Source organism: Streptomyces sp. GbtcB6 (assembly GCF_019091475.1).
In the GTDB taxonomy this organism is placed as follows: domain Bacteria; phylum Actinomycetota; class Actinomycetes; order Streptomycetales; family Streptomycetaceae; genus Streptomyces; species Streptomyces hyaluromycini.
This window is the reverse complement of record NZ_JAGXJL010000016.1, coordinates 113,393-168,994: the sequence shown is the minus strand read 5'-3', so window position 1 is coordinate 168,994 and position 55,602 is coordinate 113,393. Positions and strand designations below refer to the sequence as shown.

Here is a 55,602-nt window from a genome sequence, read left to right as displayed (position 1 = left end):
ACTTGCGCCAATCGAGGGCTACCTCGACGCAGTCGCCCTCGCTGCCGCTGCTGTAGCTGCTCTTGAACCAGGTCAGTTCGGACGTGCTCATAGCGCTCCTCGCATCTGCTCCAACAGGGCCCTGGAGTCCCGAAGGCTGAGGGCCTGCGAGCGCAGTTTTCCATACCGCTGGTGGAGGACGCTGATCTCCTTCGGATCGGCGATGAGGCGGCCGTTCTTCTGTCCTTCCGAATAAGCGAACCACTGATTCTCGGGGGTCTCAAGCAGCTGCAACGGGCCATCCAGGCCGGCGTGTACGGGCTGCAGCAGAGGCATGATCTGGACCTCCACGTTCCGATGGCGGTCGATCACCGCCAGCAGATGGTCGAGCAGCTCTCGTGTGACGTCGTCGCCGCCCGTTCGTCGCTCCAGCAGTGCCTGTTCGACGATGAAGCTGAACGCGCACGGTCGCTCCCGTCGAGTGGACAGCAGTTCCTGTCGGGCGACTCGGGCGGCCACCCGGTCGTCCAGTTCCTGGTCGTTGGGGATCGGCGGCACACTGAGCGATACCGCCCGCGCGTACGGCTCTGTCTGCAGGAGGCCTGGTACCACTCGGCACTCGTAGGTGTAGAGGTTGATCGCCGTCGCCTCCATCCTCGCCCACCGCCGGAACCAGGCCGCCAACCCCGGCTGCCGAGCCACATGCCCCGCCGCCCGCCGCAAGGCTCCCGTATTGTCCAGGGCCTCCTCCGCGGCCTCCACGAAGGACTCGTCCGGCATGCGGCGGCCCAACTCCACCGATGCCACCGTGTGTTTGGAGAACCGCACCCGCTCCCCGAACTCCTCCCTGCTCAGCCCCGCGTGTTCGCGCAAGGCCTGGACCACCGCCCCGAAGGTCCGCAGACTGTCCGACGACTCCGGCTCCGCTCCATCGCCCACCTAGGCCACCTCCCGCCCCCCATGGTGACGGCGAGTCACCAGTACGGTCCAGTCCGTCACCGTGTACGCGCGGTCGGCGTACGCGGCTCTCACCTGGAGAACTGCCGGTTCCAGGCGCCAGATTGGGAGCATGGACGCACCCCCCACCACCGTCACCGTCAGTCGAACACTTGCCCAGCGGCTCAGTGGCACCCCGCGTGGTGCCCGGCTCGCGAGGCATCTCGCGGTCGCCCAACTCCACGCGTGGGGTGGCCGGTTCGCGTCGGCGGAGGTGATCGACAAGGTGTCGGTGATCGTCGCGGAGCTGGCCGCGAACGCCGTGACGCACGGGCGCGTGCCGGGGCGGGACTTCGAGCTGCGGCTCTCGCTGGTGACGGGGAGCGTGCGGGTCGAGGTCACCGACACCCGGGCCGAACGGCGGCCGCCCGGCCCCCGGGACGTGCGGCCGTCGGGGCCGCTGGACGCCGGTGGGCGCGGGCTCGTGCTCGTGGACGCGCTGGCCGATCGGTGGGAGGTGCTGGAGCGGGACTGCGACGGCGCACCGGGCAAGACCGTACGGGCCGAGGTGGACCTGCCGCTGCGTCGCAGACCCTGAGCCGGGCCCCGGAAGACGTGCGTGCCCCCGGGGCCCGGGTTCCGTCAGGAGGAGACGCCCAGGGTGAGCGTGCCGGTGTAGCCGGCGGTGGTGGAGCCGGTGACGGTCATGAGGCCGGAGGAGGCGCCGGCGTCGTCGTAGACCGAGTCCTGGGCGAGGGTGGTGCGGGTGACCGTGTTGGCCGAGTAGGGCGAGACCTTCGCGACCGCCGTGGTGATGGTCTCGTTGATGAAGAGCTGGCCCGTGTGCACGGTCGTACCGCCGGTGAAGGAGCCGTTGGAGGTCAGGGTGACGCCCGTGTGGACCTTCACGTGGATGTGGATGCAGCGGCCCCGGTACCAACCCGGGTAGATCGTGGTGATGTTGGCGACGCCGCTGGAGTTGGTGAGCACGCCGCCGCGCAGGAAGGTGCCGTCGTCTGCCTCGCTGTGTCCGTTGGCACCGACGTAGCCGGAGTACTCGCCGAGCGAGTCGGCGTGCCAGACCTCCACGAGGGCGTTGGGGATGACGGTGCAGGCGGAGTTGACGACGGTGAGGGCGAGCTTGAGCGTGATGCCCGACTTGCCTTCGGTGATGTTGGTGCGGACCAGCGCGCCGTCGAGGTAGTAGGGGCCTTCGGTCTGCTCCTCCGTGAGGGTGCAGACCGCCGCGGCGGCGGCCGGCTGGAGGTCGGGGGCGGCGGCTGCCGCGGGGGCCTCGGTCGAGACCGCTGCGCCTACGGCCAGGGCAGCGGCGGTCGTCCCGGTGGCGACGAGTACGGTACGGCGGCCGACAGAGCGGGCGCCATCTGAGGTGTCTGTCATGGACACGGCACCGTAGGAATGGTTGCTGTCGGAAAGCTGTCAGCTCAGTAAAGTGAACATCCGTCAAGTCTTGAGTTGAGACAGCCGAATTGGCTGACGCTGTTCGATATCACGGACAATGGGTGGGCGGTCACTCATGGGCCGCACCCGCACGCACCGCACTCCTCGCCGGTACCGGGCACGAAGGGGCCATTAGGGTAGTTCGCCGCGACGAGGGCACCCCTTGAACGGCGAGGGCTCGCGGGAATCGGCTCGGGAGCCGGGTCTAATCGCGCCGGAGAACCGAGACACCGCACGGAGAGTGCCGCGTGGCGAGGGACTTCGAAGCCGCAACCGTGTCCCGCAGTGCTGGAGGAACATTCCCATGGGTGCCACCCCGCTTCTGCCGACGCCGTCCGGTCCCTACCTGGGCAAAGGGCTGCTTCCCGCCGACTTCTATTCCTTCGAGGAAATGCTGACGGACAGCGAGCGGGAGAAGATCGAGCGCGTCCGCGAATTCCTCGCCACGCAGGCCGCTCCCCTCGTCGACGACTACTGGGCCCGGGCCGAGTTCCCCTTCCAGCTGGTGGAGGGATTCGGCAGGCTCGGGCTGGTGGACTGGGCGGACCCGGACTCCGCGGAATCCAAGCCGAGCAATCTCCTCTCGGGATTCCTCGCGCTGGAATTCGCGCATGCCGACGCGTCCTTGGCGACCTTCTCCGGCGTGCACACGGGGCTCGCCATGGGCTCGGTCCTCGCCTGCGGCTCCGAGGAGCAGAAGCGGCGGTGGCTGCCGGCGATGAGCCGCTTCGAGAAGATCGGAGCCTTCGGGCTGACCGAGCCGCACGGGGGCTCCGACGTGGCCGGCGGCCTGCGGACGACCGCGCGCCGCGACGGCGACGGCTGGGTCCTCGACGGGGCCAAACGCTGGATCGGGAACGCGACCTTCGCCGACCTGGTTGTGATCTGGGCGCGGGACACCGAGACCAACCACGTGCTGGGCTTCGTCGTGGAGAAGGACACCCCCGGGTTCACGGCGACGAAGATCGAGAACAAGATGGCGCTGCGGATCGTGCAGAACGCCGACATCGTGCTCGACGGCTGCCGCGTTCCGGAGGCCAACCGGCTGCAGAACGCGAACTCGTTCAAGGACACCGCGGGCATCCTGCGCCAGACGCGCAGCGGGGTGGCGTGGCAGGCCGTGGGCGTGATGTTCGGCGCGTACGAGATCGCGTTGCGGTACGCGAAGGAACGTGAGCAGTTCGGGCGCCCGATCGGCGGCTTCCAGCTCGTCCAGGACCTGCTGGTGAAGATGCTCGGCAACGCCACGGCCTCGTGCGGGATGGTGACGCGCCTGGCCCAGTTGCAGGACGCCGGGATCTACCGGGACGAGCACTCCGCGCTGGCGAAGGCGTACTGCACCGTGCGGATGCGGGAGAACGTCGGCTGGGCCCGGGAGCTGCTGGCCGGCAACGGCATCATCCTCGACTACAAGATCGGCCGCTTCGTCGCCGACGCCGAGGCCCTCTACTCGTACGAGGGCACGCGGGAGATCCAGACCCTGATCGTGGGCCGCGCCGTCACCGACGGCCTGAGCGCCTTCGTGAAGTGACGACGATGACCACCGAATCCGTGACCACCGAATCCGTGACCACGGAATCCGTGACCACGGAATCCGTGACCGCCGAGTCCGGCACCACTGAACCCGTCTTCAGCGGCCTGAAGGTCCTCGACGCGTCCTCGTTCATCGCGGCACCGGCCGCGGCCACCATGCTCTCCGACTTCGGAGCGGACGTCATCAAGATCGAGCCGCCGGGGACGGGCGACCCCCAGCGGCGGCTGAGTTCCGTGCCGCCCAGTCCGCAGGCGCGGGCGAACTACAGCTGGCACCTCGCCAACCGCAACAAGCGGGGCATGGTGCTGGACCTGAAGTCACCGGCGGCCGTCGAGGTGCTCAAGCGGCTCGTCGAGTGGGCCGACGTGGTGATCACCAACTTCCCGCACGGCACGCGCGAGAAGCTGCACCTCGGCTACGAGGAGGTCTCGGGCTGGAACCCGCGGGTCGTCTACGCCGACCTCACCGGCTTCGGGGACACGGGCCCCGACGCCCGGCAGCCGGGCTTCGACCTGACCGCCTACTGGTCACGGAGCGGTCTGCTGGCCGCCACCCGCGACGCGGGCGCCCCGCCGACCGTACCGGTCTGGGGCAGCGGCGACTACACGACGGCGATCGCCATCTACGCGGCGATCACGACCGCCCTCTACCGCCGCGAGCGAACGGGACAAGGGGCCGACGTCGGGACGTCACTGCTCGCCACGGGTGTCTGGGCCACCGGAACCCTCGTGGCCGGCGCCCTCGCCGACGGCACCCCCTTCGAGCTGCACGACCGGAAGGCACCGGCGAACCCGCTGAACAACCCCTACCGGACCGCGGACGGCGAGTGGCTCATGCTGGTCGCCTCACCCGCGCGCTGGCAGGGACTCGCACGCGCCGTCGGACACCCCGAACTGCTGGAGGACCCCCGGTTCTCCGACCTGGAGGGCCTGGTCGAGCACTCCGCCGCGCTGGCCGAGCTGCTCGACACCGCGTTCCGCTCGCGGCCCTTCGCGGACTGGAAGGACGCGCTGGACCGGGAACGCATCATTTACAGCCTCATCCAGACGCCGGAAGAGGCCGCGCGGGACCCGCAGCTGCGCGAGAACGGCATCGTCGTGCCGCTGGCCGGAGTCAGCGGGCTGGCGGAGACCGTCGGCAGCCCGGTCAACCTCCGAGGGGTGTCGAAGGTGCCGGCGAAACGGGCGCCGGACCTGGGTGAGCACAACGACGAGATCCTCGCCGAGCTGGGATTCGGCCCCGCCGAGATCGCCGAACTGCACGCCCGGGGAGCGGTCCCCGACGCCTCGGAGACGGAGCCGCCGCGCTGAGCACGGCCTCGGAGAAGTCCGCGGGCCGGAACATCCGTCCCGCTTCATCTCGACTTCGCCCGGAAATCGCCTGGGCGAAGGGAGCTGGACGGTCGGTGTTTCCCGAGCGGCACAAGGTCCGTTGGTAGCGTCCGCGTACCCCGTACCGTTCGACCGAGAGAGACCTGATGTCCCCGACGATCCGCAGGGCCGTGATCCCGGCCGCCGGACTGGGCTCCCGCCTGCTTCCCCTGACCAAGGCCACCCCGAAGGAGATGCTCCCGGTCGGCGACAAACCGGTGATCGAACACACCGTGCGCGAGCTGGTGGACTCGGGCATCACCGACATCACCATCGTCGTCTCGGGCGGGAAGAGCCTGATCCAGGACCACTTCCGGCCCAACCCGGGACTCGTCGAGCAGCTGCGCCACGACGGGAAGACGGCCTACGCGGACGCCGTCGAGGAGGTCGCCGAACTGGCCCGCAAGGGGCACATCACCTACCTCGACCAGTACGGCCCGTACGGCAACGGCACCCCCGTGCTGAACGCCGCCCGCTCCTTCGGCAACGAGCCCGTCCTCGTGCTCTGGCCCGACGACGTGTTCGTCGCCGAGGTGCCCCGCGCCCAGCAGCTGATCCGCGCCTACGAGCAGACCGGCTGCCCGGTGCTGGCCCTGCTGCCCATGGACCCCGCCGACTCCCAGCGCTACGGAGTGCCCATCGTCAAGGAGGACCTCGGCGACGGCCAGCTGCGCATCACCGGCCTGGTCGAGAAGCCCGCGCCGGCCGACGCGCCGTCGCCGTACGCGGCCATCGGCGGCTATGTCGTCACCCCCGGCATCATCGACGAGCTGCGCGAGCAGACCCGCCGCTGGTACGAGCACCGGACCGGCGAGGTGTACCTGACCGACGCCATCAACGCCTACGCCACCAGCCGGGCCGTGTACGGGCAGGTCATCCAGGGCCGTTGGTACGACACCGGCAACCCCGCCGACTACCTCGTCGCGCAGATGGCCTTCGCCCTCGCCCACCCCGAGTACGGGCCCGTGCTGCGCGGTCTGGTCAGCAAGCTCGACGAGGGGCAGGGTGACGCGCGGCGTACGGTATGATCGTTACAGAGCTGGTCATCGCAATTCACGGTGGCTGGTGCTGCGTTGGTGGTCCAAGGAAAGACGCTCCGCTTCCTGCGGGGAAATGCAGGTGCAAGGCCTGCCCGGCGCTCGATTCGGTGCCCGTTCGCATTCGATGCGGACGGGCACCGCGCCGTTTCCCCCCGGTTCTTGGCAGCTCTCGCCACCCCCGGCAACCCTTTAGAGGTAATTAGTCCGCTTCTTCCGCTTATGTGCGGGATTCGACTGATATGAAACCTCCTGGGCAAAGGGCAACTCCAGGGGCGGGGCATGGCAACAGCACAGGTCGGTGTAGTGATCGTCGGCGCCGGCCCGGCAGGGCTCGTACTGGGGAACCTGCTGCTGGACCGGGGCATCGACTGCGTGATCCTGGAGCGGCGCGACCGGGCCGCGGTGGAGGGCCGGGCCCGGGCCGGATTCCTCGCCGCCCACTCCGTGCGCGTACTGACGGAGCACGGCCTGTCGGCCGGCCTGCTGGCCCGCGGGAAGACCCACACCACCTGCCTGTTCCGCAGCGACCGCGGCGAATTCACCCTGGACTACGGCAAGTCGGGCCTCGGCGAGCCGCACACCGTCTACCCCCAGCAGGAACTCGTACGGGACCTGATCGCCGAGTACCTGCGGCGCGGCGGGGAGATCCGCTTCGGCGCCGAGGCGGAGGAAGTGGCCGGGGAAGCGGCCGGGGAAGCGGCCGAGGGCCGGGTACGGGTGCGCGGCGGCGCGGACGTCACCGGGCGGTACGTCGCCGGCTGCGACGGGCACCGGGGGATCGGCCGCGCCGCACTGACGGCCCACGGCACCCGGACCGCCCGCCGGGACCACGGGGTCTCCTGGCTGGCCGTGCTGGTCGCCGCCCCGCCCAGCCTGGAGGCGGTCGGATACGCCCTGCACGAGCGCGGGTTCGCCGGCCACATGGCACGGACCGCCGCCGTCACCCGCTACTACCTCCAGTGCCCGCGCGGCACCGCCCCCGCCGACTGGAGCGAGGACCGGATCTGGACGGAGCTGGCGACCCGGCTGCGGACCGCCGAGTTCGGGCCGCTGCGCCACGGCGCCGTCCTGGAGAAGGCGGTCGTCGACCTGCGCTCCGACGTCCTGGAGTCCCCGGGCGCCGGGCGGCTGTGGCTGGCCGGCGACGCGGCCGGACTCATCAGCCCCTCGGCGGCCAAGGGCGCCAATCTCGCCATCCTCCAGGCCGAGTTGCTGGCCCGTGCCCTCGAAGGGGCGCTGGCGCACGGCGACGGAACGGGCCTCGCCCGGTACGCCGCCGACTGCCTGCCCCGCGTCTGGCGGGCCCATGAGTTCTCGCACTGGATGAGCGGCCTGCTGCACGGCCCGGCCGGCGAGGAGGACGAGGCCCGCTACGGGCGTGCCCTGCAGTACGCCCGCCTGGAGAGCCTGCGCACCTCCCGCACGCACCAGGACTTCTTCGCCGAGAACTACACCGGCATCTGACCCCCGGGGCCCATCGTCCCCGGTTCTCCCTGCCCCACGATCATCGGGAACCCTTCATGAACCTCTCCGTCGTACAGGCATGTCTGACGGAAGCCGACCTGGTACGCATCCGGCGCGCGGCCGACCACGTCCGCGACCACGACACGGACCAGGTCCTCGCCGAGCTGCTGCCCGGCCTGACGGCCGACGAGCGGACCGACGTCGCCCGCCACCTCGGCTACGACCACACCGCGGTACTGGTCTTCCCCGCCTCCCTCGACGGGCTCCGCGACGAACTGCGGAGCGCCGGCCTCGACCCGGGCCCCGTCACCCCGAGCGTGGTGGTGCGCGGGCGGCTGGCCCGGCGCTACGGCGCCGCCGTCGGCGACAGCCCCGTCGGGATCGTGCACGTGCCCGTGGCCGGGCGGACCGTGGAGATCTTCGCGCTGCCCGTGCCGCCCGGCTCCCCGCTGGAGACCGTCGCCGCCGACGAACGCGCCGCGGACCACGAGTCCCACCACGCCTTCGCCGTGACCGCACCGGGCCGGGTGATCCCCGCGGGACTGCGCACCCTGCTGACGGAACGCGGCGGCGCGGTCCCGGACGGCGGCGGCTACAACAACCACGAGAACGTCACCGTCCTCTACTTCCGCACCACCGCCCACCGCCGCTTCGAACTCCGCCTCCCCGGCCGCCAGGAACCCCTCCCCGACCCCACCCTCGCCCTCCTCCGCGTCATGACCGGCGCCTGGGCCACCCAGGCCGTCCGCACCATGGCCGAACTGGGCATCGCCGACCACCTGGCCGACCACCCCGCCCTCGACGCCACCACCCTCGCGACCCGCACCGGCACCGACCCCGACGCCCTGCACCGCCTCCTCCGCTACCTCGCCACGCTCGGCCTGCTGACCTCCTCCTCCGACGGCACGTACCACCTCACCGCCCTCGGCGAACCCCTGCGCACCGGCACGGACCACTCCCTCCACCCCCTCGCACTGCTCTACGGCGGCCCGTTCTACGACTCCTTCGCCGGACTCCCGTACGCCGTCAGCACTGGGCAGGAAGCTTTCGCCCACCGCTACGGCGAGCACCACTTCCCCTACTTCGCCGCCCGCCCCGAACTGGGCGACCTCTTCCACCGGTCGATGGCAGCGAGCGCGGAAATGTTCACACCGGTACCGGACCTCGTCGACTTCTCCGGCGTACGACGCGTGGTCGACGTCGGCGGCGGCAACGGCGCACTGCTGGGCCGGGTCCTGCGGGCCCACGGCCACCTGGACGGCGTCCTGCTGGAACGCCCCGAGGCCCTGGAGGCAGCCCGCTCCCACCTGGCCGACCTGACCGGCCGCTGCACCTTCGCCGCGGGCGACTTCACCGACTCCGTCCCCTCCGGCGGCGACGTCTACCTCCTGTCCCGCGTCCTGCACGACTGGGACGACGAACGCTGCCTGACCATCCTGCGCCGCTGCGCGGAGGCGATGCCCCAGGGCAGCCGCCTCCTGATCGTGGAGCGCCTGCTGCCCAGCGACACGGCGGCGGCCTGGGACCTCCACATGCTGTGCAACGTGGGCGGGAGGGAGCGGGAAGAGGCCCACTACGAGCGCCTGTTGGAGGAGGCGGGCTTCAGGCAGGTGGCCTGCCATGCGTTGCCTCTGGGAGCCTCTCTGCTGCACGCCGTGCGAGGCTGAGCACTCCGCTGGTTGCGCGGTTCGTCCACCGCGGGCCGGTGGGGGCTGGCCGCGCAGTTCCCCGCGCCCCTTTCAGGGGCGCTGCCCCAACCGTGCCCCGTAAGGGGCGCGGGGCTGTACTGGATTTGCGGCTACCGCCGCGGGGCGCGACCAGATCAAGCGCCCCGTAAGGGGCGCGGGGAACTGCGCGACCAGCCACAACGGTGCCGCACCCGGCCACGCGCGCCGCACCCCTACGGGAACTAGCCGGCCTGCCCCATACCCGCCGCATTGGGCCAGCTCTGCGCGTTCGGCCAGCCGGTGGCCGGTGCCGGTGCCAGATCCGGTACCGGCGGCGCGGGCGCCGTCATCCCGCGTACCTGCGCGGCCGTCAGCCCACCCCGGGCCGGCACCCCGGGCGGCGTGGGCCCGGCCGGCGCGGGGGCCGGAGTGGGTGCCGGGACCGGGGTCTGCATCTGTATCTGCATCGGAGCCGGTGCGGGCGCCTGGGCCATCTGGGCCATCTGAGCCAGGGGTGACATCTGAGCCACCGGCGCCATCATCGGCTGCTGCTGGGGCTGTTGCTGGGGCTGTTGCTGAGGCTGCTGCATCTGCATGGCTGCCGCCGGCATCGGCATCCCGACGCCCTGCTGCGCGGCGACGGGGAGCGGCATGCCGACACCGGCGGCGGGAGCGGCGGCGAGTCCCGGGGCGGACATCGCGGCGACGGCCTGCGCGAGCTGCATGCCCGCCCCGTTGGTCTCGCTCACCAGCCGGTCCACCGCCGCCGTACCCGAGCTGTAGCTGGTCCCGGTGCTCAGCTCGGGCACGGCGGCTCCCCTCCTGGTCCCGTAGAGGACTTGCTCCATGGCGGACACCAGGCGACGCACGTCCACCTCGGGGCGCACCACGAGACGCAGGAAGCGGCTGGAAGAACCGATCTTGTTGCCGCACTCGCGGACCAGGATCCGGTGCTCGGTGAGCATCCGGTCCCGCACCACGGTGCCCTCGGCGCCGACGGGAAGGCGCACGAAGAGGAAGTTGCCCTGCGAGGGGTAGACCGTCAGGCCGGGCAGCAGGGAGAGCTGGCTGGCCATCTCCAGACGGTCACGGCGCACCTGCAGCAGGCTCTGCGCGTACTCGGCGCCGTGCTCCTTGAGCATGAAGACGACGTACTCGGCGAAGGCGTTGAGGTTCCACTTCGGGAGCATCGAGCGGACCTTGCCGGCGAGCGAGGGGTTGGCGACCATGTAGCCGAAGCGGATGCCGTGCAGGCCGAAGTTCTTGCCGAGGCTGCGCAGCACGATGACGTTCGGCCGGAGCATGGCCTCCTGGACGACGCTGGGCTCGGCCTCGGCGTCGGCGAACTCCAGGAACGACTCGTCGATGACGATCAGGTCCAGGTCGGCCATGGCGTCCATGAACTGCACCAGCTGCTGCCTGTGCAGGAAGCCGCCGTCGGGGTTGTTGGGATTGCAGATGACGGCGACCTTGGTACCCCGCTTGCGGATGAACTCGGCGTACTGCGCGAGGTCCAGGGCGAAGCCGTTGGACTCCTGGAGCGGGAACATGTCGACGCGCTTGCCGGTCTCCATCGGCTGGTCGGTCCAGCGGCCGAAGGTGGGGACGGGGATGGCGAGGGACTCGCGGACCAGCAGGTGGTCGATCCAGGTGATCAGCTCGGTGGAGCCGTTGCCCATGGCCACGGCCTGCGGCGGGAGCTGGAGGAGCTGGCACAGCTCGGCGGTGATGGTGTCGGCGCTGCTCGGGTAGAAGGTGATGATGTCCTTCAGCCGGGCGGCCATCGTTTCCATCATGGCCGGGGTGGGGAAGTACGGGTTGCAGGGAATGCAGAAGTCGACCGGGCCGGTTCCCTCGCCTCCCTCGCGGGTCAGCGCCGCCATCGACGGGCTGTGAGCACCGCTGCGGAACAACGAGGTGACGCTGCCGGCCATTGAACCTCCGTATGAGGCGGGCCCGATGGGGACGTCCGGGCCCGTCGTCTTGGGCGGCCCGCGCGGGGGAGCACGGGCCGCCTCTGAGTACGGAGGCGGGAGCGGCGCCGTTCAACCAGTGTGAAAAAAGTGTGAGTTTACGTTTCTTCCCCAACGTGGGCGCGACCAGCCCCTTACCGGCCGCGCCCACGCTGTCTCAGGCGTCGAACGTGTGAACCGTCCGCGTCCTGTAGACCTGCCCCGGCCGAAGCACCGTCGACGGGAAGTTGGCGTGGTTCGGCGAGTCGGGGAAGTGCTGTGTCTCCAGGCACAGCGCGTCACCCTGCCGGTACGTCCGCCCGCCCGTGCCGGTCAGCGTCCCGTCGAGGAAGTTCCCGGAGTAGAACTGGAGCCCCGGCTGGTCGGTGGCGATCTTCAGCGTGCGGCCGGAGCGCGGGTCGCGCAGCGTGGCCACGTGCTCGGGCTTCGCGGTGATGCCCTTGTCCAGGGCCCAGTTGTGGTCGAAGCCCTTGGCCTGCACCTGCTGGACGTGCCCGGCCCGGATGTCCCGGCCGATCGTCTTCGTCTCACGGAAGTCGAACGGGGTGCCGTGGACGGTGGCCAGCTCACCGGTGGGGATCAGGCCGGAGTCCGTCGGCGTGTACTTGCCCGCCGCGATGGTGAGCTCGTGGTCCTCGATGGTCCCGCTGCCCTCGCCGGCGAGGTTCCAGTAGACGTGGCTGGTGAGGTTGACGACCGTGGCCTTGTCGGTGGTGGCCTCGTAGTCGATGATCCACTCGCCGCGCCTGGTGAGGGTGTACGTCACCTTGGCCTTGAGCGTGCCGGGGTAGCCCATCTCGCCGTCGACGCTGGTGTAGTGCAGGACGAGGCCGACGTCCGAGCCCTTGGTGAACGGCTCGACGTCCCAGACGCGCTTGTCGAAGCCCTGGGTGCCGCCGTGCAGGCTGTTCACACCGTCGTTGACGGAGAGCTGGTAGCTCTTGCCGTCGAGGGTGAACTGGCCCTTGGCGATGCGGTTGCCGTAGCGGCCGATCAGGGCGCCGAAGTACGGGGTCTTGGCGACGTAGTCGTCGATGTTGTCGAAGCCCAGCGCGACGTTGGTGTAGTGGCCGCGGCGGTCCGGGATCTCCAGGGTCTGGACGACACCGCCCCAGTTGAGGACCTTCAGCCGGGTGCCGCCGTTCTCCAGCGACCAGCGGTAGATCTTGGTGCCGTCGGCGAGCTTCCCGAAGGACTCCTTCACCGGCTTCCTGCCTCCCGAGGCGGCCTCGGCCGTACCCGTGCCGAGGGTGGTGGCGGCGATGCCCGCCGCCGCGGCTCCTGCGATGACCGTGCGTCTGTTCAGTTCCATGTGCGGCTCCCACAAAGGTGGGGCCCCGCCTTCCGGCGGGGCCCGAGCTGACTTTACGAACCGGACTTGCGCTTGTTCCACACGTCGAATCCGACCGCCACCAGCAAGGCGAGGCCCTTGATCACCTGTTGCCAGTCGGTGCCGACGCTGAGGAGGTTCATGCCGTTGTTCAGCACGCCGAGGACGAGGCCGCCGATGATGGCACCGAGGATGGTGCCGACACCGCCGCTCATGGAGGCGCCGCCGATGAACGAGGAGGCGATCGCCTCCAGTTCGAAGCCGTCGCCCGCCTTCGGCGAGGCCGCGTTCAGCCGGGCGGCGACCACCAGACCGGCCAGGGCCGCGAGCACGCCCATGTTCAGGAAGACGTAGAAGGTGACCTTCTTGTCCTTGACGCCGGACAGCTTGGCCGCCGGCAGGTTGCCGCCGATCGCGTAGATGTGCCGGCCGAAGACCGCGTTGCGCATCACGTAGCCGTAGCCGACGACCAGCGCGCCCAGCACGATCAGGACGATCGGCGCACCCTTGTAGCTGGCGAGCAGCAGGGTGAGGACGAGGATCGCGGCGCCCAGCGCGACCAGCTTGACCAGGAAGAGCCGGGTGGGCAGGACGTCCAGGGAGAACTCCTGCTGGCGGCGCCGGTCGCGGAACTCCTGCCAGACCACGGCGGCGATCAGCACGATGCCCAGCAGCAGCGTGATGTTGTGGTAGTTGGTGTGCGGGCCCACCTCGGGGAGGAAGCCGTTGCCCAGGTTCTGCAGGCCGTTCGGGAACGGGCCGATGGTCTGGCCCTGGAGCAGGATCTCGGTGAGACCCCGGAAGAGCAGCATCCCGGCGAGGGTGACGATGAACGACGGTATGCCCAGGTAGGCGATGAAGAACCCTTGCAGCGCGCCGGCCACGGCACCCATCGCCAGACACAGGATCAACGCGACCGGCCAAGGGATCCCGTGATTGACCGTCAGCACGGCCGCGAAGGCGCCCACGAACGCGGTCAGCGAGCCGACCGACAGGTCGATGTGCCCGGCGATGATCACCATCATCATGCCGATGGCGAGGATCAGGATGTAGCTGTTCTGCAGGACCAGGTTGGAGACGTTGCGCGGCAGCAGCAGGTCCCCGTTGGTCCAGACGGCGAACAGGGCGACGATCAGACCGAGCGCGATCAGCATGCCGTACTGGCGCATGTTGCGGCGCAGCCCGTTCAGCATCAGCTGGAGCAGGCCGTCGTCGGCACCGGGCTCGCTCCAGCCCGGCGGCACGGGGGCCGGGCTCTTGGCGGTGACATCCGTGCTCATCGCGATACCTCTTTGTCCTTCGTCATATGGCGCATCAGCACTTCCTGCGTGGCCTCGGCCCTGGGCACCTCGCCGGTCAGGCGGCCCGCGGCCATGGTGTAGATGCGGTCGCACATGCCGAGCAGTTCGGGCAGCTCGGAGGAGATGAAGACGACCGCCTTGCCCTGGGCGGCGAGCTGGTCGATGACCGTGTAGATCTCGTACTTGGCGCCCACGTCGATCCCGCGGGTCGGCTCGTCCAGGATCAGCACGTCCGGACCAGCGAAGATCCACTTGCTGAGGACGACCTTCTGCTGGTTGCCGCCGGACAGCTTGCCCACCGGTTCGAAGACGGTCGGCGCCTTGATGTTCATGGACTTGCGGTAGCCCTCGGAGACCTGCCGCTCCTCGTGCTCGTCCACGATCCCGCGCCGGGCGACCTTGTTCAGCGCGGTCAGCGAGATGTTGCGGTTGATGGTGTCGATGAGGTTGAGGCCGTAGTGCTTGCGGTCCTCGGTGACGTACGCGATGCCGTGCCCGACCGCCTCCGCGACGGACTTGGTACGGATCTCCGTGCCGTCCTTGAGGACCGAGCCGCCGTCGTAGCGGCCGTAGGTCCGCCCGAAGACGCTCATCGCGAGTTCGGTGCGGCCGGCGCCCATCAGGCCCGCGATGCCGACGATCTCGCCGCGCCGGACGTGGACCGACACGTCGTCGACGACCTTGCGCTCCTGGTCGATCGGGTGCCGCACGGTCCAGTTGCGGATCTCCAGGGCCGGCGCCGCGTCCGCCTGGCCCTCGTACGCGGTCCGCTCCGGGAAGCGGTGGTCCAGGTCGCGGCCGACCATGCCCGCGATGATCCGCTCCTCCGTCGTCTCCTTCGACTTCACGTCGAGGGTCTCGATGGAGTGGCCGTCCCGGATGATCGTCACCGAGTCGGCGACCCGGCGGATCTCGTTGAGCTTGTGCGAGATGATGATCGAGGTGATGCCCTGGTCCTTCAGCTCCAGGATCAGGTCGAGGAGTTTGCCGCTGTCCTCGTCGTTCAGGGCTGCGGTCGGCTCATCCAGGATGAGCAGCTTCACCTTCTTCGACAGCGCCTTCGCGATCTCCACCAGCTGCTGCTTGCCCACGCCGATGTCGGTGACGCGGGTCTCCGGGTGGTCGTCGAGACCGACCCGGCGCAGCAGCTCGGTGGCGTGCCGCAGGGTCTCCCGCCAGTCGATGAACCCGCCCCTGGCGTGTTCGTTGCCGAGGAAGATGTTCTCCGCCAGCGAGAGGTACGGCGACAGCGCCAGCTCCTGGTGGATGATCACGATGCCGCGCTGTTCGCTCGCCCGGATGTCACCGAACTCGCAGAGCTCCCCCTCGAAGAGGATCTCTCCCTCGTAACTGCCGTGCGGATGGACGCCGGAGAGGACCTTCATCAGGGTCGACTTGCCGGCGCCGTTCTCCCCGCAGATGGCGTGGACCTCGCCCTGGCGGACGGTCAGCGTGACGTCCGACAGTGCCTTGACGCCGGGAAAGGTCTTGACGATCGAGCGCATTTCCAGGACGGGGCCCGCCATGGTCTGCCTTCCAATCAGTAGGGAGTGGCGGTTACTTGAGCTCGGCGTCGGTGTAGTAGCCGCCCTTGACCAGGACGTCCTCGTAGTTGGACTTGTCGACGCTCACCGGCTGCAGCAGGTAGGCGGGGACGACCTTGGAGCCGTTGTTGTACGTCTTGGTGTCGTTGACCTGCGGGGTCTTCTTGTTCAGGACGTCGTCGACCATGGTCGCGGCGACCTTGGCGAGCTGCCGGGTGTCCTTGTAGACGGTCTGCGTCTGCTCGCCCGCGATGATCGACTTCACCGAGGCCAGCTCGGCGTCCTGGCCGGTGATGACGGGCAGCGGCTGGCTGCCGGAGCCGTAGCCGTCCGACTTCAGCGCGGCGAGGATGCCGATCGAGATGCCGTCGTACGGCGAGAGCACCGCGTCCACCTTGGCGGACTTGTAGGAGGAGGTGAGGATGTCCTCCATGCGCGACTGCGCGGTCGCACCGTCCCAGCGCAGGGTGGTGACCTTGTTCAGCGCGGTCTGCCCGGACTTGACCACCAGCTCCTTCTTGTCGATGTACGGCTGGAGCACGCTCATCGCGCCGTTGAAGAAGTACTTGGTGTTGTTGTCGTCGTTCGAGCCGGCGAACAGCTCGATGTTGAACGGGCCCTTCTTGCCGCTGTCCAGGCCCAGCTTGTGCACGATGTACGTGCCCTGCTCGACACCGACCTTGGTGTTGTCGAAGGACGCGTAGTAGTCGACGTTCTTGGTGCCGAGGATCAGCCGGTCGTAGGCGATGACCGGGATGTTGGCGTCCGCGGCCTCCTGGAGCACGTTGTTCAGGGACTTGTTGTCGATGGCCGCGATGATCAGGCCCTTGACGCCCTGCGTGATCAGGTTCTCGATCTGCGAGACCTGGGTGTCCGGGTCGTCCTCGCCGTAGACCAGCTTGGTCTTGTAGCCCTTGGACTCCAGGTTCTTGACGACGTTCTTGCCGTCCGCGATCCAGCGCTCGGAGGACTTGGTCGGCATGGCGATACCGATGGTGCCGCCCTTGGCGCTGCCACTCTCGGTCTTGCTGCCGCCGTCGCTGCTCTGGCCGCACGCGGACAGGGTCAGAGCGAGGGAGGCGGCCCCGGCTATGAGGGTAAGGGCGCTTCTACGAGTGCGCATGTGATCGGTCCCTGTTCTTCTCGTCGTTGAGAGGTTGAGCGCCCCAAAGGGGCGCGGGGCTGTATCGATTTGCGGCTCCGCCGCGTGGGCGCGACCAGCCGCCGACGGCCCGCGGCGGCTACGTTCATCAGGCGGAACCCTCGACGGGGAACCGGTTGAGCGCTCCCGGCAGCCGCGACCCGAGCGGCGCCATGTCCCCGTCCGCGCCGTGCCGGGCGAGCAGGTCCAGGGCGAGCCGGCCGCGCCGCACCCGCTCCCGGGCGGTGTTCAGGGTCACGTCCCGCAGGTGGGTGCCCCACGGGTAGATGCCGGGAGCCTTGGACAGACCGAACTTCAGGTAGATCGGGGCGCCGCGCCGGATCAGCTCGGCGACCTCGTACATCCGGATGTAGCCGCCGAGGTCGTCGGGGGCCTCGATGTACATGTCCAGGGGGGCGCCGGACACCCGGCGGATCTCGGTGAGGTGATCGAGCGTCAGGTCGCTCGGGACGTTCACGGAGTCGGCGCCGAGGTGCTCGAAGACCGAGTACGACGCCGGGTTGACCGGTCCGATCAGCGCGGACACCTTCAGCGTGGTGTCCGCCGGGATGATCCCGGCCTGCCGGGCCCGGTGCAGCGTCCACAGCACGCCCTCGTCGGCGACGAGCAGGCACTTGACGCCCAGCTCCGTCGCCCGGACCGCGTCCTCGACGCACCCGGCGACGGCGTCGTGGCCGCGGGCGCGCGCGCCGGCTCCCCGCGAGTCGGAGCGCACCGAGCCGCCGATGTCCCAGGTGCCGCGCGGGCCGGTGAACAGGCAGAGCTCGATGTCCCGTTCGTTCGTCGCCTCGACCATCTCGGTGATCTCGGCGTCGGTGAGCATCCACACGCCGCTGCCCTGGCTGATCCGGTGGATCGGCACGTCCAGGCGCGAGGACTCCTTGAGGACGACGGCCAGCGCCTCGGGACCCTCGCAGGAGGGGATCTCGGTGCGCCACTTGCCGCCGCCCGGGAAGCTGTGGGCGGAGGCGTCGGCGGGGTCGAGGGCGGGCGCACCCAGGCCGAGGGCGGCGAGCGCCTGCTCACCGGGTCGGCGGGCCGCCGTTGCGGAAGCGTCGGTCGTCACAAGCTGTCCTTCACGTTCGGTATTTCGGACAAGGTTCGCGGCTCTGGGTAGAAAAAACGGCTTGGTGGTACGCCGGCCACGGCGAGGTCAGGGCACGCCGCGACCGGCGTACGACTAGGGGCGGAGCAGCACCTTGCCCACCTTCGGATCGCCGGCCCCCACCAGCTCGATGGCCTGCGGGAACTCGGTCAGCGGCAGCTCGTGCGTGATCAGGGGCAGCGGATCGAGGAGACCGGCCCCGAAGACCCGTACCGTGTGCGCCCAGGCGTCCGGCGGTGCCCCGAAGACGGTGTGCACCTCCAGTTGCCGTACGACGAGGTCGGTCGGGTCCAGGCCCTCGGCACCGGCGGCCGGGATGCCGGTCAGGACCAGGCGTCCGCCGCGCCTGAGCAGGGAGGCGGCGGTGCGCGCGGCGGACGCGGACCCGGCGGTCTCGATGACGACGTCGAAATCGTCGGGCAGTTCTGAATTCTCGGCGTTCTTGGTGCGGAAGTCGGTGGCCCCGAACTGCCGGGAGAGCGCCTCCCGGTCGTTCCGGGTGCCGACCACCAGCAGTTCACTCGGTGAGATCGCGTGCAGGAACTGCACGGCGAACATGCCCAGCGTTCCGGTGCCGACCACCGCGACCCGCTCGCCCGGCTGGGCGTTGCCCTTCAGCGCGGCCGCCGCGATACAGGCGGCGGGCTCGAGCAGGGCGGCCGCCGTGAGGTCGGCGTCGTCCGGGAGGGCGTGCAGCAGACGGGCCGGGAGGGTGAGGGTGGCGGCCATGGCGCCCGGCTGGGTGAAGCCGGTCTCCTCGTAGCCGTCGGTGCACAGGGTGGTCTCGCCGGCGTGGCAGCGGTCGCACACCTGGCAGTTGCGGAAGCCCTCGCCGACGACCTTGCGGCCGACGAGCGAGGCGGGGACCCCGGGGCCCACCTGCGACACGGTCCCCGACCACTCGTGGCCCGGTGTCAGCGGGTACCGGACGTATCCCTCGGGCCGGTTCCCCTGGTACACCTCGCGGTCGCTTCCGCAAATCCCGACCGCGTGCACGGCGACCAGCGCCTCGCCGGGACCGGGCTCGCGGGGCGTGTGCGCCTCGACCCGGTGGGTGCCGGGCGCCTCGACGACGACCTGGGAACCAGGGGCGGCGGAGCTCACTTGGTCCCCTTGGGCTTGCGCTGCTCCCAGCCCTCGGCCCACAGGTCGAACCGGGCCTGCTGCTGCGGGAACTCGGCGGCCGCGTCGGCGTCGAACTCGACCCCGAGCCCCGGCGCGTCGGACAGGTGGAAGTACCCGTCCACGACCTCCGGCGCCCCCTTGACCACCTTCTTGATCTCGGCGTCGGCGAAGTCGTTGAAGTGCTCCAGGATCTTGAAGTTCGGGGAGGTGAACCCGACCTGGAGGGAGGCGGCGGTGAGCACCGAGCCGCCGACGTTGTGCGGGGCGACCAGCACGTAGTGGGTCTCGGCGGTGGCGGCGAGCTTCCGGGTCTCCCAGATACCACCGATATGGCCGACGTCCGGCTGGATGATGTCCACGGCCTGGCTCTCGAAGAGCTCGCGGAACTCGATGCGGTCGTGGATGCGCTCACCGGTGGCGACCGGGATGTCCACCTTGGCGGCGACCTTCTCCAGCGCCTTCAGGTTCTCCGGCGGGCAGGGCTCCTCCAGCCAGGCCGGCTTGAAGGGCGCGAGCTCGCGCACGAGTCGTACCGCGGTCGAGGGCGAGAACCGGCCGTGCATCTCCAGCATCAGCTCGGAGTCCGGCCCGATGGCGTCCCGTACGGCCTCGATGAGCGACACGGCGTACAGGGTCTGCTCGTGGTCCAGCTCGAAGTGGCCGGTACCGAACGGGTCGATCTTCAGCGCCTTGTACCCGCGCTCCATGACCTGCTGGGCGGCCTTGTGATAGGCCTCCGGGGTCCGCTCGGTGGTGTACCAGCCGTTGGCGTACGCCTTGACCTTGTCGGTGACCTTCCCGCCGAGCAGCTGCCACACGGGCACGCCCAGCGCCTTGCCCTTGATGTCCCAGCAGGCCATCTCGACGACGGCGATCCCGGACATGACGATCTCACCCGCCCGGCCGTAGTCGCCGTACTTCATCCGGCGTACGAGGTCTTCCACTGCGAACGGGTCCGAACCGAGAATGTGGTTGGCCTCGGCCTCCCGGAGATAGCCGATCAGCGCGTCGGTGTGACCGAGCATCCGGGTCTCGCCGACTCCGGTGATCCCTTCGTCGGTGTGCACCTGGACGTACGTCAGGTTGCGCCACGGCGTCCCGACCACGTGTGTGCTGATTCCGGTGATGCGCACGGCAGTTGCCCCTCAGCTGTTCGAGATTTCGTCACGCGTTCGAAATGCTGGCGTGACAGTAAGGACGGGGCGGTCGGGGTGTCAATGGGTCGAACAGGTAACGGTTTCGGCAAGGCTTGCGATAGGTTTTTCGGTCTCCCACAGAACCTTCACAGAGGTGCCTGGTTATGTGACCCGTGGGGAACTTAGTCTTCCCGCGTCATGGACTACTGCTACCCGTGCCGACGGCACCTCAACGGCGCCCTCGCCTGCCCGGGGTGCGGCACACCGATCGAAACGCTACGCGCGTCCGCGCGGGAAGCGGCCACCCCCGGACCGGCTGTGCCCGGTGAGGCGCCGTACGCGGAGCCGGAGTTCGCCGCCGACGGGTACGACCCCGAGAGCGACGACGGCCACGACGGCACGGGCGGCGAGGACGACGAAGCGCCGGCGGGCGGCCGGGCCGAGCGGCGGCGGGCGGCGCGCGGGCGCGGCGACCGGAGCCGGGGACGGGCCGCCGGGAGCCCCGCCGAGGATCCCGAGGAGCCGTCCGGCCCCGACGGAAGCCGTCGCGACCGCAAGGCCGCGGCCCATCGCCGGCGGCGCCGCAGGGTCCTGTTGGTGGCCGCGGCGTGCGTGCTGGCGGCGGGCGGCCTGAGCCTCGCCGAACTCGGCACGGACGCCATACCGTTCACGACCCCGGACACGGCCGCGGGGGGCGGCAGCACGACCGACGGCGGTACGTCGACGTCGTCCCCGGGGACGACCGCCCAGCCCCTGGACGACACCTCCGGCGCGACCGGCGCGGCGGGCTCCGCCTCGGCCGACCCCTCCGCGTCACCGTCCCCCTCCTCCTCGAAGGACAAGGCGTCCGACTCGCCGTCGGCGTCCCCCAAGGACACGTCGGCCCAGTCGGCGACGACGGGCGCGGGCACGGCGACGACCCCGGCGGCCACCCCGACGACCACGGCGGCATCGACCCCGACGGCAGACCCGACGACATCGACCCCCGCCCCGTCACCGAGCCAGACGTGCAACCGGTTCCTGTGGTGGTGTACGTGAGTGGAGCGCCCCTTTAGGGGCGCGGGGAACTGCGCGAGCAACCCACCACAACCCGCACCCGAAGTGCTACCAAAGCAAATCCAGCAAACGTGTCACATTAGACGAACCCGCTCCGTCATAGGTGTGCAACCCGCTGACCCACACCACAGGGAGCACGCCATGGAAGCCCGTCTGAACCCCTTCGCCAGCCCCGTCGCGAACAAGCTCATCAAGCACTTCGTCGCCGCAGGCGCGGTCACCGCGGAGACAGGCGTACCCCCGGCCACCCTGGAGCTCGTGAAGATCCGCGCCAGCCAGATCAACGGCTGCGGCTACTGCCTCGACATGCACACCAAGGACGCGGCCGCGGCGGGCGAGACCCAGCAGCGCCTCCACATGGTCGGCGCCTGGCGCGAGGCCACCGTGTTCACCGAGGCCGAGCGCGCGGCACTGGAACTCGCCGAGCAGGGCACCCGGATCGCCGACGCGGCGGGCGGCGTGCCGGACGAGGTCTGGGAGAACGCGGCCAAGCACTACGACGACGACCAGCTCATCGCGATCGTGGCGACCATCGCCGTCATCAACGCCTTCAACCGGCTGAACGTCATCTTCCAGATCCCGGCCGGTGACTACCGGCCCGGCCAGTTCGCGTAACCCCCTCGGGGGGCCGGCGCCGGACGGTGTCGGCCCCCTAGGCGTCGAGCATCCGCCGCAGCAGATCCCGCAGCGACAGCCGCTCCCCGTCCGACAGCCCCGCCAGCGGCTCGCGCGCGAAGCGCAACCCCTCGCGCAGGTCACGGGCGACCCGTCGGCCCTCGTCCGTCGCCGCGGCCAGCTTCACCCGGCGGTCCGTCGGGTCGGGCCGCCGCTCCACGAGCCCGCGCGCCTCCAGCCGGTCCACGATCCCCGTCACGTTGGACGGCTCGCACTTCAGCTTCTGTGCCAGCTTCCGCATCGGCAGCGGCTCCAGCGACAGCAGGCTGAGCAGCCGCGCCTGCGCCCCGGTGAGCGTGTGCTCGCCCGCCGCCTCCTCGTAGTCCGCGTAGAAACGGGACACGACGTCCCCGATGAGCTCGACGACTTCCAGGGTCAGCGCGTCGGGGCGGCGGGTCTGCGCGGGGGTGGACTGTGTGGACGACATGTACGCCAGGGTACCGCGTTACTTGACATCCTGAAATATTCAGGAGCATGGTTGTTTCAGGTACTGAAGTATTTCGGAAAGGCGCATGTCATGATCAACCGCGAGTGGCACCTGCTGAGCCGTCCCGTCGGCTGGCCGAAGCCCGAGGACTTCGCCCTGGTCGAGGCGGAGGTTCCCACGCCGGGTGAGGGGCAGGTGCTCGTGCGGAACAAGTACCTCTCCGTCGACCCGTACATGCGGGGCCGGATGAGTGCCGCGAAGTCGTACGTCGCCCCCTTCGAGCTGGGCAAGGTCATGCAGGGCGGTGCGGTCGGCGAGGTCGTCGAGTCGAACGCCGAGGGCATCGCGGCCGGCGACCACGTCCTGCACTTCTTCGGCTGGCGCGAGTACGCGGTCGTGGACGCGAAGAACGCCGTCAAGGTCGACGCGGCGGCCGCGCCCCTGTCGACGTACCTCGGCGTCCTCGGCATGACCGGCCTCACCGCCTACGCGGGCCTGCTGCGCACCGCCTCCTTCAAGGAGGGCGACTCCGTCTTCGTCTCCGGCGCGGCCGGTGCGGTCGGCAGCCAGGTCGGCCAGATCGCGAAGCTCAAGGGCGCCTCGCGGGTGATCGGCTCGGCCGGCTCCGACGAGAAGGTCAAGCTGCTGGTCGAGGAGTACGGCTTCGACGCGGCCTTCAACTACAAGAACGGCTCGGTCGCCGAGCAGCTCCGCGCCGCCGCGCCGGACGGTGTGGACGTCTACTTCGACAACGTCGGCGGCGACCACCTGGAGGCCGCGATCGGCCAGCTGAACCGGGACGGCCGGATCGCGGTCTGCGGCATGATCTCCGTCTACAACAGCACCGAGCCCGTCCCCGGCCCGAAGAACCTCGCCCGTCTCATCCAGACCCGCGGCCGGATCGAGGGCTTCCTGGTCGGCGACCACTACGACCTGCAGCCGCAGTTCGTCGCCGAGGTCGGCCCGTGGGTGGCCTCCGGGCAGCTGAAGTACGGCGAGACGGTCGTCGAGGGCATCGAGAACAACGTGGAGGCGTTCCTCGGGGTGCTGCGCGGCGACAACACCGGAAAGATGATCGTAAAGCTCTGAACCGCGTGACGAGAGGCTGAGGTCCCTCGTTGCGCTCTGCGGAGGCCGCACCCTTGGACGTGGGGTGCGGCCTCTCGTGTGCCGGGTGCGGGTCGTGGGTGGTTGCTCGCGCAGTTCCCCGCGCCCCTGAAGGGGCGCGTTCAGGCGGCGCTCCCTAAGAGTTCAGCGCCGCCTTGTGCACGGTCAGTGCCAGCCGGTCGTTCTCCGGTGCCGCGCCTCCCGGGAACGCGAACCGTCGCCTCGTGTAGCCGTAGGCGACCCCGCTTCTCGGGTCCGCGTAGGCCTGCGACCCCGCAGCCCCGCTGTGGCCGATCGTGCCCGCGCCCAGGAACGGGTGCCAGGTGTCCGCCGTCGCCTGGAAACCCAGGCCGTACGACTTGTGGACCCGGGCCACCAGGTCGTAGCCCACCGAGTGGAACTGGCCGAACTCGGCCACCGTGTCCTCCTTCAGCAGCGGGGCCTTGCCGTCGATCTCGCTGAGCAGGGCCGCGTACATCCCGGCCAGGCCGCGCGCCGACGCCACCCCGCCGAAGGATGCCGGGCCCTTGGCGCGGACCAGCCGGTCGTTCGGGAGGGCCGCCAGGTCCGTGGGTTCGGCCGCGTGCTTGTTGAAGGCGATCCCCGCAAGGGTCTGCGGGCCGGACGGGACGGATTCGAGCAGGGCCTGCTGCTCGGGTGTCGGCCGCATCGGCTGCGTCGTGCGGAAGCGCGGCTCGTGGGCGGCCGGCAGGCCCAGGAAGAAGTCGAGGCCGTACGGTGCCCGGACCCGCTCCTCGTACACGTCCTGGAGCGTACGGCCGGTCGCGCGCCGTACCACCTCGCCGGTGAGCGCCCCGATCACCATGGCGTGGTAGCCGAAGGCCGTGCCGGGGCGCCAGAACGGCCGCTGGTCGGCGAGGCGTTCGGCCATCGCCCGGTCGTCGGCCAGCTCCTGCGGGCTGAACCCGGTGTCGGTGCCGACCAGGCCCGCCCGGTGCGCGAGCAGGTCCCGCAGGGTCAGCGTGCCCTTGCCCTCGGCGCCGAACTCCGGCCAGTAGTAGGTGACCTTACGGTCCAGTTCCAGCGTGCCGTCCTGCACCAGCATCGCCACGACCAGGTGTGCCGCCCCCTTGGCGGACGAGAACACGCCGTACAGGGAGTCCCCGCCGGCCCCCTCGCCCGCCCACAGGTCCACGACCCGCCGGCCGCGGACGTACGCACACAACTGCCCCTCGTAGTCGGCCGGTTCGCCGGCGACGAAGGCGGCGAACTCCTCGCGCACCGCCTCGAAGCCCTCCGCGACCGTGCCCTGGACGGTGATCTCCTGCGTCATCCGTTCTCCTCAACCGAGCCGCCGGGGCAGCTCCCACTGTGAACAACGCCCTACCCACCCGGGCGACCTACCCCTTCGGACGATCCCGCAACAGTGGCCGCTGCCGGGTGCACGCGTACCTCCTCTGCCGGTTCCTGAGATCGGTACGGCGAGATGTACCCGTTCGACTCAACCGGGGCATGCTGAGGGCGGACACACCGCGGAGAGACCCCACAGCGGCGGAGGGCCCGGCCCATGGCGACGATTCCTTCACTTCCCGGCAGGGCGGACGTGCTGCGCATGGCCCGCAGCACCACCGACATCACCGGCCAGCTCCTGGACACCGCCGGGAACCTCACGAAGATCGCGGTCAACACCCTGGACCCGCGCGCGGGCTCGGCCCCCGAACTGCTGCGCGTCCTGCGCCGAACCACCGCGGAACTGGCCGAGGCGAGTGCCGCACCGGGGGCACAGGAGGCCTTCTACCGCATCGTCGAGACCCTCACCCGGCTCGGCACCAGCGGCGCCCCGCTGGCCGTGCACCCGGTGAGCGAGCCGCTGCTGGCGGCCCTCCGAGACGGTCTGCTGCCGCTGCTGGACGCGGTGGAGCCGGCCGTGGAGGAGTTCGCGGCGGCGCTCGGCGAACTGACCGAGGCCCTGTCCCCGTTGCTGCCGGCGGCCGCGGGCGGGGCGGCGGGCGTCCTGCTGGCCCTCACCCCGCTGCTGCGCACGGCGGCCGAGGTCCTGCGCGACTCCGCCCCCGAACTCCACCGCATCGCCGACGCCGTCACCTCGGCCGTGGCCCCGCTGATGCCCCTCCAGGTGGCCCTGGCCGAGCGCGCGACCGCGGCGGGCGCGGGCGTGGTCCGGGCCGCGCTGCCGCCGCTGGCCGACCTGACGGAGGCGGCGACGAAGACGGCGAGGGCGGCGGGCCCGGTCCTGATCGCCGCCGAGGAACTCGCCGTGACCGGACTCGAACACCTCCAGCCCGTCCTGCTGGCCACCGCGGCCCAAGCGGGCCGGGCGGCACGGGCGACTGCGGTACGGGTGTCGGCGGCGGTCAGCCCGGCGGCGGACCGGGGCGTGGTGGTGGCGGTGACGCCGGCGTGAGCGCTCCGCCGGAATGGCCGCGATGCCCCGTCGTTCGTCCGCGGCGCCGTCGTGGCTGGTCGCGCAGTTCCTCGCGCCCCTTCGGGGCGCTGCCCCCGCTGGGCCCTGGCGGGGCCCCGGTAAAGTTTTCGCCATGCGTGATCTCGGGGCGGGTTTCGGATATCTCCTCAAGGGCCAGCGATGGGTCGGCCGGCACGGCAGGCAGTTCGGCTTCGGTCTGCTGCCCGGCCTGATCACCCTCGTCCTCTACGCGGCGGCCCTGGTGACCCTCGCGATATGGGGGGAGGACTTCGTCGGCTGGGCCACCCCGTTCGCCGACGACTGGTCCAGCCCCTGGCTCGGCCTCTTCCGCGGCTTCCTCACCGCCGTCCTGTTCGCCCTCGGCCTCCTGCTCGCCGTCCTCACCTTCACCGCGGTGACCCTGCTGATCGGCCAGCCGTTCTACGAGAACCTCTCCGAGAAGGTCGACGCGGACGTCTCGCCCGACGGCACCGCGCCCGAGTCCGGGCTGCCGTTCTGGCGCGAGCTGTGGATCTCGGCCCGCGACAGCCTGCGCATCCTGGTCCGCGCCGGTCTCTGGGGTGTCCTGCTCTTCGCCCTCGGCTTCCTGCCCCTCGTCGGGCAGACCGTCGTACCGGTCATCGGCTTCCTCGTGACCGGCTTCTTCCTCACCGAGGAACTCGCCGCCGTCGCCCTCCAGCGCCGGGGCGTCGACCTGCGCGCCCGGCTCGCCCTGCTGCGCTCCCGCAAGACCCTGGTGTGGGGCTTCGGCACCCCGCTGGGCCTGGCCTTCCTGGTCCCGTTCGTCGCGGTGTTCCTGATGCCGGGCGCGGTCGCGGGCGCCACCCTCCTCGCCCGTGACCTGCTGGGCGAGGAGTCGGCCGAGGAGGACGAGCGGACCGGCGAACCCGTCACCTCCTGAAGGACGCGTCCGCCGCCACGGTCACGATCGCCCGCACCTGGTCGATGATGTCCACCCGGTTCCGCACGAACTCCGGGTCGGTCACCTCCGTGGTGTTCCCGGCACCGAACTCCAGCACCGGCGTGTGCACATGCCCGCCGGGCAGGGTGTCGTGCAGCCCGAGCCGGTCGCGCAGCAGGGTGGCCCGGTAGGCGATCTCGTTGGAGAGGTAGTTCCCGCCGCCGCCGGACCGGGCGGTGGACCCGGCGGTCGGCCCGTCCGCCCGTACGACGGGGTCGGTCCCTCCCCCAGAGGGGGCACCCCCAGCGGGGATCTCGGTCACCTCGGTGTGGTCGTACACCGGGAAACGCCCCGTGTCCGCCGCCGTGATCGCGGCGTACGGGAGCGTCGTGGTCGTCCACTGCGGCTGCGAGGCCGGGTCGGAGACCGGGACGGTCTCGGTCCGGCCGATGTTGTCGTTGTCGGGGAACCCGCCCCGCCAGGCCCCGTTCGTCCGCTCCACGTCGAACCGCCCGACCCGCCCCTGGCTCACGGTCGTGAACAGGTCCACCTTCGGCAGGTACGGCCGCAGGGTCCGTTCCACCGTGCCCGCCGCGAAGTCGTCCCAGCGCACCGGGAACACGGCCGTCTCGACCCGTGCGGGCCCCTCGTCGGTCTCGATCACCGTCCCGTCGAGGGCCAGCGCGCTCGCCCCGGACGGATTGGAGATCCGGATGTCCCGGTCCAGCGTGAACGGGTCGAACCCGGTGACGAGGATCCGCCGGACGCCCTTCCCGGGATACCGGATGTCCGTCTGCCCGCGCGAGGTCCGCTCCAGCGCGTCCAGCAGGGCCGCCCGCTGCCGCTCGCTCACCCCGAACCCCGGCTCCCAGGTGCGCACCTGACGGGTCATCCCGAGCCGCGCCCAGTACAGCGGCCGGTCGTCGTCCCGGCTCAGATCACCCCCGGCCGGCCCCCGCCCCTGCGCCCGGTCCACGGCCCGCCGCCACAGCACCGCACCCTGCCGTTCCACGACCTGCCGTGCCTGTGCGTAGGAGTGCGCGCTCAGCAGTGCTCGCGCGAACTCCGGTGCCACGTCGTCGAACCCGGACCGCCGGAGTATCTCCTGTGGCACCGCCTGGTCCAGCCGCTGCTCCTCGACGGTGGGGGAGGGGGCGGCCGTGGCGTGCGCCGCGCTGGGGGCGAGCGCCCCGGCCAGCAGCACGATTCCGAGGACGCCGATCCGAACGCGTAGGGAACTCAAGGGAGTTGGCCTTCCGTCGCAGTGGGGTGCGTGGTGCCGGACGGCCGCAGTATCGCGTGACGGAACGGGGCTACGCCATGGTGCCCCCGGGGCCCCAGCACGGGATGCGGGAGGCCGCCTCCCGCAGGGCCCCGAGGAAGGCCTCCGCGGCCGGGGCCAGGGACCGGCCGCGAGCCGTGGCCGCGTACACCGCGCGGGCCGGGGCGCCCTCGTCGAGCACCGGCAGCAGGGCGACGTCCTGGCGTACGGACGCGGCGGCGAGCGCCGGGACCAGGGTCACGCCGAGGCCCGCGGCGACGTAGCCCAGCTTGGCGGTCCACTCGCCGACGACATGGGTCACATGCGGGCGGAAACCCTGGCGCAGGGCCGCGTCCAGGAGGGTCCCCTCGGGGCGGGAGCTGCCGGAGATCCAGTCGGCGTCGGCGAGCCGGCCGAGCCGGACCGGGCCCGTGGCGCCGGCCAGGGGGTGGCCTGCGGGGACGGCGACGTACAGCGACTCGTCGAGGAGATGGTGCAGTCCGTACGGCTCCAGCGGGGTGCGGCCCGTGGTCGAGACGACGGCGAGGTCCAGGTGGCCGGAGTCCAGACGCTTCAGGAGCCCGGGCGTGATCCCCTCCTCGCGGGTCAGCCGCACACCGGGGTGCCGGGTGCGGAACGCGGCCAGGGCCTGCGGCACCAGCGCCGCGTCGGCCGTGGCGAACGCCCCGAACCGCAGCCGCCCGCCCGCCACCTCACGCAGCTCGGTCAGCTCACGGGCGGCGCCGTGCAGTGCCTGGGTGACGGCCTCGGCGTGCGGGACGAGCACCCGCCCGGCCTCCGTGAGCCGTACCCCGCGCGGCAGCCGGTCGAAGAGCGGGCCGCCGCCCAGCGCCGCCTCCAGCGAGGAGATCTGCCGGGACACGGCCGACTGCGTCCACCCGAGCGTCCGCGCGGCCACGGTGAACGAACCGTGCCGGGCGACGTCCAGGAACACGCGCAGCCAGACGGTGGAGACGTCGGGGAGGCCGACGGCGGGCGGCGCGGCGACCACCCCGGAGGCCACTCCGGCGAGAGCTTCGGGATGCTGATTCGGCATGCCTTCCATGCTAGACATTCGCTTGTCGCATCACTTGTCCGCGCCTAGCGTCGACGGTATGGAACAGATCGCATTTCTCGGCCTCGGACACATGGGCGCCCCCATGGCCCGCAGGCTCCTCGCCGCCGGGCACCCGCTGACCGTCTGGAACCGCACCGCCGCCAAGGCGGAACCCCTGGTCGCCGAGGGCGCCGTGCTCGCCGCGTCCCCGGCCGACGCCGTACGGGACGCCGACGTGGTGGTCACGATGCTCGCCGACCCGGCCGCGCTCGACGCGGTCGCCGACGAGATCGTGCCCGCGCTGCGCCCGGGCGCCCGTTGGATCGAGATGTCGACCGTCGGTCCGGACGCCGTACGGGAACTCGCCGCCCGGCTCGGGGCCGGCGCCACCCTCGTCGACGCGCCGGTCATGGGCAGCACCGACCGGGCGGCGACCGGCGAGCTCGGCATCCTCGCCGGCGGTGACACGGCCGGTGTCGAGCACGTCCTGGCCCGCCTGGGCACGGTCACCCGCACCGGTTCCCTCGGCACCGCCGCCGCCCTCAAGCTCGTCATCAACGCGTCCGTCATCGGCGCGGTCGCCCTGGTGGCCGAGACGCTGCGGCTCGCCGACGCCCTCGGCGTGGACGGCGACACCGCGCGCGCCGCCCTCGCGAACGGCCCGATCGGCGGAGCCGTCGCCCGCACCTTCGCCGACGGGGTGCACTTCGCCACCGCCCTCGCCATGAAGGACCTGGTGCTGGCGACGAAGACGACGGAACTGCCCGCCCTGGAAGCGGTGCTGGCGGACTACCGCCGGGCCGCCGACGACCCCGCCCTCGCACAGGCGGACATCAGCCGGGCCGCCGCCCGCATCCGGAACCCCTGAAGGCCCCCTCCGGAAGGACCCCCGTGAAGGTCACCCTGGACAACCCGGCCGACGCGCCCCGGCCCGCGAGCCCCTACTACTCCCAGGTCGCCCGCGTCGAACACGCCGACGGCAGCGCCCTGCTGTTCGTCTCCGGGCAGATCGCCGGTGGCGCGACCCTCGCGGAGCAGACCCGGGGCGTCTTCGAGGGCCTCGCCGCCCTGCTCCGTGCCCACGGCGCGACCCTGGCCGACGTCATCAACATCCGCACCTACCTCACCGACATCTCCCGGCTCGCCGAATACGGCACCGTGCGCCGGGAGTTCCTCACCGGCACCCCGCCGACGAGCATGACCTTCGAGGTGCCGCGCCTCTTCCGGCCGGAGGCGATGGTGGAGGTGGAAGTCGTGGCGGCGGTGGCCGGCTGAGGCCGGGCCCGGCCGGGCCCGGGGCGTGGGCGTTTGTGAAGGGTTCGTACGAGATCGCGGCGCGGCCCCCGATGACCGGCCGTCGCCGCACAGCCACGGCTAAGGTCGGAGCCGGGACGCGTCCCCCTTGAGCAGCCCCGGTCCGGGACCTGACCCCTGGACCGGGGCTTGCGTGCCGATGGCGTCAGTCGCGCACCCCGAAGCCGTACACCGTCTCCGAGCGGTAGCTCCCGCCCGGATCCAGCCGCGTGCTCGGGAACCCGGGGCGGTTGGGGGAGTCCGGGAAGTGCTGGGTCTCCAGGGCGACACCGTCGCCGGGGGCGAAGGGGCCGGACAGGTGCTCGGCGGTGTAGAGCTGGATGCCGGGTTCGGTGGTCGCCACGGTGAGGGTGCGGCCGGACGCCGGTTCGTGCAGCTCGGCGATCTCCACCGGAGCCTCGGTCACGCCCTTGTCGAGGACGAGGTTGTGGTCGTAGCCGGAGCCGACCTTGCGGGCCGTACGGAAGTCGAAACGGGAGCCGGAGACGTCCTCCAGGACCCCGGTCGGGATCAGGTCCCCGTCGACGGGGGCGTAGCGCGAGGCCGCGATCCGCAGCTCATGGCCGCCCGCGTTCCCGGAGCCCGCCAGGTTGAAGTAGCTGTGGTTGGTGAGGTTCACGACGGTCGGCGCGTCGGTGACCGCCTCGTAGGAGACGCGCAGCGCGCCCGAGTCGTCCAGCGTGTACGTCACGGCGACCTCCAGCCGCCCCGGGAACCCCTCCTCCCCGTGCGGGCTCACCCGCGACAGCCGCACCCCGTGCTCGACGGCCGTCACGTCCCACACCCGCTTGTCGAAACCACGGGCGCCGCCGTGCAGGGAGTTGGGCCCGTTGTTCGGCTCCAGCGCATAGGTCACGCCGTCCAGCGGGAAGCGGGCCCCCGCGATCCGGTTGGCGTACCGGCCGACCAGGGCGCCGAGGTACGGCCCGGGGTTCTCCAGGTAGCCGTCCAGGCCGGCGAACCCCAGCACCACGTCCGCCGTCCGCCCGTCCCGGTCCGGGACCTCGACCGACTGCACGATCCCGCCGTACGACAGCACCCGCACCCGGGTCCCCGCGCGCTCCAGCGTCCAGCGGTGCACCGCGGTGCCGTCGGAAAGGGTGCCGAAAAGTTCGCTCATGGGGAAACCCTAAGCCAAGGGTCTAGTCCACCGGGTCCTTCGCGGTGATGGCCCGGTAGGCGATCGCCGCGAGCTTCGACTGGCCGTCGGTGCTCGGATGGAACCAGTCCCAGTGGCTCAACTGGTCGGTCCCGAAGCGGTACGCGTACACCGCCCCGCCGTCGAAACGGCACCGCCGGTCCTTGGCGCAGACCTCCTTCAGCACCTTGTTGTACTCCTCGACCCGCTGCTGCACCCTGTCCCGGCGCAGGGTCGCCACGCTGGTCAGATCGTCCGCGTCGCCCAGCATGGACGGGCAGATGCCCAGCTTCCACACCTGCTTGCCCAGCGGATTGGTCCGCCCCTCGGACCACAGCCGCTTCAGGTTCGGCACGCTCGCCACGTACACCTGCGTCTTCGGCAGCGACTTGCGCAGGGTGCCCAGCGCGTCCTCGAACTGGGCGCGGAAGTCGGCCACCGAGGTCATCGCCCGCACCGACGTACGACAGGCGTCGTTCGCCCCCGCCATCACCGTCACCAACTGCGGCTTGCGTACGACCGCGTCGGCCATCTGCCCCGGCAGGTCGGCCATCCGGGCGCCGGTCACCGCGTAGTTCCAGCTGTGGTCGGCCGCTTTCGCCCGCCCCAGCAGCCGTACCGCCAGACTGTCCACCTGGTCGCTGGTGCCGGTCGCCCAGGACACCTCCGGGCAGTCCGAGAGCACCGTGCAGGCGTCGAAGCCGCGCGTGATGGAGTCGCCGACGGCCGCGATCGAGGCCGGGCTGCGGTCCCACACCTGCACGGTCCGGGCGGCCCGCGTCCGCTCGCTCCCGGTCGAGCCGGAGGAACCCCCGAGGACATCGCATCCGCCCACCCCCAGCGCGGCGGTGACGGCGACGGCGCCTGCCAGGGCACGCGAACGCCGGCGTCGCTGCTTGCGCATACCCCGTCGGTCCTCTCAGTCGACCAGTTCGTCCCCCTTCATAACAACGCACGGGAGTTCCCGCCCCGCGCCCTGCAACGGACCACCCCCGTACAAGCGTCCCCCTGGGTGAATGGCGGGCGTTTCCTGGCTGTGGGACCGACGGTACGTCACACTCCTTGCGTCGCCGCACGGTAGCCTCGCCATCAACGCGGCCGTCGTGCCACTGCCGCCAGCCAGCCAGCAAGATGTCCCGCTCTGCCCGGAGGTTCCGGTGACGACACGTGGAGTTCTGTACGTGCACTCCGCGCCGCGCGCGCTGTGCCCGCACGTCGAGTGGGCCGTCGCCGGGGTGCTCGGCACGCGCGTCAACCTCGACTGGATCCGCCAGCCGGCCGCCCCCGGCACCTGGCGCTCCGAGTTCTCCTGGCAGGGCGAGGTCGGCACGGCCTCCAAACTGGCGTCCGCACTGCGCGGCTGGCACCTGCTCCGCTTCGAGGTCACGGCCGAGCCCTGCGCGAAGGCCGAGGGCGAGCGCTACAGCTGCACACCCGACCTCGGCATCTTCCACGCGGTCACCGGCATCCACGGCGACATCCTGATCCCGGAGGACCGCCTGAGGGCCGCCCTGACCCGCTCACAGCGCGGCGAGACCAACCTGGAAGCGGAGATCGCCAAACTCCTCGGCAAGCCCTGGGACGACGAACTGGAGCCGTTCCGCTACGCGGGCGAGGGCGCCCCGGTGAGGTGGCTCCACCAGGTGGTCTGAGCACTGCGGCGCCGTCGTGGCTGATCGCGCAGTTCCCCGCGCCCCTGAAGGGGCGCTCACCCCTGGTCTTTTAGGGGCGCGGGGAACTGCGCGACAAGCCCCCACCAACCGTCAGCCGACAACGAAACGCACTGTGGCCCGGACTCTTCTTCAGAGTCCGGGCCACAAGCTTTGAAACGGCGCTTCTCAGATCGTCCTGAACGCCAGCACCACGTTGTGCCCGCCGAACCCGAACGAGTCGTTCAGCGCGGCGATCCTGCCCTCGGGCAGCTGCCGAGCCTCGCCCCGCACCACGTCCGCGTTGACCTCGGGGTCGAGGTCGTCGAGGTTGATGGTCGGCGGAGCCGTCCGGTTCACCAGCGCCAGGATCGACGCGACGGTCTCGATACCACCGGCACCACCCAGCAGGTGACCGGTCATCGACTTGGTCGCGGAGATGGCCATGTGGTCGACGTCGTCGCCGAACACCTTCCGCAGCGCCTTGATCTCGGCGACGTCACCCTGAGGCGTCGACGTCGCGTGAGCATTCACGTGCACGATCTCGGCCGGCTTCAGATCCGTGCTGTCGAGCAGGTTCTGCAGCGCGTGCGCGATGCCGTTGCCCGACGGCTCGGGCTGCGTGATGTGGTGCGCGTCGGCCGAGATGCCCTGGCCCACGGCCTCGGCGTAGACGCGCGCCCCGCGCGCCTTCGCGTGCTCCTCGGACTCCAGGACGATCACGCCCGCGCCCTCACCGAGGACGAAGCCGTCACGGCCGGAGTCGTAGGGACGCGACGCACCCTCGGGGTCGTCGTTGTTCTTGGACATCGCCATCATGTTGCCGAACGCGGCGATCGGCAGCGGGTGCACCGCGGCCTCCGTCCCGCCGGCCACGACGATGTCCGCACGCCCGGTGCGGATCATCTCGATGGCGTACCCGATGGCCTCGGCGCCGGAGGCGCAGGCCGACACGGGCGTGTGCACACCGGCCCGCGCACCCAGCTCGATACCGACGTTGGCGGCCGGCGAGTTGGGCATCAGCATCGGCACGGTGTGCGGGGAGACACGGCGTACGCCCTTCTCCTTGAGCACGTCGTACTGGTCCAGCAGGGTCGTCACACCGCCGATGCCGGAGGCGATGACGGCGCCGACCCGGTCGGGGTCGGCGGACGCGTCCTCACCGGCCCTGGCGGTGAAACCGGCGTCCTTCCAGGCCTCCTTGGCGGCGATCAGCGCGAACTGCGCGGACCGGTCCAGCTTGCGGGCCTGCGGACGGGGGATGATCTCGCCCGGTTCGACGGCGATCTGCGCCGCGATACGGACGGGCAGCTCGGCCGCCCAGTCCTGCTCCAGGAGGCGGACGCCGGACTTGCCGGCGACCAGGGCCTCCCAGAACGAAGCTGCGTCGCCACCCAGCGGTGTGGTTGCGCCGATACCGGTGACGACCACGGTGCGATTGGTCGGGCTCACGGGAATTCTTTCTCCAACGGATACGGGATTCGACGGCGCCACCGCCGGGTGGCGGGGCATTGCAGCCGGAGGCTAGTTAACTGCCTCAGGCCTGGTGCTTGAGGATGTAGTCGGTCGCGTCGCCGACGGTCTTGAGGTTCTTGACGTCCTCGTCCGGGATCTTGACGTCGAAGCGCTCTTCAGCGGCGACGACGACCTCGACCATGGACAGCGAGTCGACGTCCAGGTCGTCGGTGAAGGACTTGTCCAGCTGGACGTCCTCAACCGGGATGCCGGCGATCTCGTTCACGATCTCGGCGAGACCTTCGACGATCTCTTCCTGAGTGGCGGCCATGTCAGGCGCTCCTTCTTAGATGTTCCAGACGGTTGCTGCGGTGTTGCAGTCGGCGTCCCGCACCGGATGCATGATCCGGCACGGAGTGCCTAGGGGAGGGTAACGACAGTGGCGGCGTAGACGAGACCCGCCCCGAACCCGATGACGAGCGCGGTGTCGCCGCTCTTCGCCTCGCCGGTCGCCAGGAGCCGCTCCATCGCGAGCGGGATCGAGGCGGCCGAGGTGTTGCCGGTGGTGCGGATGTCACGGGCGACCGTGACATGCCCCGGCAGCTTGAGAGTCTTCACCATCGAGTCGATGATCCGCACATTGGCCTGGTGCGGGATGAAGACGTCCAGGTCGTCCGCGCTGATCCCGGCCGCGTCCAGCGCCTGCTGAGCGACCTTCGCCATCTCGAACACGGCCCAGCGGAACACCGCCTGGCCCTCCTGCGTGATCGCCGGGAACTTGACGTTGCCCTGGCTGTCCAGCGGAAGCTCGGACACGTCACCGATCCGGAAACGGTCCCACGGGACGGTCTGCTTGATGGTCTCGGACTTGTCGCCCTCCGAGCCCCAGACCGTCGGGCCGATCGCCGGCTCCTGCGAGGGGCCGACCACGACCGCGCCCGCGCCGTCGCCGAACAGGAAGGCCGTGGCCCGGTCCTCCAGGTCGGTCAGGTCGCTGAGCCGCTCCACGCCGATGACGAGCACGTACTCGGCGGAACCTTCCACCACCATGCCCTTGGCGAGCGTCAGGCCGTAGCCGAAGCCCGCGCAGCCGGCGGAGATGTCGAAGGCGGCCGCCTTGTTCGTGCCCAGCTTGTCGGCGATCTCGGTGGCGACGGCCGGAGTCTGGCTGAAGTGCGAGACGGTCGAGACGACCACGGCGCCGATCTGCTCGGCGTCGATGCCCGCGTCCGCGATCGCCTTGCCGGAGGCCTCGATGGACATCGCGGCGACGGTCTCGTCCGGGCCCGCCCAGTGCCGGGTCTCGATGCCCGAGCGCGACCGGATCCACTCGTCGGAGGAGTCGATCGTCTCCAGGATCACCTCGTTCGGCACCACACGGATCGGGCGGTAGCCGCCGACACCGAGGATGCGCGCGTACGGGGCACCCTTGCTGGGCTTGATCTTCGACATCGCAGTGGGCTCCTAACTCAGCTGTGCTCGGCGATGAGCTCGCGGGCCGCGTCGAGGTCGTCGGGGGTCTTGAGGGCCAGCGTCTTCACACCGGGCAGGGCGCGCTTGGCCAGGCCGGTCAGGGTGCCGCCGGGGCACACCTCCAGGAAGGCGGTGACGCCGAGCTCCTTGAACGTCTCCATGCACAGGTCCCAGCGGACCGGGTTGGCGACCTGGCCGACCAGCCGCGCCACGATCTCCTCGCCGGACGCGACGGTCTGCCCGTCCTTGTTGGAGACGTAGGTGAACTTCGGGTCGAGGGGCGTGAGCTCCTCGGCGGCCTCGGCCAGCTTCTCGACCGCCGGGCCCATGTGGTGCGTGTGGAAGGCACCGGCGACCTTGAGGGCGACGACCTTGCGGACACCCTCGGGCTTGTCCTCGTTGAGTGCTGCGAGCTGCTCCAGGGTTCCGGCCGCGACGATCTGCCCTGCACCGTTGATGTTCGCCGGGGTCAGACCGAGCTTCTCCAGGTGCGCGACGGAGACCTCCGGGTCGCCGCCGAGCAGCGCCGACATGCCGGTCTCGGTGATCGCGGCCGCCTCGGCCATCGCGAGCCCGCGCTTGCGTACGAGGGTCAGCGCGGCGGTGTCGTCCAGGACGCCCGCGAAGGCGGCGGCGGTGATCTCACCGACACTGTGCCCGGCGACCGCGCCCGGGGCGATGTTCGCCATGTCACCGAGTGCCGCGCCGGAGACGAGTCCCGCGGCGACGAGCAGCGGCTGGGCGATCGCGGTGTCCCGGATCTCGTCCGCGTCGGCATGCGTGCCGTAGTGCACCAGATCGAGACCGATGGCGTCCGACCAGGCGCGCAGACGGTCCTCGACACCGGGAAGGTCGAGCCAGGGGGTCAGGAAGCCAGGGGTCTGGGCGCCCTGGCCGGGAGCGACGAGTACGAGCACTCTCACACTCTCTCTTGGGGACGGCCACGGCCGCCCGTGGGGACAGGGACGAAGAACACGAAGGGGTTTTGTGGACCCCCGACAAAATCCTATGGCTGGAGATCTCCATCGACCAGACGCCCCAGGATCAGCGCGATCCGCAGTGTGAAGGCGGATCGTACATCGGACGGCGACCACCCGGTGACGTCAGTCACACGTCGAAGCCGGTAGCGCACGGTGTTCGGGTGAACGAAGAGCATCCGGGCCGCGCCCTCCAGGCTGCTCGCCTGTTCCAGATAGACGCTCAGCGTTTCCAGCAGCGCCGAACCGGCTTCTTCCAGTGGTCTGTAGATCTCCTCCACCAACTGCTCGCGCGCGCTCGGATCGCCCGCGATGGCGCGCTCCGGAAGGAGATCGTCCGCCAGCACCGGCCGCGGCGCGTCCTGCCAGGCGGAACAGGCCTTGAGCCCCGCGGCGGCGGCCTGCGCGGACCGCGTGGCGGCCAGCAGATCCGGCACCACCGGCCCCGCGACGACCGGTCCCGCGGCGTACGGCCCGATCAGCGACTTGGCCACGGCCAGCGGATTGTCGTTGCCGCCCGCGATGACGACGAGCCGGTCCCCGAGCACCCCGGTCAGCACCTGGAGCTTGGCGTGCCGGGAGGCCCGCCGGATCGCCTCGACGGTCAGCTCGCTGTCCCCCTCGGGCGCGGTCCCGAGCACCACGCACACATGGTCGGGCGAGTTCCACCCCAGCGCCGCGGCCCTGCTCACCGCCCCCTCGTCCGCCTCCCCGCTGAGCACCGCGTTGACCACCAGCGACTCCAGCCGGGCGTCCCAGGCACCGCGTGCCTCGGCGGCCTGGGCGTACACCTGGGCGGTGGCGAAGGCGATCTCACGGGCGTACACGAGCAGCGCCTCGCGCAGCACGCGCTCGTCTCCCGGAGCCGCGACCTCGTCGATCGCGCTCTCCATGACCTCGATGGTGGTCCGCACCATCTCCACGGTCTGCCGCAGGGTGATCGCCCGGGTCAGCTCCCGCGGCGCGGTCCCGAACACGTCCGTCGAGATCGCCTGCGGAGCGTCCGGGTGCCGGAACCACTCGGTGAAGGCCGCGATGCCCGCCTGGGCGACGAGCCCGATCCAGGAGCGGTTCTCCGGGGGCATGGCCCGGTACCACGACAGGGTCTCGTCCATGCGCGCGATGGCCTGGGCGGCGAGGCTGCCGGACGACTTCTCCAGCCGCTTCAGGGTCGCGGAGTGCGGGTGGACCTGATGAGCCGAGGGGTCGGACTTGCGCATTACGGGTTCGGGCACGGGGACAAGACTGCCTTATCCGGACGGGAGCATGCGCCGCCGGGTGCCGACTGCGGTCTACCGTGGTTCCGTGATGGACGTACGGCGCGCGGCGCAGCGCTACCCGGGAGGCGACCCGGCGACCGGAATCGAGTCGTCGCACGCCTTCTCCTTCGGCCCGCACTACGACCCCGACAACCTGCGTTTCGCGGCGGTCATCGCCTGCAACGAGGAGCGTCTGGCGCCGGGCGCGGGCTTCGACGAGCATCCGCACAGCCACACCGAGATCGTGACGTGGGTGGTCGAGGGCGAGCTCACCCACCGCGACTCGGCGGGCAACGAGACGGTGGTGCGCCACGGCGACGTGCAGCGGCTGAGCGCAGCGGGGGGCGTCCGCCACGTGGAGCGCAACGACGGGGAGCTGCCCCTGACCTTCGTCCAGATGTGGCTGGCACCGGTGCGGCCCGGCGGCGAACCGTCGTACGAGATCGTCCGCGGCATCGCCGACTCGACCCCCTACGCGGTCCCGGAGGCCGGCGCGATGCTGCACGTCCGCCGCCTGGGGGCGGGGGAGCGGACGGCGGTGCCGGACGGGGCGTATGCGTACGTCCATGTCGTGCGGGGCGAAGTGCGTGTGGGCGGGGAGGAGTTGGGGCCGGGGGATTCGGTTCGGGTGGTGGGGGCGAAGGACTTGGCGGCGGAGGGGCTGACGCCGGCGGAGCTGCTGATGTGGGAGATGGTGGCGGGGTAGCTGCGACTCGTCGTTCGGCCGCGGCCCGGTGGGGGCTGCTCGCGCAGTTCCCCGCGCCCCTTACGGGGCTACTCAGCTGCGGGCAGGCGTGCCGCAGGGCGGCACGGGTGGGCGCAGCGGCACCCTGCAAGCGCCGGTAAGCGTCCCCCCCGGCCCCAGCCGACGTCAGCCGCGCAGCTCCGCCAGCACCGAATCCGTGAACACCGGCCACGCCTCAACTGCCCAAGGGCCGAAGGCGCGATCCGTCAGGGCGACGCACGCCAGCCCCGCCTCCGGGTCCACCCACAGGAACGTCCCCGCCTGCCCGAAGTGCCCGAACGTCCGCGGCGAGGACGAAGCCCCCGTCCAGTGCGGCGACTTGGAATCCCGGATCTCGAAGCCCAGACCCCAGTCGTTCGGGCTCTGGTGCCCGTACCCCGGCAGCACCCCCTTCGTCCCCGGGTACTGGACGGTCAGCGTCGCCTCCGCCACCGTCCGCGGATCCAGCAGCCTCGGCGCCTGCAGCTCCGCCGCGAAGCGGAGCAGGTCCGGCACCGAGGACACGCCGTCCTTCGCCGGTGAGCCCTCCAGCGACGTCGACGTCATGCCCAGCGGCTCCAGCACCGCCTGCCGCGCATACTCGGCGAACGGCATCTCCGTCGCCTTGGCGACATGGTCCCCGAGCACCTCGAACCCGGCGTTGGAGTACAGCCGCCGCTCCCCGGGCGGCGCCGTCACCCGGTGCTCGTCGAAGGCCAGCCCCGAGGTGTGGGCGAGCAGATGCCGTAGGGTCGCCCCCTCCGGCCCCGCCGGCTCGTCGAGTTCGACCGCCCCCTCCTCGTACGCGACGAGCACCGCGTACGCCGCGAGCGGCTTGGTGACGGAGGCCAGCGGGAAGCGCTGTCCGACCGGCCCGTGAGTACCGAGGACCGTTCCGTCGGTGCGTACGACACCCGCCGCGGCGGTGGGGACGGGCCAGTTCTCGATCGACGCGAGGCTGTTCAAGGACATGCCTACGACCCTAAGCGGCTCAGAGCACCAGGGTCATCGTGGGGTCCGGCTTGTGGACGAAGCCGAGCGCGGCGTAGAGCGGCTCGGCCTCGGCGGACGCGGTCAGCATGACCTGCCCCGCGCCCCGCTCACGGAACCACGCCAGCAGCTCCTCCATGCACGCGCGCGCGTACCCGCGCCGGCGGGCGTCCGGGTCGGTGGCCACGCTGAAGACGTACCCGGAGCGGCCGTGCGGGTTGCCCGCCTTGCCGATCCGGTAGTCGACGGTCCCGGCGACCAGCGCGGCCAGCGCCCCCGGCCGGTCCGGATGGTCGACGACGAACGCGGCGAAGTCCCCGTCCGGCTCGCCGAGCTTCTCCTCCAGCGCGGGCCGTGCCCCCGCATGCCATCCTGTGGAGCCCTCCCCACCGGGCAGCGCGTCGATCATCACCTGGCGCAGACGCAGCACTTCCGCCGCGTCCTCGGCCGTGGCACGGCGTACGAGGCTCATGCCCCGCACGCTAGCCACCGCCCGCCCTGCTCGTCGCGCGTATTTCTTGACGCGTTCCGCTTGCTTCGAGTGCACTCCAAGGTCATAGCGTGGGCGTATGACGGTGATGCAGACCACGACCGCGGCCCCCACCCAGCAGCCCGACCGCACGCCCGCCGACATCTGTTCCGCCCCACCCCGGCGGCATCCGCGTCCGGAGGGCCAGGACCGCTACACGATCAGCGAGGTCGTCGCCTTCACCGGCCTGACCGCCCACACCCTGCGCTGGTACGAGCGGATCGGCCTGATGTCCCACATCGACCGCTCCCACACCGGCCAGCGCCGCTACAGCAACCGCGACCTGGACTGGCTGGACTTCGTGACCAAGCTCCGCCTGACCGGCATGCCGGTGGCGGACATGGTGAGGTACGCGGAACTGGTGAGAGAGGGCGAGACGACCTACCCCGAGCGCCGCGAGCTGCTGGAGCAGACGCGCAGGGACGTCGTGTCGAGAATCGCCGAACTGCACGACACCTTGTCGGTCCTGGACCGAAAGATCAGCTTCTATGAGACAGGCGGCAGCTGAAGCGCCCTTCACGATGGCGCCCCGTAAGGGGCGCGGGGAACTGCGCGACCAGCCCCCACCGGCCCGCAGCCGAACCGCCACCCCTCACAACTCGGCCAACAACTCCGCCTTCTTCGCAGCGAACTCCTCATCGGTGACCAGCCCCGCCTGATGCAGCTCTCCCAGATGACGGATCCGCTCGGCGATGTCGGCGGGGTCCCGCCGCCCCGCCTGCACCGGCACCGCAGCGGCCCCCTTGGCCCGCAGGGCCTCCAGCACGGCCGCCGCGAACGGCAGCGACTCGTGCACCGGGCCGTACCCGAGCCCGAACACCACGGTCGCCGGATCCTGGTCGGCCGGGACCGTCGGCGTCGCCCCCGCGAGGTCCCGCCGCAGCAGTCGCAGATGCCCCTCGAAGACCTCCGGCGACCGCCACTCCACCCCCGCCAGGTCGGCGACCGCGAAGCTCTGGTCGCCGGCCTTCCACTTCGCCGTGGACGCACCCGTCCACGACCACCGGAAGTGCACGGCCCTGCCGTCGAAGGTCGCCTTCCCGTCGTACGCCTTGAACTGCCGGGGCCCCTCGGGTGCGGCGACCAGAAACCCTTCCGCCGGGCCGGACGCGGTGAGCAGCGGTCGCAGTTCGTCGGCGTAGTACTCGGCGAGGGTCGCCCGCTCGGCCGGGAGCACCAGGCGGTACGGGTCGCTGCCGTCCTTCAGCTGTCCGGCCGCCGCCTCGAGCAGCGGATCCGCGCCGGGGCGTGGTTCGGCCCGGAGTACGACCGTGCCCCGCTTCCCCGGCGTGAGCGTCACGCCCTCCAGCGCGGCCAGCGGCACCCGGCGTTCACCCAGGCTCTGGAACAGCTTGGGTGTTCGAATCCCCCGTTCGTAGCGGATGAGCACGGAGTCGGACTCGAACTCCCAGGCGGCATGAAATCCGGCCAGTACGTCACCCATGCGGCTCATCGTATGCGGCACGTGCTTCCCAGTCCCATCCCCGCGCATACCGCACTTCCTGCTGTCTCTACGCGCGTCCGGCCATCAACGTGCCGGACAAACCCGCCCGGCACCCGTCATCGTCGTGGGCGCACGTCACCGCGCCGTATGCGCCGACCCCGACGTCGGCGAGGTTGCGCAGGCTGTCCGTGCCCGGCTCGAAGTAACCGGCGTGTCCCTGGGCGTCGTGCGCCGACAGCACCCGGGCGCCGAAGGAGGAGGAGACGGGGTCGGCGCCGTGGCCGAGTCCGCCGAGCTCCAGGTAGGGGACGTCCTGGATCCAGTCGGTGGCGTCCCGCATCGCCCACACCCGGGCCGAGGTGCCCAGGTGGGAGGCGTTCTCGACGCGCATCCCGGGGCTCGCGGCCACCGCTATGTCGGCCACCCGGTCCGGCATGGCGTGCGCGGCCACCCCGCAGACCACCGAGCCGTAGCTGTGGCAGAACATCGACACCGGCGCGTCGCCGGGCAGCGCGCGCAGCAGTGCGTTGAGGCGTACGGCGCCCTGCTCGGCGGCCATCCCGGTCGCCGCGTCCACGCCGAGACCGTCGGGCGCGGTGTAGTCGGCCCAGGCGATCACCGCCGTGCGGGTCGTGGGGCTCGCCGTGCGCTCCGCCTTGTACAGCGCCCGGGCCATGCCGACCGGCGCGGTGTACTGGCGGTACGTCTTCTGGAAGGTGAGCAGGTCGGTGTCGACGCCGGGGACGACGACGGAGATCCGCTCGGCCCTGGTGAGGTCGCCGAACACCTCCGCGACCCGGCCGCTGCCGTCCGGGTCGAAGGCGAGGATCTGCCGGCCCTTCGTCATCAGCGCCTCGTAGCGGTGCATACGACGGCCCGCGTCCTGCTGCCCGGCCGCGCTGAGCCGTGGGTCGTGCATGCGTTTCTTCTCGACGGCGCGCTGCTGGGCGAGGGCGATGTCGTTGGCGCGGTAGCGCAGTTCGACCGGGGCGCCGTTCATGTTGCCCACCGCGAGCGGGTATCGGTGCACGAGCCGGTCGCGCTCCTGCGCGGTGAGGGACGCGAAGAACCGGGTGAGCCGCGCGGGCGACGCCTCCGGGTCCGGCAGATGCAGGCCGTGGACGCTGCCGTGCTCCCACTTGGCGAGGGAGGTCTGCAGGGCGGTGGTCTCGCGGTGCGTGCGCAGGGCGGTCCAGCCGGTGGTCGCGAGCATCACGAACACCACGGCCAGGGCGAGCAGAGTGCGCCAGACGTTGAGCGGCGGGGAGGTGTCGAAGGAAGTCACTGGGAGGACACACTAGGAGAACGAAGGGGTCTCGCGGTAACTGAGTGACGGTTATCACGTTTTGGCAAACGTGAGGCCGGTCTCAGGCCCGTGTGGACGGGTTCAGCCGGCGCGCCAGTTCCCGGTGAGCGCCGGTCCCACCTGATCGAGGTACGACGCGGTGAGTTCGCGGATCGCCGTGACGCTGAAGTCCTCGCCGACCGACCAGTGCCGCTCGGTGACCCGGATGATCGCGCCGAACACGGCGACCACGAGCCGCGGCCGGGGGTCGGTGTCCGGGTCGACGCCCTCCCGCTCGGCGACGATCCGCGCGATCTCCTCCTCCGTCTCCGCCTGGCGTCGCAGATGGGCGGCGAACAGGACCGGGGTCGCCTCGATCATCTTGTACGTGCGCAGGAACAGCTCGACCGGGACGTACCGCTCGATGGCCTCCTCGATGGTGTCCCAGCTGTCCATGACGGACAGGCGCAGCGCCTCCAGCGGGGTCTCCTCGGGCGGGCGCCGGCGCACCGCCTCGATGTAGTGCGCCTCGGTGAGCCGTGGCACGAAGAAGGCCACGTCCTCCTTGCTGGCGAAGTAGCGGAAGAAGGTGCGCTGGGAGACGTCGACGGACTCGGCGATCTCGTCGACGGTGGTGTGCTCGTAGCCCCGGGTCACGAACAGTTCGAGCGCGGAGCGCAGCAGCGCGTCCCGGGTGCGCTGTTTCTTGCGTTCGCGCAGCGTTTCCATGCCTGACAGTTACTGACTAGTGAATTTGTTTGTCAACTGTCAGTGGCTGTCACTAGCCTCGCACGCATGACTAGTCAGACCACGATCGACACGGCGGGGGCGGGGGACAAGGCGCCGGCAGCCCTGCCGGAACAGCCGCCGGCCTCCGGCCTGCGCGGCCACCCCTGGTTCACCCTGATAACCGTCGCCGTCGGGGTCATGATGGTCGCCCTCGACGGCACCATCGTGGCCATCGCCAACCCCGCGATCCAGAAGGACCTCGGCGCCACCTTCGCCCAGGTGCAGTGGATCACCAACGGCTACTTCCTGGCCCTCGCGGTCTCCCTGATCACCGCGGGCAAGCTCGGCGACCGCTTCGGCCACCGGCAGACCTTCCTGATCGGCGTCGTCGGCTTCGCCGCCGCCTCCGGTGCCATCGGCCTCTCCGACAGCATCGGCCTGGTCGTCACCTTCCGCGTCTTCCAGGGCCTGTTCGGCGCGCTGCTGATGCCGGCCGCGCTCGGCCTGCTGCGGGCCACCTTCCCGGCCGAGAAGCTCAACATGGCGATCGGCATCTGGGGCATGGTCATCGGCGCCTCCACCGCGGGCGGCCCGATCCTCGGCGGTGTGCTGGTGCAGCACGTCAGCTGGCAGTCGGTGTTCTTCATCAACGTGCCGGTCGGCCTGACCGCCCTCGTCCTCGGTGTGCTGATCCTGCGCGACCACCGCGCCGAGAACGCGCCGCGCTCCTTCGACCTGCTCGGCATCGGCCTGCTCTCCGGCGCGATGTTCTGCCTGGTCTGGGCGCTCATCAAGGCGCCGAGCTGGGGCTGGGGCGACGGCAAGACGTGGACCTTCATCGTCGCGTCGGTCCTGGGTTTCGCCCTCTTCTCCTTCTGGGAGACGAAGGTCAAGGAACCGCTCATCCCGCTGGGCCTGTTCCGCTCGGTCCCGCTGTCGGCCGGTGTGGTGCTGATGGTCCTGATGGCCATCGCCTTCATGGGCGGCCTGTTCTTCGTGACGTTCTACCTCCAGAACGTGCACGGCATGGACCCGGTCGACGCCGGCCTCCACCTCCTCCCGCTCACCGGCATGATGATCGTCGGCTCCCCGCTGGCCGGCGCCGCGATCACCAAGCTCGGCCCGCGCATCCCGCTGGCCGGCGGCATGGCGGCCACCGCGATCGCCATGTACGGCATGTCCACGCTGAAGGCGGACACCGGCAGCGCGCTCATGTCCCTCTGGTTCGCGCTGCTCGGCCTCGGCCTGGCGCCGGTCATGGTCGGCGCCACGGAGGTCATCGTCGGCAACGCCCCGATGGAGCTCTCGGGTGTGGCCGGCGGTCTCCAGCAGGCCGCGATGCAGATCGGCGGCAGTCTCGGTACGGCCGTCCTCGGCGCCGTGATGGCCTCCAAGGTCGACGGCGACCTGGCGGGCAACTGGGCCGACGCGGGGCTGCCGAAGCTGACCCCGGCGCAGCTGGCCCAGGCCTCCGAGGCGGTCCAGGTCGGTGTCGCGCCGGTCGCCAAGGGGACGCCCGAGGCGATCGCCGCGAAGATCGCCGGCGTCGCCCACGACACGTTCATCTCCGGCATGAGCCTCGCCTCGCTCGTCGCGGCGGGTGTGGCGGCGGTCGCGATCCTGGTCGCGCTGCTCACCAAGCGCGGCGAGAACGCGGACGCGGGGGCGGGCGTCGGGCACGTGTAGCGCAACGCGCCGGGCCGATATGTCCGGTTTCTTGGGGCGAAGTTCGCCTATCAGGGTGACTCCGCTAAAGATTCCTCGCACTCGGCACGCGCCGCAGGTCACAGTGGGTCAAGTCCTCCGCAGGGCATGGGAGGACGGCGGGCCGCGGCGCGCTGCTGGAGGGGGGCAGCGCGCGCAGGTCTGCGGACGCGGAACAGGGGTACCCGGTCATCAACCCGAACAGTCCATGGGGACAGGGAAGTTGATGATGGCAGCCGTCGGGCGACGAACGCGCGGGTACCCCCGTTCACGCGGCCGCGTAGGCCCACGGGGCGGGAACCCGAGGAGCTCGATACCGGCGCTGGTGGCGTATCGCTCTGACCCGCGGCCCGGTGGGGGCTGATCGCGCAGTTCCCCGCGCCCCTTTCGGGGCTACTCAGCTGCGGGCAGGCGTGCCGCAGGGCGGCACGGGTGGGCGCAGCGGCACCCGGCCAGCGCCGGTGAGCGCACCCCGCCCCCCGCCGCCACCCCCTCGCGCAGGGCGGCGACCTCCACCCGCAGCGCCCGCACCTCCTCGGTCAGCATCCCGATCGCCTCCGTCTGCCGCCGCTCCTCCACATCGTCCTTCTCGAACCGCGCGATGAACCACGTCGCGATGTTCGCCGTCACCACTCCCAGCAGGGCGATCCCGGAGAGCATCAGGCCCACCGCGATCATCCGGCCCAGCCCCGTCGTCGGCGCGTGGTCCCCGTACCCCACCGTCGTCATCGTCGTGAACGACCACCACAGCGCGTCACCCAGCGTCCGGATGTTCCCGTTCGGCGAGTCGCGTTCCACCGAGAGCACGGCCAGCGACCCGAACATCAGCAGCCCGACCACCGCGCCCACGACATACGTCGTCAGCCGGATCTGCGAGGCCATCCGCGCCCGCCGCCCCACCAGCATCAGCGTCGCGACGAGCCGCAGCAGCCGCAGCGGCTGGAGCAGCGGCAGCACCACCGCGCACAGGTCTATCCAGTGCGTCCGTACGAACTCCCGGCGCCGGGGCGCCAGCGCCAGCCGTACGAGGTAGTCGAGGGCGAAGGAACCCCACACCACCCACTCCGCCACCGTGCAGGCGGCGGTGAGGACGTGCCCGGCCGAACGGTCCACGATCGGCAGCGCGTAGGCGACGGCGAAGGCCACCGCGAGTGCCAGCAACGGCCGTTGACTGACCTGCTCCCAACGCGCCTGTGCGGACTCTTCCTTCATGTGCGCATCGTAAAGAAATCGCAAGGGCGGCGGAGACCACGGTCCCGCCGCCCTTGACCTGTCCGCCCGTCAGGGGGCTACGCGTCGCCGCCCGCCGCGCCCGGGTGCGCCGCCGTGACGTCCAGCAGCTGGTACCGGTCGATGGCCTGCTTGAGGACCGAGCGGTCGAGCTTGCCCTCACGGGCCAGTTCGGTCAGCACCGCGACCACGATCGACTGCGCGTCGATGTGGAAGAAGCGGCGCGCCGCGCCCCGTGTGTCGGCGAAGCCGAACCCGTCGGCGCCCAGCGACTGGTACGTGCCCGGTACCCAGCGCGCGATCTGGTCCGGAACCGATCGCATCCAGTCGGACACGGCCACGAACGGACCCTCGGCGCCGCTCAGCTTCTGCGTCACCCACGGCGTCCGCTGCTCCTCCTCCGGATGCAGCAGGTTGTGCTCCTCGCAGGCCACGGCCTCGCGCCGCAGCTCGTTCCAGGAGGTGGCGGACCAGACGTCGGCCTTGACGTTCCAGTCCTCCGCGAGGATCTTCTGGGCCTCGATCGCCCACGGGACCGCCACGCCCGACGCCATGATCTGCGCCGCGACCGTGCCCGCCGTGCCCGCGCTGATCCGGTGCACACCCTTGAGGATGCCCTCGACATCCACGTCGGCCGGCTCGGCCGGGTGCTGGATCGGCTCGTTGTAGACGGTCAGGTAGTAGAAGACGTCCTCGCCGTGCGGGTGCTCCGCGTCGCCGCCGTACATGCGGCGCAGGCCGTCCTGGACGATGTGCGCGATCTCGTACGAGTACGCCGGGTCGTAGGCGACGCAGGCGGGGTTCGTCGAGGCCAGGAGCTGGGAGTGGCCGTCCGCGTGCTGGAGGCCCTCGCCGGTCAGGGTCGTACGGCCGGCGGTCGCACCCAGGACGAAACCGCGCGACAGCTGGTCGGCCATCTGCCAGAACTGGTCGCCGGTGCGCTGGAAACCGAACATCGAGTAGAAGACGTAGACCGGGATGAGCGGCTCGCCGTGCGTGGCGTAGGCCGAGCCCGCCGCGATCAGCGAGGCCGTGCAGCCCGCCTCCGAGATGCCGTCGTGCAGCATCTGGCCGGTCGGCGACTCCTTGTAGGCGAGCAGCAGGTCGCGGTCGACCGCCTCGTACTGCTGGCCGAGCGGGTTGTAGATCTTCGCGCTCGGGAAGAACGAGTCCATGCCGAAGGTGCGGTACTCGTCCGGCGCGATGAGGACGAAGCGGCGGCCGAGCTCCTTGTCCCGCATGAGGTCCTTGAGCAGTCGTACGAACGCCATCGTCGTGGCGATGGACTGCTGACCCGAGCCCTTCTTCACGGTCGCGTACGTCTTGTCGTCCGGAAGGGCGAGCGGCTTGGAGCGTACGACGCGGGTCGGGACGTAGCCGCCGAGACCCTTGCGCCGGTCGTGCATGTACTGGATCTCCTCCGAGTTCCGGCCCGGGTGGTAGTACGGCGGCAGGCCGGACTCCAGCTCCTTGTCGGAGATCGGCAGGTGCAGGCGGTCCCGGAAGCCCTTGAGGTCGGCGACCGTCAGCTTCTTCATCTGGTGCGTGGCGTTGCGGCCCTCGAAGTTCGGGCCCAGCGTCCAGCCCTTGATCGTCTTGGCCAGGATGACCGTCGGCTGGCCCCGGTGCTCGGTGGCCGCCTTGAACGCCGCGTAGATCTTGCGGTGGTCGTGGCCGCCGCGGCCCAGGTGCAGGATCTGGTCGTCGGTCATGTGCTCGACCATCGCGCGCAGCCGCTGGTCGTCGCCGAAGAAGTGGTCGCGGATGTACGCGCCGGACTCGGTGGCGTAGGTCTGGAACTGACCGTCGGGGGTCGTGTTCATCCTGTTGACCAGGACGCCGTCGCGGTCCTGGGCGAGCAGTGGGTCCCAGGTGCGGTCCCAGACCAGCTTGATCACGTTCCAGCCGGCGCCCCGGAAGACGGACTCCAGCTCCTGGATGATCTTGCCGTTGCCGCGCACCGGGCCGTCGAGCCGCTGCAGGTTGCAGTTGACGACGAAGGTCAGGTTGTCCAGGCCCTCGCGGGCGGCGATGGACAGCTGGCCGAGCGACTCGGGCTCGTCCATCTCGCCGTCGCCGAGGAACGCCCAGACGTGCGACTTCGACGTGTCGGCGATCCCGCGCGCGTGCATGTAGCGGTTCATCCGCGCCTGGTAGATGGCGCCGATCGGGCCGAGGCCCATCGAGACGGTCGGGAACTCCCAGAAGTCCGGCATCGAGCGCGGGTGCGGGTAGCTGGAGAGGCCGTCCGGGTATTTCGACTTCTCCTGGCGGAAGCCGTCCAGCTGGGTCTCGCTGAGCCGGTCGAGCAGGAACGCGCGCGCGTAGATGCCGGGGGAGGCGTGGCCCTGGAAGAAGACCTGGTCGCCGCCGTGGCCGTCGTCCTTGCCGTGGAAGAAGTGGTTGAAGCCGACGTCGTAGAGGGATGCCGAGGACGCGAAGGTGGCGATGTGACCGCCGACGCCGATGCCCGGGCGCTGGGCGCGGGAGACCATCACCGCGGCGTTCCAGCGGGTCGCGTTCAGGACCTTGCGCTCGATCTCCTCGTTGCCCGGGAAGAACGGCTCGGCCCGGGTCGGGATCGTGTTGACGTAGTCCGTGCTGCGCATCTCGGGCACAGCCACGCGCCGCTCGCGGGCGCGCTCGATCAGGCGGAGCATCAGATAGCGGGCCCGCTCCCGGCCGCGCTCGTCCACGGCGGCGTCGAGCGAGTCGAGCCACTCCTGGGTTTCCTCGGGATCGAAGTCAGGAACCTGACTCGGAAGGCCGCCAATGATGATCGGGTTGCGATCGGATCCGGAAGCCACGCTGTTCCTTACCTGTCAGAGGGCCACTGATTCCCTGTTTTTTTCCGGTTTTCCCTGCGTCTTGCCTGCACCGCTGTCCATGGTCCACCCCGGGGCAGCGCACGTCATCTCTACCGTGAGGTAACTCGGGACCGGCCAAAACGCAACGATACGCCCGAGGTGTGACGCGCTTGGCAAACTCGTTCGACCGCCGTATGTGAGGATGATTCCGAAAGGTGCATAGCGGGCAAAAGGGAGTGGTGTGTGCCACAGTCATCCGCGATACGGTGCCGGGAGTTGCGGCGACACGGCCGGGATCGTCACCGTTTCGGCGGTCCGAACGGCCGGGTACTTGCGCGATCCGTCCCGCCCGTGTGGACTACGGCCAATGCTTCGCGCACGCGCGTGGCTGAGTTCATCACCAAGACATGATCAGGAGGCAACCCGTGAGCGCGACCGCGGACCACGCGGAGGAGCGGACCCTTGCCGCCAGGCTGGGGTTCCAGCCGGCGCAGGTGGTCCAGGAGATCGGCTACGACGACGACGTCGACCAGGAGCTCCGCGAGTCCATCGAAGAGACCACCGGTACCGAGTTGGTGGACGAGGACTACGACGACGTGGCCGACGCCGTGGTGCTGTGGTTCCGCGACGAGGACGGTGACCTGACGGATGCGCTGGTCGACGCCCTCAGCTACCTCGAAGAGGGTGGCGCGATTCTGCTGCTGACACCGAAGACCGGCCGCGACGGCTACATCGAGCCGAGCGACATCGGTGACGCGGTGACCACCGCCGGCCTCTCGCAGACCAAGAGCGTCAGCGTGGGCAAGGACTGGAACGGCAGCCGTCTGAGCACGCCGAAGGCCGCAGCCAAGAAGCGCTGAGCCCCGTCGAGCGAGCCTCGCCGGCGGACGGACCCGTACGGGTCCGTCCGTCGGTCCCCAGTGATCGCCGCATAGGGTGTCCTCACCCGAACAGCCCCTGACGATGGGATGCAGGACGATGGCGATCCAGGTCGGCGACAAGGCACCCGACTTCGAACTCAAGGACAACCACGGCCGGACCGTGCGGCTGTCCGACTTCCGCGGCGAGAAGAACGTGGTGCTGCTCTTCTACCCCTTCGCCTTCACGGGTGTGTGCACCGGCGAGCTGTGCGAGCTGCGCGACAACCTGCCGAAGTTCGAGGACCGCGACACCCAGCTGCTGGCCGTCTCCAACGACTCCATCCACACCCTGCGCGTCTTCGCCGAGCAGGAGGGCCTGGAGTACCCGCTGCTGAGCGACTTCTGGCCGCACGGCGAGACCTCGCGCGCCTACGGCGTCTTCGACGAGGCCAAGGGCTGCGCCGTCCGTGGCACCTTCGTCATCGACAGGGAGGGCGTCGTGCGGTGGACCGTGGTCAACGGACTGCCGGACGCCCGGGACCTGAACGAGTACGTGACGGCGCTCGACGCCCTGTAACCCCCGCCCTCGACCCCCGCGCCGGCCGCCCGGGGGCCGGCGCGCCGGGTCCCCTAGGGGACGACCCGGCCGACACCCCGTGATTCTTCGGGGTCCAGGGCCTGCGTGCGGCGGGAACCCGTCACTAGGATCGAATCGTTGATCCGGTATCCGAAGCACGACGGGGGCTCCCCGCCCCTGGACCACACATGGGAGGACTCGTGGGAGTCAGCCTCAGCAAGGGCGGCAACGTATCGCTGACGAAGGAGGCCCCCGGCCTGACCGCGGTCCTCGTCGGTCTGGGCTGGGACGTCCGGACCACCACCGGCACGGACTTCGACCTGGACGCCAGCGCACTCCTGCTCAACTCGGCGGGCAAGGTCGGCAGTGACCAGAACTTCGTCTTCTTCAACAACCTCAAGAGCCCCGAGGGCTCGGTCGAGCACACCGGCGACAACCTCACCGGTGAGGGCGAGGGCGACGACGAGGTGATCAAGGTCAACCTCGCCACGGTCCCCGCCGACGTCGACAAGATCGTCTTCCCGGTGTCGATCTACGACGCCGACAACCGGCAGCAGTCCTTCGGCCAGGTCCGCAACGCGTTCATCCGCGTGGTCAACCAGGCCGGCGGCGCCGAGATCGCCCGCTACGACCTGTCCGAGGACGCCTCGACCGAGACCGCGATGGTCTTCGGCGAGCTGTACCGCAACGGCGCGGAGTGGAAGTTCCGCGCCATCGGCCAGGGCTACGCCTCCGGCCTGCGCGGCATCGCCCAGGACTTCGGCGTCAACGTCTGAGTCATGTGAACGCCCCGAGGCGTTCGAAAGTCCGCACTGTCCGGCGCCGCACCGTTTACGGTCGGCGCCGGACGCGCAGGACAACCGGAGAAACACCGCTAGGGGAGGACCAGCATCATGGGCGTCACGCTCGCCAAGGGGGGCAATGTCTCCCTCTCGAAGGCCGCACCGAACCTCACCAACGTCATGATCGGACTCGGCTGGGACGCCCGCTCCACCACCGGCGCCCCCTTCGACCTGGACGCCAGTGCGCTGCTGTGCCAGGGCGGGCGGGTCCTCGGCGACGAGTGGTTCGTCTTCTACAACCAGCTCAAGAGCCCGGAAGGCTCCGTGGAGCACACCGGTGACAACCTCACCGGTGAGGGCGAGGGCGACGACGAATCGATTCTGGTCGACCTGCCCAAGGTGCCGGCCACCTGCGACAAGATCGTGTTCCCGGTCTCGATCCACATGGCCGACGAGCGCGGCCAGACCTTCGGCCAGGTCTCCAACGCCTTCATCCGGGTCGTCAACCAGGCCGACGGCCAGGAGCTCGCCCGCTACGACCTGTCCGAGGACGCCTCCACCGAGACCGCCATGATCTTCGGCGAGCTCTACCGCTACCAGAACGAGTGGAAGTTCCGGGCCGTCGGCCAGGGCTACGCCTCCGGGCTGCGCGGCATCGCACTCGACTTCGGTGTGAACGTCTCATAGGACCTTCACGCCGGATATGGGGGCCGCCCGGGCCGTAGGACACCGACGCCCTCTACACTGCGTGGTCAACAGTAGGTAAAGCCGAGTACGGCGCGAGCGAGACCCGTACACACACGATTGGGTAGCCAGTGCTTCTGAAAACCTTCGGCTGGTCGTTCGCGATCACCGCGCTCGGCCTGGTCGCCGCGGTCTTCTACGGAGGCTGGGAAGCCTTCGGCATCGTGGCGATCCTCGCCGTCCTCGAAATCTCCCTGTCGTTCGACAACGCGGTCGTCAACGCCGGAATCCTGAAGAAGATGAACGCCTTCTGGCAGAAGATCTTCCTCACGGTGGGCGTGCTCATCGCGGTCTTCGGCATGCGGCTGGTCTTCCCCGTCGTCATCGTCGCGATCACCGCCAAGATGGGTCCCATCGAGGCCGTCGACCTCGCGCTCAACAACAAGGACCGCTACCAGGAGCTGGTCACCGACGCCCACCCGGCGATCGCCGCCTTCGGTGGCATGTTCCTGCTGATGATCTTCCTGGACTTCATCTTCGAGGACCGGGACATCCAGTGGCTGCGCTGGATCGAGCGCCCGCTGGCCAAGCTCGGCAAGGTCGACATGCTGGCGGTCTGCATCGCCCTGATCGTCCTGCTGATCACCTCCTTCACCTTCGCCACCCACGCCCACCAGCACGGCGGCGGCCACGTCGACAAGGCGCAGACGGTCCTGATCGCCGGCATCGCCGGCCTGATCACGTACATGATCGTCGGTGGTCTCTCCGGCTTCTTCGAGGACCGGCTGGAGGCCGAGGAGGAGCGCGAGCACGAGGAGGAGGAAGAGGCCGAGCGCACCGGCAAGAAGAAGTCGTCGGTCGTGCTGGCCGGCCAGGCCGCGTTCTTCATGTTCCTCTACCTGGAGGTCCTGGACGCGTCCTTCTCCTTCGACGGCGTGATCGGCGCCTTCGCCATCACCAACGACATCGTCCTCATGGCCCTCGGCCTGGGCATCGGCGCGATGTACGTCCGCTCGCTCACCGTGTACCTGGTCCGCCAGGGCACCCTGGACGACTACGTCTACCTGGAGCACGGCGCCCACTACGCGATCGGCGCCCTGGCCGTGATCCTCATGGTCACCATCCAGTACGAGATCAACGAGGTCATCACCGGCCTCGTCGGCGTCGTCCTGATCGGCTGGTCGTTCTGGTCCTCCGTACGGCGCAACCAGCGGTTGGCGGCGGCCGAGGGAAAAGCGGGATCGGACGAGAAGGCTGAAGTCTCGTCCGGAGTCTGACCGACCGAAAAGAAGGGTGTGACACCCTTCTGCACGAGGAACGCTCTGTTCAGGGCGGCCGACCCGGGTCGGCCGCCCTGAAGCGTTGATCCGGAGTCTCTGGGGGCGGGAATGGGTTTCTTCGACGGGCTGCTGGGCGGGAAGGCGGCCGAGTTCGACTCGGGCAGCGCCGCGTCCAACTCCATCGAGCTCACCAGGCGGCACCAGCAGGTGTCCCTCACCAAGCAGGGCGCGGCCACCGGCAACCTGCGGATCAACCTCGCCTGGCGGATGCGGACGTCCGACTTCGACGGCGAACAGCGTACGAGTCTGTTCCGGCACCCCTTCAGGGCGCTCAAGCCGCCGGAGGTGATGGGACACGGGCAGAGCATGGTCAACGTCGACCTCGACCTCGGTGCGCTGTACGAGCTGACCGACGGGAGCAAGGGCGTCGTCCAGCCGCTCGGCGGCCTGCTCGGGGACGTGAACGCACCGCCGTACGTCAAGCTCAGCGGCGACGACCGGTTCGGGTCGGCGTCCGGCGAGACGATGTACGTCAACCTCGACCACCGGGACGACATCAAGCGGCTGCTGGTGTTCGTGTACATCTACGACCAGACGCCGGCCTTCGACCGCACCCACGCGATCGTCACGCTGTACCCGAGCAACGGGCCGCGCATCGAGATAGGCCTCGACGAACGGCATCCGCAGGCCCGGTCCTGTGCGGTCGTGATGATAGAGAACGTGAAGGGCGAGCTGGTCGTCCGGCGTGAGGTGAAGTTCGTGTACGGGTTCCAGGGGGAGCTGGACCGGTTGTACGGGTGGGGGCTGCAGTGGGGGCGGGGTTACAAGACGAAGGTGGAGAAGTAGTCCGCCTACGAGGGTGGGGCGTGCTGTGGGGGCGCGACTGCTGCGCCGTTGTGGTTGCTCGCGCCCACGCGGCGGAGCCGCAGATCGATACAGCCCCGCGCCCCTAGAAGCAGGTGGGCATCCTCAGCGCCCGATGAATTGTGGCCCTTGCGGAGGCAGCCTGAAGTCCGCGTTCGGGACGGTCGCCACCGGGATCGGGGCCGGGGGCGGGTAGCCGTAGCCCGACTGGGGCTGTTGCTGGGTGTACGCGGGCTGCGGGAAGCCGTAGGCCGACGGCTGGGCCGGTGAGGTCGGCTGCGGGTAGCCGTACGCCGGCTGGGTGGGTACCGATGTCGGCTGCTCGGGTGGGAGCGGCATGGACGCCGACGGCTCCTCCAACGGTTCCGACTCGTCCACCGAGATGCCGAAGTCCGTGGCCAGGCCCTTGAGGCCGTTGCTGTAGCCCTCGCCCAGCGCGCGGAACTTCCAGCCCTCGCCCCTGCGGTACAGCTCGCCGCAGATCAGGGCCGTCTCGGCGCCGGTCTCAGGCCTGATGTCGAAATGCGCCAGTGCCTCGGCGTCGGGTGCCGAGGCGTCGTACAGCAGGATGCGCAGGGCGGGTACGTGTTCGAACGGGATGCCGTCCGCCGATGCGACCAGGAGGATTCGGCCGACGTTGGGCTCGACACCGGGAAGATCTGTCTGGATCGTGTCGGTGAGGCCCTCGGCCACCCGCTTCTTGCCGAGCCGCCAGACCTTCCCGGAGGGGTGCCGGGGCTGGTTGTAGAAGACGAAGTCCTCGTCGGAGCGCACACGTCCGTCGGGGCCGAGGAGCAGCGCCGAGGCGTCGACGTCCGGAACTCCCTGCCCGG

Annotated in this window: 53 protein-coding genes (2 of these 53 only partly in view); 23 read left to right on the top strand and 30 right to left on the bottom strand. The window is 70.4% G+C overall.

What is annotated here, in order from left to right; genetic code table 11:
• On the bottom strand, window positions 1–91 hold the 5' portion of the coding sequence (locus KVT45_RS26855; protein WP_217551651.1) for a DUF397 domain-containing protein. The gene continues 230 nt to the left of window position 1, outside the view; 91 of the gene's 321 nt are visible here — the first part of the coding sequence; it begins with the start codon at window positions 89–91; its stop codon lies beyond the left edge, outside the window.
• Window positions 88–918, bottom strand: coding sequence for a helix-turn-helix transcriptional regulator (locus KVT45_RS26850; RefSeq protein WP_217551650.1), 831 nt, complete (start codon window positions 916–918; stop codon window positions 88–90). Before KVT45_RS26850 ends, KVT45_RS26855 begins: the two co-directional genes overlap by 4 nt.
• A gap of 130 nt (window positions 919–1,048) precedes the next feature.
• Here KVT45_RS26850 and KVT45_RS26845 point away from each other — a divergent pair, with 130 nt between their 5' ends.
• Complete coding sequence (locus tag KVT45_RS26845) at window positions 1,049–1,513, top strand: ATP-binding protein (protein WP_217551649.1); 465 nt, start codon at window positions 1,049–1,051, stop codon at window positions 1,511–1,513.
• 44 nt (window positions 1,514–1,557) lie between these two features.
• Here KVT45_RS26845 and KVT45_RS26840 read toward each other — a convergent pair whose 3' ends face one another.
• Window positions 1,558–2,316 carry an intradiol ring-cleavage dioxygenase gene (locus KVT45_RS26840; RefSeq protein ID WP_217551648.1) on the bottom strand — a complete coding sequence of 253 codons (759 nt, stop codon included), beginning with the start codon at window positions 2,314–2,316 and terminating at the stop codon, window positions 1,558–1,560.
• Between the two features lie 364 nt (window positions 2,317–2,680).
• Here KVT45_RS26840 and KVT45_RS26835 point away from each other — a divergent pair, with 364 nt between their 5' ends.
• The 5 genes from KVT45_RS26835 to KVT45_RS26815 all read left to right on the top strand — a co-directional run bounded on the left by KVT45_RS26835 (window position 2,681) and on the right by KVT45_RS26815 (window position 9,451).
• The gene (locus KVT45_RS26835) at window positions 2,681–3,907 is read left to right on the top strand and encodes an acyl-CoA dehydrogenase family protein (protein WP_217551647.1); all 1,227 of its coding nucleotides are present in this window, start codon (window positions 2,681–2,683) and stop codon (window positions 3,905–3,907) included.
• Between the two features lie 5 nt (window positions 3,908–3,912).
• Window positions 3,913–5,220, top strand: a complete 1,308-nt coding sequence (locus tag KVT45_RS26830; RefSeq protein ID WP_217551646.1) for a CaiB/BaiF CoA-transferase family protein — start codon at window positions 3,913–3,915, stop codon at window positions 5,218–5,220.
• Between the two features lie 167 nt (window positions 5,221–5,387).
• Complete coding sequence (locus tag KVT45_RS26825; protein WP_217551645.1) at window positions 5,388–6,308, top strand: UTP--glucose-1-phosphate uridylyltransferase; 921 nt, start codon at window positions 5,388–5,390, stop codon at window positions 6,306–6,308.
• A 291-nt stretch (window positions 6,309–6,599) separates the two neighbouring features.
• Entirely contained in the window at window positions 6,600–7,784 is a 1,185-nt protein-coding gene (locus KVT45_RS26820; RefSeq protein WP_217551644.1) for a 4-hydroxybenzoate 3-monooxygenase, read from the top strand.
• A 56-nt stretch (window positions 7,785–7,840) separates the two neighbouring features.
• Window positions 7,841–9,451 (top strand): methyltransferase, encoded by a 1,611-nt coding sequence (locus KVT45_RS26815; RefSeq protein WP_217551643.1) that lies wholly within the window; start codon window positions 7,841–7,843, stop codon window positions 9,449–9,451.
• Between the two features lie 242 nt (window positions 9,452–9,693).
• On the opposite strand, the gene KVT45_RS26810 is transcribed toward KVT45_RS26815, so the two are convergent.
• From KVT45_RS26810 to KVT45_RS26775, 8 genes are all read right to left on the bottom strand, one after another.
• Window positions 9,694–11,385, bottom strand: coding sequence for a histidinol-phosphate transaminase (locus KVT45_RS26810; protein WP_217551642.1), 1,692 nt, complete (start codon window positions 11,383–11,385; stop codon window positions 9,694–9,696).
• A gap of 196 nt (window positions 11,386–11,581) precedes the next feature.
• Window positions 11,582–12,736, bottom strand: coding sequence for an aldose epimerase family protein (locus KVT45_RS26805; RefSeq protein WP_217551641.1), 1,155 nt, complete (start codon window positions 12,734–12,736; stop codon window positions 11,582–11,584).
• A gap of 53 nt (window positions 12,737–12,789) precedes the next feature.
• Entirely contained in the window at window positions 12,790–14,034 is a 1,245-nt protein-coding gene (mmsB, locus tag KVT45_RS26800) for a multiple monosaccharide ABC transporter permease (protein ID WP_217551640.1), read from the bottom strand.
• Window positions 14,031–15,581 carry a multiple monosaccharide ABC transporter ATP-binding protein gene (gene mmsA, locus KVT45_RS26795; protein WP_217551639.1) on the bottom strand — a complete coding sequence of 517 codons (1,551 nt, stop codon included), beginning with the start codon at window positions 15,579–15,581 and terminating at the stop codon, window positions 14,031–14,033. The genes mmsB and mmsA overlap by 4 nt, the downstream gene beginning before the upstream one ends.
• A 31-nt stretch (window positions 15,582–15,612) precedes the next feature.
• Window positions 15,613–16,722, bottom strand: a complete 1,110-nt coding sequence (chvE, locus tag KVT45_RS26790) for a multiple monosaccharide ABC transporter substrate-binding protein (RefSeq protein ID WP_217551638.1) — start codon at window positions 16,720–16,722, stop codon at window positions 15,613–15,615.
• A 127-nt stretch (window positions 16,723–16,849) separates the two neighbouring features.
• The gene (locus KVT45_RS26785; protein WP_217551637.1) at window positions 16,850–17,827 is read right to left on the bottom strand and encodes a hypothetical protein; all 978 of its coding nucleotides are present in this window, start codon (window positions 17,825–17,827) and stop codon (window positions 16,850–16,852) included.
• Between the two features lie 114 nt (window positions 17,828–17,941).
• The gene (locus KVT45_RS26780) at window positions 17,942–18,970 is read right to left on the bottom strand and encodes an alcohol dehydrogenase catalytic domain-containing protein (RefSeq protein WP_217551636.1); all 1,029 of its coding nucleotides are present in this window, start codon (window positions 18,968–18,970) and stop codon (window positions 17,942–17,944) included.
• A complete protein-coding gene (locus KVT45_RS26775; RefSeq protein ID WP_217551635.1) occupies window positions 18,967–20,124 on the bottom strand; it encodes a mandelate racemase/muconate lactonizing enzyme family protein in 1,158 nt (385 codons plus the stop codon). The genes KVT45_RS26780 and KVT45_RS26775 overlap by 4 nt, the downstream gene beginning before the upstream one ends.
• A gap of 201 nt (window positions 20,125–20,325) precedes the next feature.
• Here KVT45_RS26775 and KVT45_RS26770 point away from each other — a divergent pair, with 201 nt between their 5' ends.
• Both KVT45_RS26770 and KVT45_RS26765 read left to right on the top strand, forming a co-directional pair.
• Window positions 20,326–21,165: a hypothetical protein gene (locus KVT45_RS26770; protein ID WP_254647388.1), complete on the top strand. Its 840-nt coding sequence runs from the start codon at window positions 20,326–20,328 to the stop codon at window positions 21,163–21,165.
• Window positions 21,166–21,324: 159 nt separating this feature from the next.
• On the top strand, window positions 21,325–21,798 hold the full coding sequence (locus tag KVT45_RS26765; protein ID WP_217551634.1) for a carboxymuconolactone decarboxylase family protein: 474 nt from the start codon (window positions 21,325–21,327) through the stop codon (window positions 21,796–21,798).
• A 37-nt stretch (window positions 21,799–21,835) separates the two neighbouring features.
• On the opposite strand, the gene KVT45_RS26760 is transcribed toward KVT45_RS26765, so the two are convergent.
• Window positions 21,836–22,285: a MarR family winged helix-turn-helix transcriptional regulator gene (locus tag KVT45_RS26760; protein ID WP_217551633.1), complete on the bottom strand. Its 450-nt coding sequence runs from the start codon at window positions 22,283–22,285 to the stop codon at window positions 21,836–21,838.
• A gap of 90 nt (window positions 22,286–22,375) precedes the next feature.
• Between KVT45_RS26760 and KVT45_RS26755 the strand changes: the two genes are divergently transcribed.
• Window positions 22,376–23,374, top strand: coding sequence for an NADP-dependent oxidoreductase (locus tag KVT45_RS26755; protein WP_217551632.1), 999 nt, complete (start codon window positions 22,376–22,378; stop codon window positions 23,372–23,374).
• A 154-nt stretch (window positions 23,375–23,528) separates the two neighbouring features.
• On the opposite strand, the gene KVT45_RS26750 is transcribed toward KVT45_RS26755, so the two are convergent.
• Window positions 23,529–24,686 carry a serine hydrolase domain-containing protein gene (locus KVT45_RS26750; protein ID WP_217551631.1) on the bottom strand — a complete coding sequence of 386 codons (1,158 nt, stop codon included), beginning with the start codon at window positions 24,684–24,686 and terminating at the stop codon, window positions 23,529–23,531.
• A 234-nt stretch (window positions 24,687–24,920) separates the two neighbouring features.
• Between KVT45_RS26750 and KVT45_RS57750 the strand changes: the two genes are divergently transcribed.
• Together KVT45_RS57750 and KVT45_RS26740 are read left to right on the top strand one after the other, a co-directional pair.
• Complete coding sequence (locus tag KVT45_RS57750; protein WP_217551630.1) at window positions 24,921–25,775, top strand: hypothetical protein; 855 nt, start codon at window positions 24,921–24,923, stop codon at window positions 25,773–25,775.
• Between the two features lie 133 nt (window positions 25,776–25,908).
• Window positions 25,909–26,697: an EI24 domain-containing protein gene (locus tag KVT45_RS26740; protein ID WP_217551629.1), complete on the top strand. Its 789-nt coding sequence runs from the start codon at window positions 25,909–25,911 to the stop codon at window positions 26,695–26,697.
• Here the strand turns inward: KVT45_RS26740 and KVT45_RS26735 are convergent.
• Complete coding sequence (locus KVT45_RS26735) at window positions 26,687–27,940, bottom strand: pyroglutamyl peptidase (RefSeq protein ID WP_217551628.1); 1,254 nt, start codon at window positions 27,938–27,940, stop codon at window positions 26,687–26,689. The two genes, KVT45_RS26740 and KVT45_RS26735, sit on opposite strands and share 11 nt — an antisense overlap.
• Before the next feature lie 70 nt (window positions 27,941–28,010).
• Window positions 28,011–29,015 carry a LysR family transcriptional regulator gene (locus KVT45_RS26730; protein WP_254647387.1) on the bottom strand — a complete coding sequence of 335 codons (1,005 nt, stop codon included), beginning with the start codon at window positions 29,013–29,015 and terminating at the stop codon, window positions 28,011–28,013.
• 58 nt (window positions 29,016–29,073) lie between these two features.
• On the opposite strand from KVT45_RS26730, the gene KVT45_RS26725 reads away from it, so the two are divergent.
• Together KVT45_RS26725 and KVT45_RS26720 are read left to right on the top strand one after the other, a co-directional pair.
• Window positions 29,074–29,883 carry an NAD(P)-dependent oxidoreductase gene (locus KVT45_RS26725; protein WP_217551626.1) on the top strand — a complete coding sequence of 270 codons (810 nt, stop codon included), beginning with the start codon at window positions 29,074–29,076 and terminating at the stop codon, window positions 29,881–29,883.
• Window positions 29,884–29,906: 23 nt separating this feature from the next.
• A complete protein-coding gene (locus KVT45_RS26720) occupies window positions 29,907–30,290 on the top strand; it encodes a RidA family protein (protein WP_217551625.1) in 384 nt (127 codons plus the stop codon).
• Between the two features lie 184 nt (window positions 30,291–30,474).
• On the opposite strand, the gene KVT45_RS26715 is transcribed toward KVT45_RS26720, so the two are convergent.
• Both KVT45_RS26715 and KVT45_RS26710 read right to left on the bottom strand, forming a co-directional pair.
• A complete protein-coding gene (locus tag KVT45_RS26715; protein WP_217551624.1) occupies window positions 30,475–31,449 on the bottom strand; it encodes an aldose epimerase family protein in 975 nt (324 codons plus the stop codon).
• Window positions 31,450–31,471: 22 nt separating this feature from the next.
• Entirely contained in the window at window positions 31,472–32,371 is a 900-nt protein-coding gene (locus KVT45_RS26710; RefSeq protein WP_217551623.1) for an SGNH/GDSL hydrolase family protein, read from the bottom strand.
• Between the two features lie 253 nt (window positions 32,372–32,624).
• Here KVT45_RS26710 and KVT45_RS26705 point away from each other — a divergent pair, with 253 nt between their 5' ends.
• A complete protein-coding gene (locus KVT45_RS26705) occupies window positions 32,625–33,119 on the top strand; it encodes a DUF3145 domain-containing protein (protein WP_217551622.1) in 495 nt (164 codons plus the stop codon).
• Window positions 33,120–33,305: 186 nt separating this feature from the next.
• Here the strand turns inward: KVT45_RS26705 and fabF are convergent, their stop codons facing one another.
• From fabF to KVT45_RS26680, 5 genes are all read right to left on the bottom strand, one after another.
• Entirely contained in the window at window positions 33,306–34,568 is a 1,263-nt protein-coding gene (gene fabF, locus KVT45_RS26700; protein WP_217551621.1) for a beta-ketoacyl-ACP synthase II, read from the bottom strand.
• Window positions 34,569–34,653: 85 nt separating this feature from the next.
• The gene (locus KVT45_RS26695) at window positions 34,654–34,902 is read right to left on the bottom strand and encodes an acyl carrier protein (RefSeq protein WP_046425089.1); all 249 of its coding nucleotides are present in this window, start codon (window positions 34,900–34,902) and stop codon (window positions 34,654–34,656) included.
• 89 nt (window positions 34,903–34,991) lie between these two features.
• Window positions 34,992–36,023, bottom strand: a complete 1,032-nt coding sequence (locus KVT45_RS26690; protein ID WP_217551620.1) for a ketoacyl-ACP synthase III — start codon at window positions 36,021–36,023, stop codon at window positions 34,992–34,994.
• Between the two features lie 17 nt (window positions 36,024–36,040).
• Window positions 36,041–36,961, bottom strand: a complete 921-nt coding sequence (locus KVT45_RS26685; RefSeq protein WP_217551619.1) for an ACP S-malonyltransferase — start codon at window positions 36,959–36,961, stop codon at window positions 36,041–36,043.
• 89 nt (window positions 36,962–37,050) lie between these two features.
• Window positions 37,051–38,241, bottom strand: a complete 1,191-nt coding sequence (locus tag KVT45_RS26680) for a CdaR family transcriptional regulator (protein WP_217551704.1) — start codon at window positions 38,239–38,241, stop codon at window positions 37,051–37,053.
• Window positions 38,242–38,329: 88 nt separating this feature from the next.
• Here KVT45_RS26680 and KVT45_RS26675 point away from each other — a divergent pair, with 88 nt between their 5' ends.
• Window positions 38,330–38,986, top strand: coding sequence for a pirin family protein (locus KVT45_RS26675; RefSeq protein ID WP_217551703.1), 657 nt, complete (start codon window positions 38,330–38,332; stop codon window positions 38,984–38,986).
• Window positions 38,987–39,151: 165 nt separating this feature from the next.
• On the opposite strand, the gene KVT45_RS26670 is transcribed toward KVT45_RS26675, so the two are convergent.
• Both KVT45_RS26670 and KVT45_RS26665 read right to left on the bottom strand, forming a co-directional pair.
• A complete protein-coding gene (locus KVT45_RS26670; protein ID WP_217551618.1) occupies window positions 39,152–39,976 on the bottom strand; it encodes a serine hydrolase in 825 nt (274 codons plus the stop codon).
• Between the two features lie 19 nt (window positions 39,977–39,995).
• The gene (locus KVT45_RS26665; protein ID WP_217551617.1) at window positions 39,996–40,466 is read right to left on the bottom strand and encodes a GNAT family N-acetyltransferase; all 471 of its coding nucleotides are present in this window, start codon (window positions 40,464–40,466) and stop codon (window positions 39,996–39,998) included.
• 97 nt (window positions 40,467–40,563) lie between these two features.
• Here KVT45_RS26665 and KVT45_RS26660 point away from each other — a divergent pair, with 97 nt between their 5' ends.
• Entirely contained in the window at window positions 40,564–41,031 is a 468-nt protein-coding gene (locus tag KVT45_RS26660; RefSeq protein WP_217551616.1) for a MerR family transcriptional regulator, read from the top strand.
• An 84-nt stretch (window positions 41,032–41,115) separates the two neighbouring features.
• Here KVT45_RS26660 and KVT45_RS26655 read toward each other — a convergent pair whose 3' ends face one another.
• The 3 genes from KVT45_RS26655 to KVT45_RS26645 all read right to left on the bottom strand — a co-directional run bounded on the left by KVT45_RS26655 (window position 41,116) and on the right by KVT45_RS26645 (window position 43,981).
• Complete coding sequence (locus tag KVT45_RS26655; RefSeq protein ID WP_217551615.1) at window positions 41,116–41,967, bottom strand: DUF4429 domain-containing protein; 852 nt, start codon at window positions 41,965–41,967, stop codon at window positions 41,116–41,118.
• Between the two features lie 67 nt (window positions 41,968–42,034).
• Window positions 42,035–43,252 (bottom strand): alpha/beta hydrolase, encoded by a 1,218-nt coding sequence (locus tag KVT45_RS26650; RefSeq protein ID WP_217551614.1) that lies wholly within the window; start codon window positions 43,250–43,252, stop codon window positions 42,035–42,037.
• 102 nt (window positions 43,253–43,354) lie between these two features.
• A complete protein-coding gene (locus KVT45_RS26645; protein ID WP_217551613.1) occupies window positions 43,355–43,981 on the bottom strand; it encodes a TetR family transcriptional regulator in 627 nt (208 codons plus the stop codon).
• Window positions 43,982–44,047: 66 nt separating this feature from the next.
• Between KVT45_RS26645 and KVT45_RS26640 the strand changes: the two genes are divergently transcribed.
• A complete protein-coding gene (locus KVT45_RS26640) occupies window positions 44,048–45,667 on the top strand; it encodes an MFS transporter (RefSeq protein WP_217551612.1) in 1,620 nt (539 codons plus the stop codon).
• A gap of 411 nt (window positions 45,668–46,078) precedes the next feature.
• Here KVT45_RS26640 and KVT45_RS26635 read toward each other — a convergent pair whose 3' ends face one another.
• On the bottom strand, window positions 46,079–46,897 hold the full coding sequence (locus KVT45_RS26635) for a potassium channel family protein (RefSeq protein ID WP_217551611.1): 819 nt from the start codon (window positions 46,895–46,897) through the stop codon (window positions 46,079–46,081).
• Window positions 46,898–46,974: 77 nt separating this feature from the next.
• On the bottom strand, window positions 46,975–49,722 hold the full coding sequence (gene aceE / locus KVT45_RS26630) for a pyruvate dehydrogenase (acetyl-transferring), homodimeric type (protein ID WP_217551610.1): 2,748 nt from the start codon (window positions 49,720–49,722) through the stop codon (window positions 46,975–46,977).
• 425 nt (window positions 49,723–50,147) lie between these two features.
• Between aceE and KVT45_RS26625 the strand changes: the two genes are divergently transcribed.
• The 6 genes from KVT45_RS26625 to KVT45_RS26600 all read left to right on the top strand — a co-directional run bounded on the left by KVT45_RS26625 (window position 50,148) and on the right by KVT45_RS26600 (window position 54,751).
• Entirely contained in the window at window positions 50,148–50,582 is a 435-nt protein-coding gene (locus tag KVT45_RS26625) for a DUF3052 domain-containing protein (RefSeq protein ID WP_167449928.1), read from the top strand.
• Window positions 50,583–50,700: 118 nt separating this feature from the next.
• Entirely contained in the window at window positions 50,701–51,159 is a 459-nt protein-coding gene (locus KVT45_RS26620; RefSeq protein WP_089101437.1) for a peroxiredoxin, read from the top strand.
• Between the two features lie 200 nt (window positions 51,160–51,359).
• The gene (locus KVT45_RS26615; RefSeq protein WP_217551609.1) at window positions 51,360–51,935 is read left to right on the top strand and encodes a TerD family protein; all 576 of its coding nucleotides are present in this window, start codon (window positions 51,360–51,362) and stop codon (window positions 51,933–51,935) included.
• A gap of 117 nt (window positions 51,936–52,052) precedes the next feature.
• On the top strand, window positions 52,053–52,628 hold the full coding sequence (locus KVT45_RS26610) for a TerD family protein (RefSeq protein ID WP_089101436.1): 576 nt from the start codon (window positions 52,053–52,055) through the stop codon (window positions 52,626–52,628).
• Between the two features lie 128 nt (window positions 52,629–52,756).
• The gene (locus KVT45_RS26605; protein ID WP_089101435.1) at window positions 52,757–53,902 is read left to right on the top strand and encodes a DUF475 domain-containing protein; all 1,146 of its coding nucleotides are present in this window, start codon (window positions 52,757–52,759) and stop codon (window positions 53,900–53,902) included.
• Window positions 53,903–54,013: 111 nt separating this feature from the next.
• Window positions 54,014–54,751, top strand: coding sequence for a Tellurium resistance (locus tag KVT45_RS26600; protein WP_217551608.1), 738 nt, complete (start codon window positions 54,014–54,016; stop codon window positions 54,749–54,751).
• 123 nt (window positions 54,752–54,874) lie between these two features.
• Here the strand turns inward: KVT45_RS26600 and KVT45_RS26595 are convergent, their stop codons facing one another.
• Window positions 54,875–55,602: the 3' portion of a TerD family protein gene (locus tag KVT45_RS26595; protein WP_217551607.1), read on the bottom strand. It continues 76 nt past the right edge of the window; the window shows 728 of its 804 coding nt (coding positions 77–804); its start codon lies off the right edge, out of view; it ends in the stop codon at window positions 54,875–54,877.

Excerpts from the sequence above, each read along its gene's own strand:
- KVT45_RS26750 (WP_217551631.1), bottom strand. The coding sequence starts at position 24,686 with ATGACGCAGGAGATCACCGTCCAGGGCACGGTCGCGGAGGGCTTCGAG.
- KVT45_RS26680 (WP_217551704.1), bottom strand. The coding sequence starts at position 38,241 with ATGCGCAAGTCCGACCCCTCGGCTCATCAGGTCCACCCGCACTCCGCG.
- KVT45_RS26695 (WP_046425089.1), bottom strand. The coding sequence starts at position 34,902 with ATGGCCGCCACTCAGGAAGAGATCGTCGAAGGTCTCGCCGAGATCGTG.
- mmsB (WP_217551640.1), bottom strand. The coding sequence starts at position 14,034 with ATGAGCACGGATGTCACCGCCAAGAGCCCGGCCCCCGTGCCGCCGGGC.
- KVT45_RS26840 (WP_217551648.1), bottom strand. The coding sequence starts at position 2,316 with ATGACAGACACCTCAGATGGCGCCCGCTCTGTCGGCCGCCGTACCGTA.
- KVT45_RS26815 (WP_217551643.1), top strand. The coding sequence starts at position 7,841 with ATGAACCTCTCCGTCGTACAGGCATGTCTGACGGAAGCCGACCTGGTA.
- KVT45_RS57750 (WP_217551630.1), top strand. The coding sequence starts at position 24,921 with ATGGCGACGATTCCTTCACTTCCCGGCAGGGCGGACGTGCTGCGCATG.
- KVT45_RS26675 (WP_217551703.1), top strand. The coding sequence starts at position 38,330 with ATGGACGTACGGCGCGCGGCGCAGCGCTACCCGGGAGGCGACCCGGCG.
- KVT45_RS26645 (WP_217551613.1), bottom strand. The coding sequence starts at position 43,981 with ATGGAAACGCTGCGCGAACGCAAGAAACAGCGCACCCGGGACGCGCTG.
- KVT45_RS26710 (WP_217551623.1), bottom strand. The coding sequence starts at position 32,371 with ATGCGCAAGCAGCGACGCCGGCGTTCGCGTGCCCTGGCAGGCGCCGTC.
- KVT45_RS26805 (WP_217551641.1), bottom strand. The coding sequence starts at position 12,736 with ATGGAACTGAACAGACGCACGGTCATCGCAGGAGCCGCGGCGGCGGGC.
- KVT45_RS26765 (WP_217551634.1), top strand. The coding sequence starts at position 21,325 with ATGGAAGCCCGTCTGAACCCCTTCGCCAGCCCCGTCGCGAACAAGCTC.
- KVT45_RS26655 (WP_217551615.1), bottom strand. The coding sequence starts at position 41,967 with ATGGGTGACGTACTGGCCGGATTTCATGCCGCCTGGGAGTTCGAGTCC.
- KVT45_RS26665 (WP_217551617.1), bottom strand. The coding sequence starts at position 40,466 with ATGAGCCTCGTACGCCGTGCCACGGCCGAGGACGCGGCGGAAGTGCTG.
- KVT45_RS26635 (WP_217551611.1), bottom strand. The coding sequence starts at position 46,897 with ATGAAGGAAGAGTCCGCACAGGCGCGTTGGGAGCAGGTCAGTCAACGG.
- chvE (WP_217551638.1), bottom strand. The coding sequence starts at position 16,722 with ATGCGCACTCGTAGAAGCGCCCTTACCCTCATAGCCGGGGCCGCCTCC.
- KVT45_RS26660 (WP_217551616.1), top strand. The coding sequence starts at position 40,564 with ATGACGGTGATGCAGACCACGACCGCGGCCCCCACCCAGCAGCCCGAC.
- KVT45_RS26690 (WP_217551620.1), bottom strand. The coding sequence starts at position 36,023 with ATGTCGAAGATCAAGCCCAGCAAGGGTGCCCCGTACGCGCGCATCCTC.
- KVT45_RS26610 (WP_089101436.1), top strand. The coding sequence starts at position 52,053 with ATGGGCGTCACGCTCGCCAAGGGGGGCAATGTCTCCCTCTCGAAGGCC.
- KVT45_RS26770 (WP_254647388.1), top strand. The coding sequence starts at position 20,326 with ATGGACTACTGCTACCCGTGCCGACGGCACCTCAACGGCGCCCTCGCC.
- KVT45_RS26670 (WP_217551618.1), bottom strand. The coding sequence starts at position 39,976 with ATGTCCTTGAACAGCCTCGCGTCGATCGAGAACTGGCCCGTCCCCACC.
- KVT45_RS26810 (WP_217551642.1), bottom strand. The coding sequence starts at position 11,385 with ATGGCCGGCAGCGTCACCTCGTTGTTCCGCAGCGGTGCTCACAGCCCG.
- KVT45_RS26600 (WP_217551608.1), top strand. The coding sequence starts at position 54,014 with ATGGGTTTCTTCGACGGGCTGCTGGGCGGGAAGGCGGCCGAGTTCGAC.
- KVT45_RS26730 (WP_254647387.1), bottom strand. The coding sequence starts at position 29,015 with ATGCCGAATCAGCATCCCGAAGCTCTCGCCGGAGTGGCCTCCGGGGTG.
- KVT45_RS26640 (WP_217551612.1), top strand. The coding sequence starts at position 44,048 with ATGACTAGTCAGACCACGATCGACACGGCGGGGGCGGGGGACAAGGCG.
- KVT45_RS26715 (WP_217551624.1), bottom strand. The coding sequence starts at position 31,449 with ATGAGCGAACTTTTCGGCACCCTTTCCGACGGCACCGCGGTGCACCGC.
- KVT45_RS26725 (WP_217551626.1), top strand. The coding sequence starts at position 29,074 with ATGGAACAGATCGCATTTCTCGGCCTCGGACACATGGGCGCCCCCATG.
- mmsA (WP_217551639.1), bottom strand. The coding sequence starts at position 15,581 with ATGGCGGGCCCCGTCCTGGAAATGCGCTCGATCGTCAAGACCTTTCCC.
- KVT45_RS26620 (WP_089101437.1), top strand. The coding sequence starts at position 50,701 with ATGGCGATCCAGGTCGGCGACAAGGCACCCGACTTCGAACTCAAGGAC.
- KVT45_RS26740 (WP_217551629.1), top strand. The coding sequence starts at position 25,909 with ATGCGTGATCTCGGGGCGGGTTTCGGATATCTCCTCAAGGGCCAGCGA.
- KVT45_RS26760 (WP_217551633.1), bottom strand. The coding sequence starts at position 22,285 with ATGTCGTCCACACAGTCCACCCCCGCGCAGACCCGCCGCCCCGACGCG.
- KVT45_RS26830 (WP_217551646.1), top strand. The coding sequence starts at position 3,913 with ATGACCACCGAATCCGTGACCACCGAATCCGTGACCACGGAATCCGTG.
- KVT45_RS26820 (WP_217551644.1), top strand. The coding sequence starts at position 6,600 with ATGGCAACAGCACAGGTCGGTGTAGTGATCGTCGGCGCCGGCCCGGCA.
- KVT45_RS26835 (WP_217551647.1), top strand. The coding sequence starts at position 2,681 with ATGGGTGCCACCCCGCTTCTGCCGACGCCGTCCGGTCCCTACCTGGGC.
- KVT45_RS26825 (WP_217551645.1), top strand. The coding sequence starts at position 5,388 with ATGTCCCCGACGATCCGCAGGGCCGTGATCCCGGCCGCCGGACTGGGC.
- KVT45_RS26755 (WP_217551632.1), top strand. The coding sequence starts at position 22,376 with ATGATCAACCGCGAGTGGCACCTGCTGAGCCGTCCCGTCGGCTGGCCG.
- KVT45_RS26845 (WP_217551649.1), top strand. The coding sequence starts at position 1,049 with ATGGACGCACCCCCCACCACCGTCACCGTCAGTCGAACACTTGCCCAG.